Origin of the sequence: Stenotrophomonas maltophilia group sp. RY12688 (assembly GCF_052149045.1) — a bacterium.
In the GTDB taxonomy this organism is placed as follows: Bacteria; Pseudomonadota; Gammaproteobacteria; order Xanthomonadales; family Xanthomonadaceae; genus Stenotrophomonas; species Stenotrophomonas sepilia.
Window position 1 is genome coordinate 4,260,001 of the sequence record NZ_CP197389.1, and the last position, 56,317, is coordinate 4,316,317.

47 protein-coding genes (2 of these 47 running past the window's edge) are annotated in these 56,317 nt (G+C 67.9%); 22 read left to right on the forward strand and 25 right to left on the reverse strand.

Translation table 11 applies throughout. From position 1 onward, the window contains the following. The 6 genes from ACS0OT_RS19685 to egtB all read right to left on the reverse strand — a co-directional run. Window positions 1-273 carry the 5' portion of a DUF2628 domain-containing protein gene (locus tag ACS0OT_RS19685; RefSeq protein WP_065186597.1) on the reverse strand. It extends 273 nt beyond the left edge of the window, so only the first 273 of its 546 coding nucleotides appear in the window; its start codon is at window positions 271-273; the stop codon falls past the left edge of the window. A gap of 71 nt (window positions 274-344) precedes the next feature. Beyond that, entirely contained in the window at window positions 345-1,115 is a 771-nt protein-coding gene (locus ACS0OT_RS19690; RefSeq protein ID WP_065186598.1) for a GYF domain-containing protein, read from the reverse strand. Between the two features lie 26 nt (window positions 1,116-1,141). Next, window positions 1,142-2,032, reverse strand: a complete 891-nt coding sequence (locus ACS0OT_RS19695; RefSeq protein ID WP_065186618.1) for a D-hexose-6-phosphate mutarotase — start codon at window positions 2,030-2,032, stop codon at window positions 1,142-1,144. 40 nt (window positions 2,033-2,072) lie between these two features. Next, window positions 2,073-3,341 carry a lytic murein transglycosylase gene (locus ACS0OT_RS19700; protein ID WP_139728019.1) on the reverse strand — a complete coding sequence of 423 codons (1,269 nt, stop codon included), beginning with the start codon at window positions 3,339-3,341 and terminating at the stop codon, window positions 2,073-2,075. 83 nt (window positions 3,342-3,424) lie between these two features. Continuing rightward, the gene (egtD, locus tag ACS0OT_RS19705; protein WP_065186600.1) at window positions 3,425-4,399 is read right to left on the reverse strand and encodes an L-histidine N(alpha)-methyltransferase; all 975 of its coding nucleotides are present in this window, start codon (window positions 4,397-4,399) and stop codon (window positions 3,425-3,427) included. Beyond that, window positions 4,396-5,667: an ergothioneine biosynthesis protein EgtB gene (gene egtB, locus ACS0OT_RS19710; RefSeq protein ID WP_065186601.1), complete on the reverse strand. Its 1,272-nt coding sequence runs from the start codon at window positions 5,665-5,667 to the stop codon at window positions 4,396-4,398. The genes egtD and egtB overlap by 4 nt, the downstream gene beginning before the upstream one ends. Window positions 5,668-5,833: 166 nt before the next feature. Here egtB and ACS0OT_RS19715 point away from each other — a divergent pair, with 166 nt between their 5' ends. Further along, on the forward strand, window positions 5,834-7,114 hold the full coding sequence (locus tag ACS0OT_RS19715) for a GGDEF domain-containing protein (RefSeq protein WP_053496752.1): 1,281 nt from the start codon (window positions 5,834-5,836) through the stop codon (window positions 7,112-7,114). Window positions 7,115-7,117: 3 nt separating this feature from the next. On the opposite strand, the gene ACS0OT_RS19720 is transcribed toward ACS0OT_RS19715, so the two are convergent. After that, window positions 7,118-7,510: a YchJ family metal-binding protein gene (locus ACS0OT_RS19720; protein WP_032954755.1), complete on the reverse strand. Its 393-nt coding sequence runs from the start codon at window positions 7,508-7,510 to the stop codon at window positions 7,118-7,120. Between the two features lie 102 nt (window positions 7,511-7,612). Here ACS0OT_RS19720 and ACS0OT_RS19725 point away from each other — a divergent pair, with 102 nt between their 5' ends. Further along, window positions 7,613-8,392 carry a sulfite exporter TauE/SafE family protein gene (locus tag ACS0OT_RS19725; protein ID WP_053496761.1) on the forward strand — a complete coding sequence of 260 codons (780 nt, stop codon included), beginning with the start codon at window positions 7,613-7,615 and terminating at the stop codon, window positions 8,390-8,392. Between the two features lie 89 nt (window positions 8,393-8,481). On the opposite strand, the gene ACS0OT_RS19730 is transcribed toward ACS0OT_RS19725, so the two are convergent. The 4 genes from ACS0OT_RS19730 to folE form a co-directional block, all read right to left on the reverse strand. Then, window positions 8,482-11,862 (reverse strand): ATP-binding protein, encoded by a 3,381-nt coding sequence (locus tag ACS0OT_RS19730; protein WP_005421304.1) that lies wholly within the window; start codon window positions 11,860-11,862, stop codon window positions 8,482-8,484. Window positions 11,863-11,878: 16 nt separating this feature from the next. Further along, window positions 11,879-12,580: a DUF4194 domain-containing protein gene (locus ACS0OT_RS19735; protein ID WP_005421303.1), complete on the reverse strand. Its 702-nt coding sequence runs from the start codon at window positions 12,578-12,580 to the stop codon at window positions 11,879-11,881. Then, window positions 12,567-14,036 (reverse strand): DUF3375 domain-containing protein, encoded by a 1,470-nt coding sequence (locus tag ACS0OT_RS19740; RefSeq protein WP_053496749.1) that lies wholly within the window; start codon window positions 14,034-14,036, stop codon window positions 12,567-12,569. Before ACS0OT_RS19740 ends, ACS0OT_RS19735 begins: the two co-directional genes overlap by 14 nt. A gap of 112 nt (window positions 14,037-14,148) precedes the next feature. Next, window positions 14,149-14,760, reverse strand: a complete 612-nt coding sequence (gene folE / locus ACS0OT_RS19745; RefSeq protein ID WP_065179742.1) for a GTP cyclohydrolase I FolE — start codon at window positions 14,758-14,760, stop codon at window positions 14,149-14,151. 689 nt (window positions 14,761-15,449) lie between these two features. On the opposite strand from folE, the gene ACS0OT_RS19750 reads away from it, so the two are divergent. The 6 genes from ACS0OT_RS19750 to ACS0OT_RS19775 all read left to right on the forward strand — a co-directional run bounded on the left by ACS0OT_RS19750 (window position 15,450) and on the right by ACS0OT_RS19775 (window position 21,137). After that, window positions 15,450-15,905, forward strand: coding sequence for a MarR family winged helix-turn-helix transcriptional regulator (locus ACS0OT_RS19750; RefSeq protein ID WP_005421298.1), 456 nt, complete (start codon window positions 15,450-15,452; stop codon window positions 15,903-15,905). Window positions 15,906-16,014: 109 nt separating this feature from the next. Continuing rightward, a complete protein-coding gene (locus ACS0OT_RS19755; RefSeq protein ID WP_025875651.1) occupies window positions 16,015-16,224 on the forward strand; it encodes a DUF1656 domain-containing protein in 210 nt (69 codons plus the stop codon). Continuing rightward, entirely contained in the window at window positions 16,221-17,138 is a 918-nt protein-coding gene (locus tag ACS0OT_RS19760) for an efflux RND transporter periplasmic adaptor subunit (protein ID WP_065179028.1), read from the forward strand. The genes ACS0OT_RS19755 and ACS0OT_RS19760 overlap by 4 nt, the downstream gene beginning before the upstream one ends. Beyond that, the gene (locus ACS0OT_RS19765) at window positions 17,135-18,604 is read left to right on the forward strand and encodes an efflux transporter outer membrane subunit (protein ID WP_262090459.1); all 1,470 of its coding nucleotides are present in this window, start codon (window positions 17,135-17,137) and stop codon (window positions 18,602-18,604) included. Before ACS0OT_RS19760 ends, ACS0OT_RS19765 begins: the two co-directional genes overlap by 4 nt. Window positions 18,605-18,607: 3 nt before the next feature. Then, window positions 18,608-20,647 carry an FUSC family protein gene (locus tag ACS0OT_RS19770; RefSeq protein ID WP_065197173.1) on the forward strand — a complete coding sequence of 680 codons (2,040 nt, stop codon included), beginning with the start codon at window positions 18,608-18,610 and terminating at the stop codon, window positions 20,645-20,647. Window positions 20,648-20,741: 94 nt separating this feature from the next. Continuing rightward, complete coding sequence (locus ACS0OT_RS19775) at window positions 20,742-21,137, forward strand: hypothetical protein (protein ID WP_164093359.1); 396 nt, start codon at window positions 20,742-20,744, stop codon at window positions 21,135-21,137. 127 nt (window positions 21,138-21,264) lie between these two features. Here ACS0OT_RS19775 and recD read toward each other — a convergent pair whose 3' ends face one another. From recD to recC, 3 genes are read right to left on the reverse strand one after another with little or no spacing between them, the layout of a single operon-like run. Next, window positions 21,265-23,145, reverse strand: a complete 1,881-nt coding sequence (gene recD / locus ACS0OT_RS19780; RefSeq protein ID WP_442255953.1) for an exodeoxyribonuclease V subunit alpha — start codon at window positions 23,143-23,145, stop codon at window positions 21,265-21,267. After that, window positions 23,142-26,822 (reverse strand): exodeoxyribonuclease V subunit beta, encoded by a 3,681-nt coding sequence (gene recB, locus ACS0OT_RS19785; protein WP_442255954.1) that lies wholly within the window; start codon window positions 26,820-26,822, stop codon window positions 23,142-23,144. Before recB ends, recD begins: the two co-directional genes overlap by 4 nt. Further along, complete coding sequence (gene recC / locus ACS0OT_RS19790; protein WP_111126906.1) at window positions 26,819-30,166, reverse strand: exodeoxyribonuclease V subunit gamma; 3,348 nt, start codon at window positions 30,164-30,166, stop codon at window positions 26,819-26,821. Before recC ends, recB begins: the two co-directional genes overlap by 4 nt. 189 nt (window positions 30,167-30,355) lie before the next feature. Between recC and ACS0OT_RS19795 the strand changes: the two genes are divergently transcribed. The 6 genes from ACS0OT_RS19795 to ACS0OT_RS19820 are packed head-to-tail and all read left to right on the forward strand — an operon-like array spanning window position 30,356 to window position 34,452. Beyond that, window positions 30,356-31,144 carry an ABC transporter ATP-binding protein gene (locus ACS0OT_RS19795; RefSeq protein WP_065179062.1) on the forward strand — a complete coding sequence of 263 codons (789 nt, stop codon included), beginning with the start codon at window positions 30,356-30,358 and terminating at the stop codon, window positions 31,142-31,144. Then, the gene (locus tag ACS0OT_RS19800; RefSeq protein WP_005414955.1) at window positions 31,144-31,893 is read left to right on the forward strand and encodes an MlaE family lipid ABC transporter permease subunit; all 750 of its coding nucleotides are present in this window, start codon (window positions 31,144-31,146) and stop codon (window positions 31,891-31,893) included. Before ACS0OT_RS19795 ends, ACS0OT_RS19800 begins: the two co-directional genes overlap by 1 nt. Before the next feature lie 59 nt (window positions 31,894-31,952). Then, a complete protein-coding gene (gene mlaD / locus ACS0OT_RS19805; RefSeq protein ID WP_065186607.1) occupies window positions 31,953-32,477 on the forward strand; it encodes an outer membrane lipid asymmetry maintenance protein MlaD in 525 nt (174 codons plus the stop codon). Continuing rightward, a complete protein-coding gene (locus ACS0OT_RS19810; protein ID WP_053496740.1) occupies window positions 32,474-33,136 on the forward strand; it encodes an MlaC/ttg2D family ABC transporter substrate-binding protein in 663 nt (220 codons plus the stop codon). Before mlaD ends, ACS0OT_RS19810 begins: the two co-directional genes overlap by 4 nt. Next, window positions 33,126-33,437, forward strand: a complete 312-nt coding sequence (locus ACS0OT_RS19815; RefSeq protein WP_005421254.1) for an STAS domain-containing protein — start codon at window positions 33,126-33,128, stop codon at window positions 33,435-33,437. The genes ACS0OT_RS19810 and ACS0OT_RS19815 overlap by 11 nt, the downstream gene beginning before the upstream one ends. Before the next feature lies 1 nt (window position 33,438). Further along, entirely contained in the window at window positions 33,439-34,452 is a 1,014-nt protein-coding gene (locus ACS0OT_RS19820) for an MlaA family lipoprotein (protein ID WP_065179035.1), read from the forward strand. A gap of 85 nt (window positions 34,453-34,537) precedes the next feature. Here the strand turns inward: ACS0OT_RS19820 and ACS0OT_RS19825 are convergent, their stop codons facing one another. The 3 genes from ACS0OT_RS19825 to rmuC all read right to left on the reverse strand — a co-directional run bounded on the left by ACS0OT_RS19825 (window position 34,538) and on the right by rmuC (window position 37,223). Next, entirely contained in the window at window positions 34,538-35,083 is a 546-nt protein-coding gene (locus ACS0OT_RS19825) for a glutathione peroxidase (protein WP_005421250.1), read from the reverse strand. 123 nt (window positions 35,084-35,206) lie between these two features. Then, window positions 35,207-35,602, reverse strand: coding sequence for a hypothetical protein (locus tag ACS0OT_RS19830; RefSeq protein WP_442255956.1), 396 nt, complete (start codon window positions 35,600-35,602; stop codon window positions 35,207-35,209). Window positions 35,603-35,672: 70 nt separating this feature from the next. Then, the gene (gene rmuC / locus ACS0OT_RS19835) at window positions 35,673-37,223 is read right to left on the reverse strand and encodes a DNA recombination protein RmuC (RefSeq protein WP_065179038.1); all 1,551 of its coding nucleotides are present in this window, start codon (window positions 37,221-37,223) and stop codon (window positions 35,673-35,675) included. 45 nt (window positions 37,224-37,268) lie between these two features. Between rmuC and ACS0OT_RS19840 the strand changes: the two genes are divergently transcribed. After that, entirely contained in the window at window positions 37,269-37,874 is a 606-nt protein-coding gene (locus tag ACS0OT_RS19840; RefSeq protein ID WP_065197168.1) for a glutathione S-transferase family protein, read from the forward strand. Between the two features lie 70 nt (window positions 37,875-37,944). Here the strand turns inward: ACS0OT_RS19840 and ACS0OT_RS19845 are convergent, their stop codons facing one another. Beyond that, window positions 37,945-38,952, reverse strand: a complete 1,008-nt coding sequence (locus ACS0OT_RS19845) for a zinc-binding alcohol dehydrogenase family protein (RefSeq protein ID WP_442255958.1) — start codon at window positions 38,950-38,952, stop codon at window positions 37,945-37,947. 91 nt (window positions 38,953-39,043) lie between these two features. Here ACS0OT_RS19845 and ACS0OT_RS19850 point away from each other — a divergent pair, with 91 nt between their 5' ends. The 4 genes from ACS0OT_RS19850 to ACS0OT_RS19865 all read left to right on the forward strand — a co-directional run bounded on the left by ACS0OT_RS19850 (window position 39,044) and on the right by ACS0OT_RS19865 (window position 42,667). Next, window positions 39,044-40,015: a LysR family transcriptional regulator gene (locus tag ACS0OT_RS19850; RefSeq protein WP_065197167.1), complete on the forward strand. Its 972-nt coding sequence runs from the start codon at window positions 39,044-39,046 to the stop codon at window positions 40,013-40,015. Between the two features lie 14 nt (window positions 40,016-40,029). Next, window positions 40,030-40,659: a leucine efflux protein LeuE gene (gene leuE, locus ACS0OT_RS19855; RefSeq protein WP_049417162.1), complete on the forward strand. Its 630-nt coding sequence runs from the start codon at window positions 40,030-40,032 to the stop codon at window positions 40,657-40,659. After that, window positions 40,656-41,075 (forward strand): hypothetical protein, encoded by a 420-nt coding sequence (locus tag ACS0OT_RS19860; RefSeq protein ID WP_053496733.1) that lies wholly within the window; start codon window positions 40,656-40,658, stop codon window positions 41,073-41,075. The genes leuE and ACS0OT_RS19860 overlap by 4 nt, the downstream gene beginning before the upstream one ends. A 164-nt stretch (window positions 41,076-41,239) precedes the next feature. Beyond that, window positions 41,240-42,667, forward strand: coding sequence for an amino acid permease (locus ACS0OT_RS19865; protein WP_252745429.1), 1,428 nt, complete (start codon window positions 41,240-41,242; stop codon window positions 42,665-42,667). 93 nt (window positions 42,668-42,760) lie between these two features. On the opposite strand, the gene ACS0OT_RS19870 is transcribed toward ACS0OT_RS19865, so the two are convergent. Together ACS0OT_RS19870 and ACS0OT_RS19875 are read right to left on the reverse strand one after the other, a co-directional pair. Beyond that, window positions 42,761-44,002, reverse strand: coding sequence for a dipeptidase (locus tag ACS0OT_RS19870; protein ID WP_442255959.1), 1,242 nt, complete (start codon window positions 44,000-44,002; stop codon window positions 42,761-42,763). 124 nt (window positions 44,003-44,126) lie between these two features. Beyond that, entirely contained in the window at window positions 44,127-45,296 is a 1,170-nt protein-coding gene (locus ACS0OT_RS19875; RefSeq protein ID WP_049417152.1) for a class I SAM-dependent rRNA methyltransferase, read from the reverse strand. A gap of 346 nt (window positions 45,297-45,642) precedes the next feature. On the opposite strand from ACS0OT_RS19875, the gene ACS0OT_RS19880 reads away from it, so the two are divergent. Next, window positions 45,643-46,605 (forward strand): TerC family protein, encoded by a 963-nt coding sequence (locus ACS0OT_RS19880; RefSeq protein ID WP_164093365.1) that lies wholly within the window; start codon window positions 45,643-45,645, stop codon window positions 46,603-46,605. Window positions 46,606-46,711: 106 nt separating this feature from the next. After that, a complete protein-coding gene (locus ACS0OT_RS19885; RefSeq protein WP_005421226.1) occupies window positions 46,712-47,482 on the forward strand; it encodes a rhomboid family intramembrane serine protease in 771 nt (256 codons plus the stop codon). Between the two features lie 93 nt (window positions 47,483-47,575). On the opposite strand, the gene ACS0OT_RS19890 is transcribed toward ACS0OT_RS19885, so the two are convergent. Further along, window positions 47,576-48,682, reverse strand: a complete 1,107-nt coding sequence (locus ACS0OT_RS19890) for a glycerophosphodiester phosphodiesterase (RefSeq protein WP_235648712.1) — start codon at window positions 48,680-48,682, stop codon at window positions 47,576-47,578. A 204-nt stretch (window positions 48,683-48,886) separates the two neighbouring features. Between ACS0OT_RS19890 and ACS0OT_RS19895 the strand changes: the two genes are divergently transcribed. Then, on the forward strand, window positions 48,887-49,969 hold the full coding sequence (locus ACS0OT_RS19895; RefSeq protein WP_005421222.1) for a beta family protein: 1,083 nt from the start codon (window positions 48,887-48,889) through the stop codon (window positions 49,967-49,969). On the opposite strand, the gene ACS0OT_RS19900 is transcribed toward ACS0OT_RS19895, so the two are convergent. The 4 genes from ACS0OT_RS19900 to yidC all read right to left on the reverse strand — a co-directional run. Then, window positions 49,917-50,504, reverse strand: coding sequence for a sce7726 family protein (locus ACS0OT_RS19900; RefSeq protein ID WP_080104375.1), 588 nt, complete (start codon window positions 50,502-50,504; stop codon window positions 49,917-49,919). The two genes, ACS0OT_RS19895 and ACS0OT_RS19900, sit on opposite strands and share 53 nt — an antisense overlap. A gap of 104 nt (window positions 50,505-50,608) precedes the next feature. Further along, a complete protein-coding gene (gene mnmE / locus ACS0OT_RS19905; RefSeq protein ID WP_134971194.1) occupies window positions 50,609-51,958 on the reverse strand; it encodes a tRNA uridine-5-carboxymethylaminomethyl(34) synthesis GTPase MnmE in 1,350 nt (449 codons plus the stop codon). 3 nt (window positions 51,959-51,961) lie between these two features. Then, window positions 51,962-54,634 carry a polysaccharide deacetylase family protein gene (locus ACS0OT_RS19910; RefSeq protein ID WP_442255961.1) on the reverse strand — a complete coding sequence of 891 codons (2,673 nt, stop codon included), beginning with the start codon at window positions 54,632-54,634 and terminating at the stop codon, window positions 51,962-51,964. Window positions 54,635-54,749: 115 nt separating this feature from the next. Next, window positions 54,750-56,317: the 3' portion of a membrane protein insertase YidC gene (gene yidC, locus ACS0OT_RS19915; protein ID WP_442255962.1), read on the reverse strand. It continues 148 nt past the right edge of the window; 1,568 of the gene's 1,716 nt are visible here — the last part of the coding sequence; the start codon falls outside the window, past its right edge — the gene reads right to left on this strand; the stop codon is at window positions 54,750-54,752.

Genomic DNA, 56,317 nt, shown 5'->3' on the forward strand with positions numbered 1-56,317 from the left:
GACCAGCTCGAAGAGGATGGCCGCCAGGTACATTTTCCGGTGCAGCAGCCAGTAGGTCGGCACCAGGAAGGCGGGCCAGTGCCACGGCCGCGGCGGCTTCGGCACTGGGCTGTCCAGGTGCCAGCGCTGGCGGTAGAGCGCTGCGTTGGGCCCCACGAGGAGGTTCAGATCGTCCGCGTCGGATGGAGCGGTCGCACCGTCCACCTCTGCAACAGGCGCGAGATAGGGATTGTCATCCGTCGGAGAAACCGGCGGGGTATCCAGATGATTCATGTCGGCGATTCCATGCCCGGGATGAACCCGCAGTAGCGGCAGGCATCGGTGAATCTGAAGCTGCTCCGGTCTCAGCCTGCCATTGCCTGGCCGACGAACATCGCCGCAACGACAATGATGGCAACCATGGCTGCGGCCGCTGCATTGGTATCACCCCGCTTGGACAGCTCGCTGCGCAGGCGTGCCTCGTCATCGCCCGCCAAGGCGCGCGCGCGGGCGATCTCACGCTGGCAATGCGCCAGGTACCAGCGATTGGCATACACCGCAGCGGTGACGTTGATCGCAAGGGTGATGACCATCGACACGCCTTCCGGTACGCCCAGCAACGCCTCGGCGATACTGAAGAACACCAGCATGCCAGCCCAGATCGCCGCCAGCCGGTACATCCGCCGGTACACCATCCAGATCACGCCGACCAGGAAGGCCGGCCAGTGCCAGGTGCCGTTGCCCTCGGCGATGCCCTGGTCCAGCCGCCAGCGTTGTCGATAGATCGGGAAGTTGCCGCCGACCACGGCGGCGTACAAGGCGATGTCGCCTTCCAGCTCCGGTACGGTCGCGGCCACGGGCGAAGCGGCGGGTGCACGGTAGGGGTCGGACGGATCAGCGGTCCGGGTATCGCTGACGGTGACCGCCGGCACCGGTTCAACCGGCGAGGGGTTCGGAGCCATCTGCGCCAGCGAAGGATCCAGTTCGGCCAGTGGCCGCCACGATGCCATCCCTACGCGCCACAGCAGCGTGCGTGCGGTTACGGTGCCGTCCTGCTGCAACCGGCGCAACCCGGCCAGGTCCACCGGCCCTTCGCTCTGCTTGCTGTTGGCGTACCACCACTGTGCTTCCTGCATGCCATCCATTCCTGTCGATCCCATCGCTACTCTGAAACTCCCGCCACGGCCTGCAGCGGTTCACTGGCCAGCACCTGCACAAGCTGGTGGCGCGCGCCGGGTGCAAGGGTAATCTGCTCTGGCCCGGCGTTGGCCACTTCCAGGCACACGTAATCGTGCCAACCGTCGCCGACATCGGCCATCTTCGCCGCTGCCTCCATGCCCGGGTTCCAGGCCACCAGGGTCTGGCTGCCTTCGCTGCGGATCTCGATCCGCCGCTGCAGGACGGGATCGCGCAGCACGTAGTGGCCGCCGACACCGGTATAGATGCGGTCGCTGCGCCCCGGATCGCGCGGATCACGCAGCGACCAGGGCCCCTGCTGCTGGCGCAGCTGCGCGCCGTCCTCGTACTTGTCCAGGTAGTGCAGGCCGTCGAGGCCATCGACCTCGACACGAGTGGCATCGCCGACCCGGAAGTAGCTGTGCAGGGCCTGGGTGAAGGTCACCGGCGAGGTTCCGGTGTTTTCGGTGGCGAGCTGCTGGCGCAGCTGGCGGCCGACGCGCAGCTGCATCTGCAGGCGCAGGCCGGGATCGGCGCAGGGCGCAGGTGCCAACTGCAGCTCTACCTCGCCGTCATCGCTCCGGGTGGCCTGCAGAAGCTCCCAGCGTGCGGTACGTACCAGGCCATGCGCCGGTGCATCGGCGCTCTTGCCCTGGCGACCGAACCACGGCCAGCACACCGGAACGCCACCGCGGATAGGCGTGGGCAGCTCGGCGCGCGTGGGCGAAAGCCACAGCAGATCGGGCTGCCCATCGGGAATGAACGACAGCAGCTGGCCACCAAACACACTCACGACCGCTGTGGCATTGGCGGTTCGCACCTGCCAGGCCTCCAGGCCGTGATACAGGCCGGTGCTGATGTCCGGATTCGACTGCATGCGATGACGCTCCTTGAAGACCGCGGCGATGATGTCGCGGTCAACGTGCCGCCGGCAAGGCATTCTGCCCAGCGGGTGCGATGGCGGCCGCCTCTTCCTGCAGCGTGCGCAGGATGCGCTGGCCTGCGCGGCCGTCCACCTCGCTCCAGCCCAGGCGCTGCTGCTCGGCCTGGATCGCGCGACGCGTGGCGGTACCGATCATGCCGTCGGCGGCACCGATGTCGTGGCCGCGGGCCAGCAGCAGGGTCTGCAGCTGGCGGCGCTCATCGCGGCCCAGGCCTGGATCGTCGGTCGGCCAGGCGGTAGCCAACCCGGTGCCGCCACGCAGCTGGTCAGCAAGCGTCGCGATCGCCAGCGCATAGCTTTCGGCAGCGTTGTAGCTGTAGATCGCGTCGTAGTTGCGGAACACCAGCAGCGCCGGGCCGTTGTTGCCGGCCGGCAGCAGCAGGGCGGCGCGCGCATCCGCCGGCAGGTTGGCCGGAGCCAACGCGCTGCCATCCAGCGCGGTCACGCCCTGCGCGCGCCAGTCGGCCAGGGCGCGACGCTGGGTGCGGCCGGCCTGGCTGGCGTTGAAGCCGGCGGGCACACGCACCTCCATGCCCCATGGTTCGCCACTGCGCCAACCGGCACGCTTGAGATAGTTGGCGGTGGAGGCCAGTGCATCGGGAATGCTGCCGACCAGATCGCGGCGGCCATCGCCATCACCATCCACGGCGATGCGTGCATAGGTGCTGGGCATGAACTGGGTGTGCCCGAAGGCACCGGCCCAGGAGCCGGTGAGCCCCTGTGCCTGCAGGTCGCCGCGGTCGATCAGCGTGAGCAGCGCCAGCAGCTCACCGCGGAAGAAAGGTTGGCGGCGGCCGGCGCACGACAGCGTGGCCAATGACTGCAGCAGCGGGCGCTTGCCGAACACGCGGCCGTAGTCGCTCTCCACGCCCCAGACCGCGACGATGGTGGCCGGATCGACGCCATACTGGGCCGACACGCGATCGAGCAGGTCGCGGTGCTGCTGCAGCAGGGCGCGACCATCAGCGACGCGTTGGCGATCAACCAGCGCGGCCAGATAGTCCCAGATCGGCGTGGTGAATTCGGGCTGTGCATCGAGCAGGCCGAGCACGCTGGGGTCCGGGGTGAGCCCGGCGGTGATCTCGTTGAAGCGGTCGGCGCCGATGCCCTGGGTCGCGGCGGTGGCCTGCAGGCCCGCCAAGCAGCGGCTGAACGCCGGATCGGTGCTGGCGGCCGAAGCCGCAGGCAGCGTCGGGTTCGACGCAAGGGCGGCCGCCAGGCCGAGCGTGGTCAGAACAGGCATGGCGTCCTCCGTGTTGCCGTTGCACGGCCATCTTAGGGGTAGCGATGCCGCCGAACCTGAAGGGGCACCGGCTGGCCACCACCTCAGGCGCGCCGCAGCAAGCGCAGGCCATAGGCGGGGCTTTCGGCATCCCATCGCTGCGCCACCTGCAGGCCCGCCTGCCGCAACAGCGCGTCGAAGCTGTCATCGGTGTACTTGTGGCTGTACTCGACGCGGATGGGTTCACCGGCGGCGAAGTGGAAAATGCGGCCATCCAGGTGGACGTCCTGTGCCCGCTGGCTGACCAGATCGGTCTCGATGCGCAACCGCGCAGAGCTGTAGCGTGCACGATGACGGAAGCCATCGAGATCGAAGTCGCTGCCGATTTCGCGGTTCAGGCGGGCCAGCAGGTTGAGGGTGAATGCGGCGGTGACGCCCTGCGCATCGTTGTAGGCCGCCTCGATCAACGCCGGGTCCTTGTGCAGGTCGATGCCGACCAGGGCCAGGCCATCACGCCCCATGGTCTGGCGCATCGCGCGCAGCAGCGCGACCGCGTCCTCGCCTTCAAAGTTGCCCAGCGTGGAACCCGGGAAGAACAGCAGCCGTCGCGCGGGTTCGCGTTCGGGCATGGGTACGGCGACGGGACGGGTAAAGTCGGCACAGACCGGCAGCATCTCCACCTCGGGCAGCGCCGGGGCCAGATGGTCGATGCTGGACAGCAGCGCGGCACGCGAGATTTCAATCGGCGTGTAGGCCACCGGGTCGTGCAGGGCGGCCAGCAGCAACGCGGTCTTGCGGCCACTGCCGCTGCCCAGCTCCACCACGTGCAGGTGCGGCCCGACGCTTCGGGCGATGTCCGGCAGTACCCGTGAAAGCAGGGCCAGCTCGGTACACGTGGGGTAGTACTCGGGAGTATGCGTGATCTGCTCGAACAGGCGCGAGCCGCGTGCATCGTAGAAGTACTTGGACGGCAGCTGGCGGGGCGTGCGCAACAGCCCGGCCACCACGTCGGCAAGGATCTGCTGGCGGCCGGGAGTGAGATCGGTCAGCGCCTGCAGCGCGTCCTGCACCGTACTCATGCGAGATCCCTGGCTAGGCGCAGCCCGGAGAACTGCCAACGCGCCGGGGGCATGAAGAAGTTGCGGTAGCTGGCACGCACGTGGCCACGCGGCGTGGCGCAGCTGCCACCGCGCAGCACCCATTGCCCGCACATGAACTTGCCGTTGTATTCACCGAGGTTGCCGGCAAAAGGGCGAAAGCCCGGATAGGCGCCATACGCGCTGTGGGTCCATTCCCATACATCGCCGAACAGCTGCCGCAGCCCACTGCCCTGCCCCGCCCGAGGGTGCAGCTGATCGTCGTCGGCAAAATGGCCACGCAGGGGCTGCGACGCAGCGGCGGCTTCCCACTCGAACTCGCTGGGCAGGCGCGCACCAGCCCAGCGGGCGCAGGCATCGGCCTCGTAATAGCTGAGATGGCAGACCGGCGCATGCGGGTCCAGTTCTCGCCAACCGCCGAGGGTGTACTCGCGCTGCAGGGCATCGTCCCAGTACAGCGGGTGCTGCCAGCCCTCGGCTTCGCGCAACGCCCAGCCTTCGCTCAGCCACCAGCGCGGCTCGCGGTAGCCGCCAGCCTCGATGAAGACGAGGTACTCGCCATTGCTGACGGGACGCTCTGCCAGTGCGTGTGCAGCCAGCAGCACGCGGTGCGGCGGCGATTCGTTGTCGTAGGCGAAGGCGGTGTGCTGCGGCCAGGCTGCGGCGCCAATGGTAATGATGCGTTCGGGTGATTCGATCCAGCCCTGCGCACTGGCAGCGCTGGTGGCAGGCTGCAGGTCATCACGGTAGGCTGGCTGCAACGGATTGCACCAGAACGCATGCTTGATGTCGGTCAACAGCAGTTCCTGGTGCTGCTGTTCGTGCTGCAGGCCCAACTGCAGGTGCTGCAGCGCCTGCTCATCAAGGTCGCCTGCCGCCAGTCGCGATTGCACCTGTGCATCGACCTGCTGGCGGTAGTCGCGCACCTGCTGCAGCGAGGGCCGCGACAACAGACCGCGTTGCGGCCGCGCGTGCGCCGGACCGATGCTTTTGTAGTAGCTGTTGAAAAGATAGTCCCAGGCTGGATCACGCGCCGGCGCACTGGCGAATCCTGCCAGCACGAAGCGTTCGAAGAACCAGGTGGTGTGGGCCAGGTGCCACTTGCTGGGACTGGCGTCGGCCATGCTCTGCAGCATGGCGTCCTCTGCACTGAGCGGTGCGGCCAACTGCAGGCTGCGGGCACGAACACGTGCGAAGTGGTGGGCGAGGTCGTGCTGCGGGGCAGCGACGGCGGTGGGTACGCTGTCCATGCCTACAGCATCGGCGCAGTGCAGTGAGTGCGACGTCATGGCGGCACACTGCCCCATTCACATGGTTGCGGGCGTACCTTTTCAAGAAGCGCGTGTTCAAGAAGCGGGTGAGGACGCCGCTAACGGCAGTGTTGCGGCCGCATCGTCACCGCACTGGACTTCCTGCGTGCCCCTGCATCCACTCCGCCAGCCTGCGCATTACCTGTTCGTGCTGCCCGCCGTGCTGGTCGTCCTGGTGCTGTGGATGGCACTGGGCACCGAGGATGTGGCCAGCCCCGCCCAACGCATCCTGCCCTGGCTGCTGGCCTGCCTCGGCGCGGGCCTGGCCCTGCTCTACCACCAGATACGCACGTTGTGCCTGCTGCTGGTCGTGGCGGTGGTGTTCGCCCTGCTGCACCGGGACGTCGGGGGCTACCTGCGCAGCGGCCATGTCGACGCCTTGACTCCGTTGCGCTTCCACGCAATCTCGGCCTGGGTGCCGCTGCTGTTTGCCGGGCTGGCAGTGTGGCCGGAACGCGGACGCCGACGCCAGGACCTGCTGCTGCGCAGCGTGGTCTGCGGCGCGGCCCTGGTGATCTTCCTGCTGCTTGCGGCACAACAGCCGCAGGGCATGCACGATCTGCTGTCGAGCCGTCACTGGGCCTGGATTCCCGCCGACTGGAATGCGCTGGCGCAGCTGCCGGCGCTGCTGTTCCTGCTGGCGAGCGCAGCGCTGGGCTGGCAGGCGTGGCGGCATCCGCGGCCACTGCACACGGCGATGCTGCTGGCCCTGCTGTGCCTGTGGTGGATGTTGCCGCGGATCTTCCTGCAGCCGGTACTGCTGCCGGCGCTGAGCAGCGCCGCCCTGCTGCTGATGCTGGGCGCGATGCTGCAGGAATCCTTCCACATGGCCTTCCGCGATGAGCTGACCGGCCTGCCCGGGCGAAGGGCGTTCAACGAGACCCTGCAGCGGGCGCGCGGCACCTACAGCATCGCGATGGTGGACGTGGACCACTTCAAGTCGTTCAACGACACCCACGGCCACGATACCGGCGACGACGTGCTGCGCCTGGTGGGGTCGCGGCTGGCGCGTGTCGGCGACGGTGGCCGAGCGTTCCGCTATGGCGGCGAGGAATTTGCGGTGGTGTTCCTGGACCGCCCAGCGGCGGCCTGCATCGAGGCCGTCGAAGCACTGCGGCAGAGCATCGAGGACACCCGCATGCAACTGCGCGACCGCAGCACCCGCAGCCGTGACGACGAAGCTGGCCGTCAGCAGCGCGGACGCGGCGGCACCGGCCAGGTGGTGCAGGTGACGGTCAGTATCGGGCTGGCCGACAGCCGCGTGGATCCGCGACCGACGGCAGTGCTCAAGGCCGCCGACCAGGCGCTGTACATGGCCAAGGACGGAGGTCGCAACCAGGTCCGCGCGCACGGCGGCCAGCGCCTGCTGGCTGCATCCAGTGCGTAGGGCTCAGACCGCGTCGAGGTAATACCAGCGGCCGTCGATGCGCCGGAATCGGCTGTGCTCGGTCATTCTCACCGCGCTGCCGCCGCCGATGCGGTAGCGCGCGGTGAAGCGCACTTCAGCACTGTCTGCGCCGGTGACCGCGTGGTCGTGCACGGTCAGGCCCAGCCAATGGGTGCGCTGGCCTGGCGCATCGCCCAGCGACAACTCGGCCGGACGCGTATCCGGATGCCAGGTGTGGCGCAGGTAGTCGGCCAGGCCCCGCACATACGCGCTGTAGCGCGAACGCATCAGGTGCTCGGCATCGGGCGCGGCTTCACCGGCATGAAAACGACCACAGCAGGCGGCATAGTCGGCGGGAAGGCCACAGGGGCAGGGATCGGCGGATTTTCGGCTCATGCCGGCATTGTCGCCGGGTTGCAGGGATTGATGCACGCGCGGCGGGAGTCACCTGGAGCAGGACAGGCGTATGCTGTCGCGCCCCCACCTTGATTGATCGCCGTGCTGGATCTGGTTCCCCCTGAGTTGTGGTGGCTGGTGGTGATCGCCTTCATCGCCGGTCTTGTGGATGCCGCCGTGGGTGGCGGTGGCCTGGTGCAGCTGCCCGGCCTGTTCACGGTGCTGCCGCAGCAGACGCCGGCGATGCTGTTTGGTACCAACAAGTTCAGTTCGATGTTCGGTACCGGTGCGGCTGCGTGGCGCTATGCGCGCAATGTGCGCTTCCCGTGGAAACCGGTACTGTTCGCGGCCGGCACGGCCTTCATCTTCTCCTTCGCCGGGGCCACTGCGGTAAGCCTGCTGCCCAAGGACGCGGTGCGCCCACTGGTGCTGGTGCTGCTGATCGCGATGCTGGCCTACACGCTGTGGAAGAAGGACTTCGGCGCGTTGCACCGGCCCCAGGAGATCGGCCGCCGTGAACTGGTGATCGCGCTGGCGATCGGTGCGGCGATCGGCTTCTACGACGGCTTCTTCGGGCCGGGCACCGGCAGCTTCCTGATCTTCCTGTTCGTGCGCTTCTTCGGCCTGGATTTCCTGCGCGCCTCGGCGGCGTCGAAGGTGGTGAACCTGGCGACCAACGTGGCGGCGATCTCGTTCTTCGTGCCGACCGGCAACATCCTGTGGTTGTTTGCGCTGCCGATGGCCACAGCCAACATCATCGGCTCGGTGGTGGGCACGCGCCTGGCGCTGAAGGGCGGCACGCCGTTCATCCGCAAGCTGTTCGTGGGGCTGGTGGTGGTGCTGATCGCGCGGATGGCGTGGGATACGTTCCGCGGTTCGTGAATGCGGTTGCCGGCCAGCGGCCGGCACTACCGAACCCCGCCCATGGGTAGTGCCGGCCGCTGGCCGGCATTCCCCTTCAATCGGCCGGGTCAGGCCTCGGCTTCTTCCGGTTCGTTGGCCTGCTGGCGGCTGCGCTCGGGCAGCTTCAGGCGCTTGCCCTCTTCGTCGTACTCGATCAGCAGCACGCCGGAGTCGTGACGGCCGCTGATTTCGACGAAGCAGGCGCCGCCGATGAACGGTTCCAGCGTCATCACCGACTTCAGCGGGGTGGCAACCACCATCTGGAAGCCGAAGTTGTCGAAGATGTTCATTGCCAGTGCGGTGAACTCGTTGTCGGCCTTGTCGAAGGCCTCGTCGAGCACGACCGCGGCGTAGCTGGGCAGCTGGCTGTCGGCGCCGCCGAGCTGGTAGCGCAGCGCAGCCGCCAGGCAGGTAGTGGCCAGCTTCTGGCGCTGGCCACCGGACTTGCCGGCGCCGCTGCGGTAGATCTCGACCTGCTGGCGCGTTTCCGCATCCAGCTCGACGCCGATGAACTCCACGTGCATGCGCACGTCCAGCACCAGCTCGCGCCAGCGCTTGTCCTCGCCTTCCTGCGAGCCGAGGCGGTTGACCAGCTGGCGCAGCACGGTGAACTGCGACTCGGCCAGCTCGCGCTGCTCGGTCTGCTGCTGCGACAGCACCTCGCGCAGCTGCAGGTGGAACTCAGCGACCTCCGGCAGGCGGCGGTCGCTCAGTTCGATGGTCAGCAGCGTGCCACGGTTGAACGGCACCTGCTCCAGGCTGGCGTTCACCTCGTCCAGGCGCTGGCCGATCGACTTGCGGGCCTCTGCGCTGTGGCGCTGCAGGGCCAGCAGGTTGTTCTTGCTCTGGTTCTGCAGCAGGTCGAAGAAGCGCTCTTCGTGCTGTGGCAGGCCGTCGCGTTCCAGCCGTTCGAGGCGTGCGAGGAAGTCCTCGGCCGAGGCCACCGACACGGTGAAGTCGCCCGACTCCTCCGGCCACTGCTGGATGAAGCGACGGAAGCAGCCGATCAGCTGGTTCTCGATGCGGTTGAGGTCCTGCTGCGAGGACGACAACTGCTCGTTCAGCGCGTTGCTGACCTGGCGCATGTGCGCTTCGAGCGTTTCCAGGCTGAGCGGCCCCTGTTCCTGCAGGCGCTCGGCGAGGCCGGCTTCCTGCTCCTGGGCCAGGCTCGGCAGCACCAGTGCGCGGCTCTGCTGGCGTGCGCGGTCAAGGCGATCACGTTCCTTGACCAGCTGGCCGCGCTCGACGCGGACGTCTTCATAGGTGCGGCGGGACTGCTCGATGTCGGCGCGCACGGCGTCGATCTGCTTGGCCAGCTTGGCGAGATCGGCGTTGCCTTCACGCAGGTCGCGCAGGGTGGCTTCGATATCGCTCAGGCGCTGCTGCGGAGCGGCGATGTCGATCTCGTTCCAGCTGATGCTGACCAGCTCGTGGCATGCCAGGCGGCGTTCGTTGTCGCGATCACGCTGCCCGCGCAGGCGCGCGATGTCGGTCTCGCAGCTGGCGATGCGCTTGGCCAGTTCCTGTGCTTCGCGCTCGAAGGCGCCCACCTTGTCGTGGTTGTTGAAGCCGAGGATCCAGCGACGGCGGTCGCCCACCGCACTGCGGTCGTCCTTCTCGAAACGGTCGCCGGGATGCTTGACCTGGCCTTCGCGGGTGATGCCGCGGTCGACGTTGCGCAGCTGCCTGGCATCCACGCATTCGTAGTCGAAGCGCTTGCCCAGCTCGCGGCGCAGCCAGCTTTCGAATACATGCTCGCGCAGTTCAAGCTTGTGCAGCAGCGACTTCGCCGACGGCTCACGGGCGAATGCATCATCGTTGCGGCGCACGCGGTAGTAGGTGAAGCGCATGCCAAGGTGGGTACGGTTCACCCATTCGGCGACGTCGTTGTAATGCTTGTCGTCGACCAGCAGCGACAGCGCGAAGCCACCCAGCACGCGCTCGATGGCACCCTGCCAGCCCTGCTCTTCCGAGCGGACCTGGATCAGTTCGCCGACGAAGGGCAGTGCCGCCTCGGCGATGCCGGTTTCCTCGGCCAGGCGTGCGCGCAGCTTCTGCATCGGCGCCGGGATGTTGGAGGGCGTGCGCTGCATCGCTTCAAGTTCGGCACGGACCTCGCCGAAGCGGCGCTCGTCATCGCGCTTGCCGCCCAGGCGGTCACTGATCGCGTCGTCCAGTGCCGAGGAGGCACGCTGGCGGTCCTGCAGCTCGTTCTGTGCGCGCTCGACCAGTTCGGCGAAGCCATGGGCGTCGTCCGGCAGTTCGGCCCCCAGCTGCTGCGCCGCCTGGCGTGCCTGCTCGCGCTTGGCCTGACGGCGGTCGCGCTCAGCTTCGGCACGACCCTGCTCGCGTTCCAGTTCCTCGATGCGCTCACCGCCCTGCTGGCGGCGCTGCAGCTCCAGTTCGGCCAGGCGCTCGGTGTGATTGTCCAGTGCGGCACGGCGCTGGGCTTCTTCGCCAAGCAGGCCGCGGTCACGCACGTCCATCTCGCGCAGGCGCGCCTCGATCAGCGCTTGGCGCCGGCTTTCGCGGAAGCTGTCAACACCGAGCTTCAGCGCTTCGTCGTCGCCACGACGGCGGTGCATTTCCTTCAGATCGTTGTAGTAGGCGCGCGCCGGCAACAGGGTTTCCACCTGACGGCGGGCAGTGACCACCGCTTGGTGCGCGCCATCAAGCTCGGCGAAGTCGCTGACCAGGCGCTCGGCGGCGTCGAAGGTCTTCGGCGTGTCGAGCATGAAGTCGCGCAGGAAGACGTTGAGGTCGCCCAGGTTCTTCGCCGACTGCGTCTTGTGCAGCAGTCGCAGCGCCATCTCGTTGTCGATGCCGAGCAGGTCGCGGAAACGCTCGGCGTAGCCGGAGAACGTGTCGAAGTGGTGCAGGTCGGGCAGCTTCTGCTTCAGCTTGCGCAGGTCCAGGTCGAAGCCGCCGAGGTCCTTGGCGATGTCGAACGGGCGCTCGGCGATCATGTAATGCTTGCGCACATCGCCGGCCGAGGTGCCGTTGCCGGAGATCCAAAGCAGGCGCACCAGGCTGACCACGCGGCCATCGCCGGCGCGGTATTCCAGCACCAGCGCGGTCCAGGTCGCGCCCTTGCGCAGGTACTGGGTGGCGATTTCGCCGGTGCCGCTGTCCTGCTGGTCGGCCCACGCGCCGCGCACGTAGGACACCAGGTTGCGGTCGCGGCCACTGCGCTCGGCTTCACGTGCAGCGGCGTTGAAGTCGACGATGGCCGGTGGCGTCAGCAGCGCGGACATGGCATCGAGCAGGGTCGACTTGCCCGAGCCGGAGCGGCCGACGAACAGGAAGCCGCGCTCGGCGATCGGTACTTCGGTCAGGCCGTTGAAGGTGCCCCAGTTGTGCACCTGCAGGCGGCGCATGCGGAACTGCTGCAGGCGCGGGTCCGGCAGGCCTTCGTTGAACAGGGCGGGAGTGTGCTTGGAGATAGCCATGCGATGGTCGGGTCTCTCAGGCCTCGGCGGCCGGGGTTTCACGCAGCTGGCGGTAGACCGCCGAAAGCTGGGACACGTCTTCGGCGGAGAACAGCAGCTTCAGCGCCGGCGAGACTTCGTGGCGGTCTTCCTGGCCGCTGAGGCGGGTCAGGATGTGGTTGTCCTTCATCTTCTGCACCGCCGATGCGACGCGACGGTTGAAGCCGGCGCGGTCGGTGGACAGGTTCTTTTCGTAGATGGCCAGCGCTTCGGCCATCTCGGCGTCGGCGACCACCGCGCGGTTGCCGCGCGCATCGGCCTCGGCCAGCTGCTGGCGCAGGTACAGCAGCAGCACCGAGTCGATGAAGGTCAGCGGCGAGGTGCGCAGCAGCACCGGCGCATCGACGTCTTCGGTATCGGCCTGGCGGGTGAACGCCACGCCACTGTCGCGGTCGAGCACCAGTTCCAGGAACAGGTCGGCCAGCGACGAGCGGATGGCCGCCTCGCTGCGGATCAGCGCCGGCCACAGCTTGGCGTGGCGCAGCTGGTCGATGCTGGGGCCGATCAGCAGTTGGCACAGCGCACGGCGCGCATCCAGCGGCAGGCGCCCGGTATCGCCGAGGTAGTACACGTCGTTGCCACGGCGGGGCTGCGCCACGGCCGCCACCGGCTCGGCCTCGTAGGCGTCTTCCGCCACGTCGGCCTGCGGTGCGTCGATGGGATCTTCATGCCAGCTCATGGCGTCTCTCCTGGGTGAACCAAACCAGCGGGATGCGGGCGCGACGGATCTGGCCGTCGCCACCACGCCATTGCGCAAGCTCCTGCTCGCCGGCGATCACGTTGCCGAAGCGCGTGCCCAGCGACAGGTAGCCGATGACGCTGCCAAGACCCTGCGGCGCTTCGCGCTGCGAAAGGGCCTGGGCGATGCTGAGCCGCGGCTGTGCATCGAGCAGGTCGTGCAGGTCGCGGCGCAGGGTACGGAAGTCGATTTCGGACGAAGCGACCAGATCGCCAACGCTTTCCAGGCTGATCGCGGCTGCGTCGTTGTATTCGACGTTGCCATCGACCTGGGCGCTGCGCGGATCGTGCAGTTTCCATTGCGACCACGAGCGCAGGCGGCTGGTGGTCAGCTGCAGGTCGCGGCCGATGCCGCGTTGTGCGGGGAACTCGTCGCGCAGAGCGAGCGCTTCGGACTGCGCCTGCTTGAGCAGCTGGTTGAGGCGACGCTGTTCCAGATAGCCACGGCTCTGCACGAAGCCGCGCAGGCTGCGCGCGAAGTTCTGCAGCACATCGTGCACCTGGCCACCGCGCTCGAGCATGGTGCTGGTGAAGCCGCGCAGGAAGTTGCGTTCGTTGCGGTCCAGGCGGCGGGCGAAGCCACGCGCCAGCACCGCTTCCAGCGCGGCATCGAGCTGGGCGCTCTGCTCGGCGTCGTTGAGCAGGCGCCAGAAGGCCTGGAAGCTACGCCCGGCATCACTTTCGCCAATCACGTCCACGCCTTCGAACAGCTGCGACAGCACATCGCCGCGCTCGCCCTCGTCGTCGATGATGCGTTCGCGGAACTCGCGGTTGAGCTGCTCGAAGTCGTCGCGCACGCGGCGGAAGTCCTCGGTCAGCTCGTCGGCCAGGCCGATGATCTGGCGCGCACGTTCCAGCGCGCGCTTGCCGTCCAGCGCGATCACACGGCCGGCGCCGACACGGGCGATCTCGGCGTCGATCCGGTCGCGCTCGTCGCGCAGCGCCGACAGGCGGGCGTCCGGATCGGATTCGGTCTGCGCGGCCAGCTGCGAGAGCTGTTCGATGACCAGCGCCAGCCGGCTCTCGGTGGCGGCCACACGGGCCTGCTCGAGGCCGTCGGCAAAGCGGATCGCCTGAAGCGCCGCGGTCGAAAGCTCGTACTGCTCCTGGTCGGCGCCCTCGGGCAGGCGGCGTTCCAGCCAGCCCTGGGCCAGCCAGTGCGCGATGTAGGCCTGCGCGGTACGCGGCAGCTCGCGCGACAGTTCGTCGCTATTGAGCTGATCCAGCGCACGCTGCAGGCGCTCGTTGAGCACCGACGAAGGCAGGGTGCGCTCGCCGTCCATCAACAGCCCCTGCAGCAGGCCGATGATTTCCGGAGCGTGGTCGGCGGCGAGCAGCTTCCACTGGGGCTGTTCGCGCAGATGGCGGTAACGGGAGATGCGTTCGCGATGCTTCATGCAGCGAAAGGAGTCATGAGGGCTGGCGGGGAGGGGCAGCCACGCACGGCGGCCGCGCCGGCATCCGTGGACATGCCGGCCCGCAGGGGCCGGCGGGGTGCGGGCAGGCGGCTCAGCGCTTGCCGCCCACTTCGATGAAGCGCAGGAACTCGGCGCGGGTACGCGCGTCGTCGCGGAAGCTGCCCAGCATCTTGGAGGTGACCATGCTGACGCCGCGCTTGTGGATGCCACGGGTGGTCATGCATTCGTGGGCGCCTTCGACCACCACGCCGACACCGATCGGTTGCAGCACATCCTGGATGCACTGGGCGATCTGCGCGGTCATCTTCTCCTGCACCTGGAAACGGCGGGCGTAGGCTTCGACGACGCGGGCCAGCTTGCTGATGCCCACCACCTTGCCGGCCGGCAGGTAGCCGACATGCACGCGGCCGATGATCGGCGCCATGTGGTGTTCGCAGTGGCTTTCGTACTCGATGTCGCGCAGGACAATGAGTTCGTCATAGCCTGCCACTTCCTCGAAGGTGCGCTCCATGTAGGCGCGCGGGTCATCGCGGTAACCGCTGAACCAGTCGCCATAGGCTTCGGCGACACGGCGGGGGGTATCCAGCAGGCCTTCGCGGGACGGGTCCTCACCGGCCCAGCGCAGCAGGGTGCGCACGGCATCCTCGGCCTGGTCCTGGGTCACGTCGCCCTGCTGGGCGGCCTTTTCGTTGTTCTTGCTCATTGCGTACAGCGTCCCGAACGGGGGGCGAGCATCGTACCCGACCGGGGGGTGGGTCGTCCTGTTGGGACGGTTCATCGGGGGGTTCTTGCGGCGCCTCGTTGCTATCGGTTTGGAGGGGGAGAGGGGGCTGCGCGGGACACGCCGTAAACCCGTCCATGGGGGCTCGATGGCGCCATCCATGGCGCCAACGGTCCTGCGCAGCCCCCTCTCCCCCCTCCTTGACGGTTTCCTGCGGGCGCGGCCGAACCGCCCGAAAGCGGGGTCAAAAGCTTGGGTTCATGACTTCGGAAGCGCCGCGCGACTGCGCGACTGCTGTGGTAGGTGCGGACCGTTGGTCCGCACAGCTTTGGCTGCTGCTCCTGCCTCCAAAGAGCCAACCCACCGCACCCGCGGGCTGATGGGAGGGAAGCGGGGGCCGGGCGGGGCAGGACCGTCCGCGGCATGGATGCCGCGGCCGAGCCCCCCAAGGGTGAGGGCGCTTTGCTTGCGAGGCATGCCTCGCAAGCGCCCGAACGCACAGCCGCCAGCGGCTGGGCCGGACCCTGGAGGGGGGTTCACGGCGTGTCCTGCACCGTCCGGCGCCCGCTGCCCCACCCGACACCAGGCAGGCGCAACGCTTTCCTAACACCCCACCCATTCAGAAAAACCTATTGATAGGAATGAAATTAGTAGTATCCTATCTATCTCTTATGGACCGACCCCTCGACGAGCGCACCGTGCTGCAGATGCAGCTCAGCTCCGGCCTGCTTTATGCAGGGCGGCAGTGGCAGCGCCTGGCCGACAGCCGGCTCGGCAGCTACGGCATCTCCACCGCCTGCACCATGCCGTTGCTGATGATCGGCCGCTCCGGCGGTGGCATCCGCCAGGTGGCGCTGGCCCAGCAGCTGGGCATGGAAGGGCCTTCGCTGGTACGCCTGCTGGACAAGCTGTGTGCCAGTGGCCTGGTCCGCCGCGAGAGCGACGCCAGCGACCGCCGCGCCAATCTGTTGTGGCTGACCGACGAGGGCCATGCGCTGGTCAGCGAACTGGAAGATCAGTTGATCGGCCTGCGCCAGGACGTGTTCGGCGAGCTTTCCATGGATGAACTGCACGCCGTGCTGAAGGCATGGCGCCTGCTGGCCGAGGCCGCCGACCGCATCACGTAAGAGCGCTGCCCCCGAACACCGCCGCTGCCGTGCACACGCCAGCGGCTTTTGCCCGTTGCTGTTGTTTCGTTGTCCCTCCCCTCCCCCACCTCGTCCCCGCCCCCTACCGATGCCCGGTGAATTCAGTCTCCACGGAGTGTTCGTCCCGACCCTGCTTGGGTTGATGGTGTTGGCCTATCTGGTCAACAGCGGCCTGCACGCGCTGCTGCAGCGTGCCGGCGCCTACCGCCATGTATGGCACCCGGCGCTGTTCAACCTAGCGCTGTACGGGATCGTGCTTGGCCTGCTGTTCCACCTCCTGCGTTGGATGCAATCGTGAACAAGATCGTGAAGAAGACCCTGCCGGTGCTGCTCACCAGCGCAGCCGTGATCGTCGCCCTGCTGGTGCTGCGCCAGCTGTGGGTCTACTACATGGATGAACCCTGGACCCGCGACGCCCACGTCGGCGCCGACGTGGTGCAGGTGGCGCCGGACGTGTCCGGGCTGGTGGAAACGGTGAACGTGGCCGACAACCAGGCGGTGAAGAAGGGCGACCTGCTGTTCGTCGTCGATCGCGCCCGCTACCGCATCGCGCTGGAGCAGGCCAAGGCCAGCCTGGCCGAGCGCCAGGCCTCGGTGGCACAGCTGCGCCGCGAGATCGGCCGCGACCGCAGCCTGCAGGACCTGGTCGCCGCCGAGGATGCCGAAGTGCGCCGCGCCAAGCTGCAGGCTGCACAGGCGGCGCTGGCCACCGCACAGGCCGCGGTCGACCTGGCCGAGCTCAACCTGGGCCGCACCGAGGTGCGCGCGCCGGCCGATGGCCGCGTCAACGACCGCACGATGCGCGTGGGCGACTACGTGGTGGCCGGCAAGCCGGTGCTGGCGTTGCTGGATACCGGCTCGTTCCGCATTGATGGCTATTTCGAGGAAACCCGACTGCGCGGCGTGGCGCCGGGGCAGCGCGTGGACATCCGCCTGATGGGCGAATCGGCACCGCTGCACGGCCATGTCGAGAGCATTGCCGCCGGTATCGAGGACCGCTACCGCAGCAACGGCAGCACCCTGCTGCCGAACGTGACCCCGGCCTTCGACTGGGTGCGGCTGGCGCAGCGCATCCCGGTGCGCATCGCCATCGACGAAGTGCCCAAGGGCGTTGAGTTGATTGCCGGCCGTACCGCCACGGTGACCGTGGACACCGGCCGCCATCCGCACAACGGCAAGGCCGGCACTTCGCCGACACAGGCGGGCCTGTGAACGCCGCCCTGCCCCGTCTCGGCCTGATCGTCGCACTGGCCAGCCTGGCCGCGTGCAAAACCGTCGGCCCGGACTATGCACTGCCGGAAGGTTCGGCGTTCAAGCGCCCGGAGGCCAATGCGGCCTTCATCGATACGCAGAACCCGCAGATTGCCGCCAACCAGGCGCTGCCCGACCGCTGGTGGTCGCTGTACAACGACCCGGTGCTGGACGGGCTGATCACCCAGGCACTGCGTGACAACGTGGAACTGAAGGCCGCCGATGCGCACCTGCGCCGCGCTGCCGCCGTGTACGAACAGGCGCTGGACGCGGGCGGCTTCGAGTACGAGGCCGAGGCCGGCGTCAGCCGCGCGCAGTTGTCGGCCGAATCGTTCCTGCAGGAGCACGAGCTGCCGGTGATCAACCTGGCCGATGGCAAGTTCGCGGTCAGCTACCAGTTCGACCTGTTCGGCAAGCTCAAGCGCGGCGCCGAAGCGGCGCGAGCCGACGAACAGTCGGTTGCCGCAGCACGTGACCTGGCCCAGGTCAGCGTGGTCGCGCAGGTGGCCGACAGCTACCTGAAGATCTGCCACGCCAACCACGAGCTGCACGTGGCCGAGCATTCGCTGCAGCTGCAGCAGCGCAGCCGCACCGTTACCGAGCGCCTGATCGCCGCCGGCCGCGGCACACCGCCGGAACTGGCCCGGGCCAATGCGCAGGTGGCGCTGCTGGAGGCGGCACTGCCGCCGCTGCGCGCGCAGCGTTCGGCCGCGGCCTATTCGCTGGCCGCACTGCTGGGCCAGACCCCGGGCCAGCTGCCGGCCGGGGTGATCGACTGCGCGCACGCGCCCGGCCTGGCGCAGCCGCTGCCGGTCGGTGATGGCCGTGCGCTGCTGCAGCGCCGCCCGGACGTGCGCCAGGCCGAACGCAAGCTGGCCTCGGCCACGGCGCGGATTGGCGTGGCCACCGCCGAGCTGTATCCGGACATCCGTCTGGGTGCCTCAGTGGGCGCCGCCGGCCTGCTGGAAGACTTCGGCACGCCGATGACCCAGCAGTGGTCGATCGGCCCGCTGATCTCGTGGACACTGCCCTCTTCGGGCACGCATGCCCGCATCCACGCCGCCGAAGCCGGTGCCGACGCGGCCCTGGCCGAGTTCGACCACACCGTGCTGCAGGCACTGCGCGAGACCCAGACCGCGCTGGACCGCTATGCGCAGGACCTGCGCCGGCTGCAATCGCTGCGCGTGGCGCAGGAGCAGGCCGCGCTGGCCGCCGACCAGAACCGCCGGCTTTACCAGGGCGGCCGCACACCCTACCTGTCCAGCCTGGATGCCGACCGCAGCCTGGCCAGCAGCGACGCCACCCTGGCCGCCGCCGAAGCGCAGGTCTCGCGCGACCAGATCCACCTGTTCCTGGTGCTGGGTGGCGGCTGGCAGGCATCGGTTGCCCCGGCTGCACCGTCCACCGCACAGGCCACGGCGAAGTAAGCCATGAACGCGCTGACCGATCGCCAGGCCTGGCTGTTCTCGATCAAGACCTACCTGGCCGCGGTGGCCGCGCTGTACATCGCCATGGCCGGCAACCTGTCGCGCCCATACTGGGCGATGGGCACGGTGTACATCGTCAGCCAGCCGCTGCTGGGCCCGACCCGCGCCAAGGGCGTGTACCGCATTGTCGGCACCCTGGTGGCCGGGCTGGCCACGCTGCTGGTACTGCCGGCGCTGGTGGAAACCCCGCTGGTGCTGAGTGCGGCGATGTCGATCTGGCTGGCCGGTTGCCTGTTCATGGCCCTGCTCAATCGCGGCCCTCGCGGCTACGCGTTCCTGCTGGCCGGCTACACCACCGCCTTCATCGGCTTCCCGGCGGTAACTTCGCCGGAGACCATCTTCGACACCGTGGTGGCGCGCAGCGAGGAGATCATCCTCGGCACGGTGGTGGCCGTGCTGTTCGCCTCGCTGTTGTTCCCGGCCTCGGTGCGGCCGATGCTGCGCGCCCGGATCGGCAACTGGATGGAGGACGCTGCGCAGTGGTGCCGGCAGATCCTTGAGCGTGGCCGCGCGCATGCGCCGCGCAACCGGCTGGCTGCCGACCTGGTGCAGTTCGAGGCACTGATCGAGTTCCTGCGCCGCGACGATCCACGCCATGCCGGGTCTGCGGTGTCGATGGAGCGGCTGCGCGAGCGCATGCTGTTGCTGTTGCCGGTGTTGTCGTCGATCGCCGATCGCCTGAGCGCGCTGCGCAGCGATGGGCAGGCCCTGCCGGATGGGCTGCCGGCGCTGGTCGACGACATCCGCGAGTGGCTGGATGGCCCGACCAACGCCAGCGAGTACGCGCGGCTGCGCGCGCGCATCAGCGCGCTGAAGCCGCAGGTGGACCGCGACCTGCAGCACCTGCAACTGGCCAGCCTGCTGCTGCGCCTGGAAGAACTGGTGGACCTGTGGCAGGACTGCCGCACCCTGCAGCACGCGATCGACCAGGGCACGGCGCCGTTGGATCGCGCGCACTACCGCATCCGCACCGAACGCGTGGCCGCCGACAAGCACGTCGACTACGGCATGGCGCTGTTCTCCGCGCTCAGTGCCGGCGTAGCGCTGATGAGCTACTGCGTGCTGTGGATCGCGCTGGGCTGGGAAGGCGGCGGCAACGGCGCGATGATGGCGGCGGTGACGGCCGCATTTTTCGCCGCACAGGACGATCCGGCCCCCAGCATGGTGCAGTTCCTGGTGTGGGCGATGGTCGCCTCGGTGGTGGCGGGCGTGTACCTGTTCGGCGTGTTCCCAGCCGTGCACGACTTCGGCCTGCTGGCGCTTGTGCTGGCGGTGGCCTTCCTGCCGCTGGGACTGCTGCTTCATCATCCCAAGAGTGCGCTGTTCGCGCTGCCGCTGACAGTCAATCTGGCTGCGTTGCTGAGCCTGCAGAACACCTACAGCGCCAACATCCAGACCTTCCTCAATTCGTCGATCGCGATGTTCATCGGCATTGGCTTTGCAGTGGTGATGACCCGCCTGTTCCGTTCGGTAGGTGCCGAGTGGACCGCGCGCCGGCTGGTGCGGCAGGGCTGGACCACGCTGGCCGAAGCCGCCGAAGGACGTGGCCAGCAGGATCGGCAGCGCTTCGCCGCACGCATGCTCGACCTGCTGGGCCTGCTCGCACCGCGCCTGGCAGCGACGCCGGAGGGCAGCGACATTGCCTCGGTGGACATGCTCAACGAGGCGCGCATCGGCCTGAACATCCTGCAGCTGCGTCGTGCACGGCTGGAACTGCCCGAGCGCAGCCGCGAAGCCGTCGAGCACATCCTGGAAGAGATCGCTGGGCACTACCGGCGGCAGATCGCGGCGCGCAAGCCGATTGCTGCAGACCAGGCGCTGCGCGAGCGGCTGGATACCTCGCTGGGCCGGGTTGGCAGCGTGGCGGCGTGCAAGGCCCGCGACGAGGCGCTGATGGGCCTGGTCGGCCTGCGCTTCGCGCTGTTCCCGGAGGCCAAGGCGTTGGCGCCGGGCCTGGCCATGGACACGGCGACGCAGCCGTAGCGCGCTACCCTGTGCGTCCACAGACCCCGTTGCCGGGGTCGGATCCTTCGCCGCGGGCGAAGGCTCTGACCCCTGCTCTGCACAGGAAGCTCCAATGAGTTACGACATGATGGTGTTCGAGGCCAGCGCCGCGCCACGCGAGGCGCCAGCTTTCATCGCCTGGTTCGAAAAGCAGACGCAGTGGAACGAGCGCCACGAGTACGACGACCCGGCCGTCAGCAGCCCGGCGCTGCAGGCGTGGTTTACGGAGATGGCGCAGGAATTCCCGCCGTTGAACGGACCACTGAGCAACGACGATGACGACCGCGCCGAGGTGACCGAGTACAGCATCGGCCGGCAGGTGATCTACGGCGCGTTCGCCTACTCGGTGGCCGCGCGCGCGCACGGGCGGGTGCAGGATCTGGCCGAGAAGCACGGCGTGGGCTTCTTCGACGTGAGTGCGGATGAAGCGGCGATCGTGTTTCCGGATGGGTTGGTGCTGATCGCGTAGATCCACGCCATGCGTGGATGACCACCAGGACGATCGAAGCGCGCTTTTGTAGAGTCGAGCCACGCTCGGCTTCGTGGCCCATCAGCCGAGCATGGCCCGGCTCTACAGGCAGCGCATCACGCCCGCGTCAGAACAACGTGCCCTGCACCGTGGGCTGTTCGATGGGCGCCGGTTGTTCGGCCACATCTTCGGCACCCAACCGCCAGGCCAGGCCGCCCAAGCGGCTGGCGTGCCGCTTCAGTGCGGCCTGCAGCACGTCGGCGCTGCCGGCCACATGCAGTACCTGGCGGGCGCGGGTCAGGCCGGTGTAGACCAGCTCGCGTGACAGCACGCGGCTGTCCTGGCGTGGCAGCTGCAGCCACACTTCATCGAACTCCGAGCCCTGTGCCTTGTGCACGGTCATCGCAAAGGCGCTTTCGTGCGCGGGCAGTGCTGCGGGGTGGAAGGCGCGCGGCTGGTCGACGCTGTCGCCGGGGAACCAGGCCACCATCGCGCCGCTGTCGTCGCGCAGGCAGATACCGATGTCGCCGTTGAACAGGCGGTGCCGGTAGCTGTTCTCGGTGACCAGCAGAAGGCGGCCCTGGAAGTAGCCCGGGGTGTTGCCCGCCAGCAACTGCTCGATACGACTGTTGAGGCCACGCGCGCCCTGCGGGCCTTCGCGCAGCGCGGTCAGCACGCGCAGGCGACCGGCCTGCTGCAGGGCACGTACCGGATCCGCGGCCTCGGCCAGTGCACGCCAGTGGCCCAGCAGGTGCTCACGCTGGCCACGCAGCGGGTCCGCCTCACCTTCGTGGAAGTGCACGCCAGCCAATCCACCACCGCGCAGCAGCTGCAATGCAGTGCGGCTGTCACCTTCACGCACGGCATGCGCCAGCGGTGCCAGGTCCAGCGCATCACTCTGCCGGTAGCCGCGTTGCAGCTGCACGCGACGGCCGGCGAAGGCGCGTGGTGCGGCCTGCGGCTGCAAGGTGGCCGGTGCCAGCAGGCCATGCAGCGCCAGCGCATCGTCGGCGCGGGTGCCGATGCCATCGCCGCTGGCGCGCAGGATCGCGCTGAGCACATCACCGGCTTCGACCGACGGCAACTGATCGGGGTCGCCGAGCAGGATCAGGCGGGTGCCGCTGGCAACTGCATCGACCAGCTTGGCCATCATCGGCAGATCGATCATCGACGCTTCGTCGACCACCACCACGTCCACCGCCAGCGGATTGTCGGTGTGGTGGCGGAAGCGTGGTGAGTCGGGAATCACGCCGAGCAGTCGATGCAGGGTGGTGCCGCTGCTGGGCAGTGCCGCGCACAGCGTCGGATCCAGTCCCTGTTCCTGCAGGCGTTGCACGGCCATGCGCAGGCTCTCGGCCATCCGCTCGGCGGCGCGACCGGTGGGCGCGGCCAGCGCCACCTCGGGCAGCGGCTGGCCGGCGTGCCGGGCCTGCGCGGCCAGCAGCAGCAAGAGGCGTGCGATGGTCGTGGTCTTGCCTGTGCCGGGGCCGCCGGTGACCAGCGCCAGCGGATGGCGCAGCGTCACGCCGGCTGCGCGTGCCTGGTGATCTTCGCCGTGCGATGCGTGCGGGAACAGCTGCGCGAACAATGGCGCCAACGCTGCCATGTCCGGCGCCGGCAGCGGATGCCGGCCGATGCGCTGCAGACCGGTGGCCAACTGGCGCTCGTACTCGCGGTAGCGGCGCAGGTACAGCAGCCCGTTCTCCAGCACCAAGGGGGCATCCCCGGCGATGGCGTCAGCCTGCTCCGGCGTCGCCACCCAGGGCGATGCGCGCAGCTGCGCCAGCCAGGCCTGCGCGGCGGGCCACTCGGGCACGCCTTCCAGCAACCGCTGCGGTTGTGCCGGATCGAACGCGGCGTGGCCCTGGGACACCGCCAGCGAAGCCAGCGCCGCCGCCAGTGCCACACTGTCGGGCGTGTCGTCGCGCAGCCGCTGCAGGCTGGTCGCCAATGCGTGGTCGAGGGTACGCAGCAGGCCCTTCTGATGAAGTTCCTTCAGCAGGCTCATGCGCTGGCTCCACGGGCACGCGCGGCGAGCTGGGCCTGGGCCTGCTCGCCGCCGGCGAACAGCGCGTCGAGTGCATCCACCAGCGCGAACGGGAAACGATCCACGTGCACGCCGTTGCCCGTGCCATCCAGGCCGCGGCAGAACAGGTAACGGATGCCGCCCATGTCGCGCTCGTAGTCGTAGGCGGCGCCCAAGCGGAAGCGCAGCCAGCGATGCAGGGCCACGGTGTAGATCAGCGCCTGCAGATCGTATTCGCTGTGGCGCATGGCAATGGCCAGCAGGTCCGGGCTGTAGCCGGGCAGGCGGTTGGACTTGTAGTCGAGCACGTACCACCGGCCATCACGCACGTAGGTCAGGTCGATCATGCCGGTCATCAGCCCCTCCAGGCGGCGGCGCTGGCCGAAGCCGCGGCGGCCACTGGAAACACCATGCGCATGCAGCACCTGCAGCAGCGCCGGCACGGTGGTCGCCTCGATGGCGAAATGGAAGTCGATTTCGGCGCGGCGCTCGCCTTCACCGAGGCTGTGCAGCGCACCGCCTTCGGGCAGCGGTACGGTCAGCGTGTGGCCCACCAGCGGCACCAGCACCGCCACGCCATCGTCCAGATCGACGTCGGCATAGCCCTCATCGTGCAGCGCCTTGCGCAGCACCTCGGCCTGGCCCTCGGGAGCTTCCCGGCCTGGTTGCCAGTCAGCCCATGCGGCGAAGTCGACGTTTTCCATTGCCTCGTGCAGCACGTTGCCGAAGCGGCTGCCCATGAAACGCGGGTCGAGCGGCGCGCTGTCCTCGGCCTCCGCGGCGGCTTCCGGCAGTGCCGGTTCCAGCGGCAGCTCCGGGCCGGTGGGTTCGTCGGCTGCCGGCGCCGGCAGCGCGGTGGCAGCGGCTTCGATGTCACTGCCCGCGCCGGCATCGGCGTGGGCCAGCTGGGTGAAGCTGTACACCCACCAGTCGTGCGGAACGCGCCGGGTCAGTGCACGCACCGCCGGAAGATCCCCTTCCACTTCGGCCGCCAGCTGCGGCAGCGCAGCCGGTACCTCACTGTCATCGATGCGCACATCGGCATGCGCGCGCAGCGCCTGCAGGTCACCCAGCAGCGGTGCCAGCCGCGTCCTGCCGAGCCCGGCCAGATCACCCACGGCGATCCACAGCGCGTGCTCGGCGCGGGTCAGGCCGACATACAGCAGGCGGGCATCCTCGGCACGCTGCTCGCGCTCGCGCTGCGCAGTGGCCGCTTCCCAGGCCTCGTCCTTGCCCAGCTTCCAGTGCAGCTGGCGCTGGCCGCCCACATGCACCGTGCAGTGCGAGGCGGTGTTGGGCGCACCGCCGTCGATGCCCACGAAGGGCAGGAACACCAGCGGGTACTCCAGGCCCTTGCTCTTGTGCAGGGTGATGATCTGCACGCGGCGCGCATCCGATTCCAGGCGCAGCAGCTGCTGCTCGTCATCCTGGTCGGCGCTGGCCATCTGGCCCTGCAGCCAGTCCAGCAGGCCGTGCATGCCCAGCGCCTGCGCCGAGGCTTCCTGCAGCAGTTCGCCCAGCTGCAGGTAGTTGGTCAGGCGGCGCTCGCCATCGATCAGCGCCAGCAGGCGCTCGCCCTGCGCGGCGCAGACGTCGGCGATCACCGCGAACGGGCCGCCGCGCTGCCAGCGCTCGCGCCAATGCAGCAGCTGCGCCTGGAACCCGCGTTGCAGGTCGCCCTCGTGCTCCATCGCCGCGATCGCACTGGCGCGCTGGCCGAGCAGCACTGTGGCCAGCGCTGCGCGCAGGCGACCTTCGTCAGCCGGCTGCAGCAGCGCCAGCAGCAGTGCACGCAGATCACGCGCTTCGCTGGTGGCGAACAGGCTCTGCTTGCCCGCTGCCACGGCAGGAATGCCGACCGCGGCCAGCGCGCGCTGCACCAGCGTGGCCTCGCGATGCGAACGCACCAGCACCGCGATGTCACCCGGCTGTACCGGGCGCCCGCGCAGCACCGCATTGCCGGCGCGCGCCTCGACCAGGATCTGGTGGATCGCCGCCACACAGGCCTGGGCGGCTGCTTCGCGCGAGGCATCGGCACTCATCGCCTTGTCACCGCCACTGCGCAGCACGCGCAGGGTGAGTGCCGGGGCGGCATGGCCGTCGCGCTGGTAGTCCGCATCGCTGCGCACGCCACCGGGCCGCACCGGCTCGAACTGGATGCCACGCTCGAGGAAGGCGTCTTCGCCACCGTTGTCGTACAGCGCCTGCAGCGCGCGCAGCACGGCCGGTCGCGAGCGGAAGTTCTGGTCAAGCACCGGCGCCTGTTGCGCTACCCGCTTGGCCTTCAGGTAAGTGTGGATATCACCGCCGCGGAAACCGTAGATCGCCTGCTTGGGATCGCCGATCAGGAACAGCGCCGGTGCCAGGCCGAGCTCGCGCACTTCCGGTGAATCGCCGAACACGGTGTGGAAAATGCCCCACTGACGATCGTCGGTATCCTGGAACTCATCGACCAGCGCGATGCGGTACTGCGCGCGCAGCTGCTTGACCAATGCCAGCCGCTGCGGACCTTCCAGGGCCAGTGCGACGCCATCGATCAGATCGTCGTAGGTCTGCACCCGACGGGTGCGCTTCAGCGCCTGCAGGCGCTGTCTGGCTTCAGCGCGAAGCACGTGCAGGAAGTTCAACGCGGTGGCACGGAGCCAGGCATCGCGTTCGGCCAGAAGCGCGACATAGCGGGCCAACGGCGCCTGCAATGGCGACGATGGCGTGCGCTCGGCGAATTTCTTGTTGGTCTTGGCTGCCAGCGCCTCCGGCAGCAGTGCCGGCAGGCGCTCGCTGGTCAGCAGCTCGCGCGGGTCGGCGCGCTCGGCCCAGCCCAGCAGTTGCCGGCCCAGCGGGTGCAGCCAGCCCAGCTTGTACGACACGCCGTTGATCCATTTGTTGTCGACCGCATCGCAGAGGTCGATGAAGAACTGCTCGCCATGCTCGCGCACGCTTGCGGACAGCTCTTCGGCAACACTCTGCAGGGCGGCCTGCGGATCGGGCAGCGCCACCGCCTGTGGCAACGGGTGCAGCGGCGGCGCGGCCAGCAGCGCGCGCAGATCGGCGGCCAGTGCGTCCGGGGTGGACCACAGCCAGGTCAGCGGTTCCAGCGTGGCCGGGTCATTGGCATATACCCGCCACAGGTCGGCCGCGAGCGCTTCCAGCAACTCACGGTCGCTGGCCAGCAGCTCCGGCGGATCAAAGGTGTGGCCGCTCTCCAGCGCATGCTCGCGCAGCACGCGGGTGCAGAAGCCATGGATGGTGAAGATGGACGCAAGGTCGATCTCATCGGCGGCGACCTGCAGGCGGCGCTTCAGTGCGGCGGCGCGCTCGGTACCTCCCTGCAGATGGCGCTGCAGCACCTCGCGGGTCAGCCGCACGTCCGGTGCTTCGCCTTCGACCGGTTCCAGATCGACCAGTCGCGCCGCCAGCGCCAGGCGCTCGCGGATGCGCTTGCGCAGTTCCTGGGTAGCCGCATCGGTGAAGGTCACCGCCAGGATCTGGCCGATGCGCAGGCCCTGCTCTACCACCAGGCGGGTAAACAGCGTGGCCAGGGTGAAGGTCTTGCCGGTACCGGCGCTGGCTTCGATCAGGCGGATGCCATCCAGCGGCAGGGCCAGATAGGGATCGACCGCCATGCACTGGGCTCGCTCATCGATGAAGGCGGGGCTCATGCGCTGCCCTCCTGGCGCGTTTCGGCGCCGAGGGTGCGGCCTTCGCGCACCGCGCTGAAGACCACCTGGCTGTTGCGCAGCAGGTCGGCATAACTGGCATCGGAGGCGAACGGGTCGGCCCCCCGCAGCAGCAGCTGCCAGGCGTCGCTGCTGGATTCACCCCAGCTGCGGTCGCTGCCGTGCCACTGCTTCCAGCCCTCGCTGCGCTGTTTCTCTGCCGGCGCGTTGTACAGCGCCCAGCCCGTATACGGGGCAAAGCGCAGCGGCTCACGCAGGCCGCGCTGGCGCAACTGCAGCAGCGCGCGCAGCGCCGCGCGTGCAGCAGGCGCGCTCAGTGCCGGCAGTACATGCGGGCCAGGACCGGCGTCGCCGCCATCGTGGAACTGCACAAGGGGCAGTGCGTCGCCGGCGGCGTTGGCCAGCAGCCAGTCCAGGCCCTGGCGGATCACTGCATTGCCATTGAGCGTGCCGGCGCGCAGCCGCACCAGGCCTTCGGGATGCCGATCGGCCACGCGGCCGTGCAGGCGCACGCCATCGATGTCCACTTCGTAGCGACGGCTTTCCAATGGCTCGCCCTGCATCCAGCCCAGCAGCGCACTGGCATACGGACGCGTCTTCAGCTGCTCCACCTCGAACTGGCGCTGGCCCAATGGACCGGACGGCAACAGGCCACGCGCGCGCAGCCGCGGGTACAACGGCTCGGTATCACCGCTGAGCGTGGCGCGCACCACCGCCGCCTGCACGCTGCGCTTTTCCGGGCCGCGCGATGACAGCACCAGCGGTTCCAGGTCATCAACTTCCCCGGCATCGTCGGCCAGGCGCAGACCCAGCGACTGTGCGAGGAACTGCCCGGCCGGGTCGCACAGGAAGCGGCGCAGGGTGTCGAGCGCGAGCTCGTCTTCCACGGCATCGTCGGGCGGCGGCGGCAGCGGGGCATCGAACCACGGCTGCAGGCCACCACGCTGGCCGGTGAGGCGGCCGGCAGCGGGATGCCATTGCCGCCGATAGCTGAAGCGGCGTGGATCACCCTCTCCGAACGCCGCCGGTGAGAACGGCTGCAGTGCATGGCGCACGGTAAAGTCGCGGACCGCCGCAGGCGGATCGAGGTGATACGCGGCGGCGGCATCGATCAGTTCACTGACCAGCACCGACGGCTCACGCACGCTGCCATCGCGTGGATCGGCGCCGAGGTAGCTGAGGTAGAACACCTCCTGCGCGGCGGCGAACAGCTGCAGGAACAGGAAGCGGTCGTCTTCGCGGGTGGAGCGATCGCCCGGGCGGCGGCGTGGCGTGTCCAGCTCGGCGGTGAGCTGGTTGAGGCCCGCGGCCGGGTCACGGCGCGGGAAATCGCCGTCATTGAGACCGAGCACGCAGATCACCCGGAACGGCAGCAGGCGCATCGGCACCATGCGGCCGAAACTGATGCCACCGGTCAGCAGCGGCGCGCGCGTATCGGCCTCGCCCAGTACGCCGGCGAAGTGCGAACGCACCACCTCAGGCGGCACGCCATCTTCGAAACCGGCCTTGGCGGCATCGTCGGCGAACTGATTCAGCAGCTTGCGCAGGCGCTCGAGGGCACGCTGGCTGTTGGGCGAGCTGGGCGCGGTCGGCAGCAGCGCGTCCAGCAGCGACAGCAGCCGTTGCCGCCACTGCGCCGGGGTCAGCAGCTCGCCGAGGCGACGCTGGTAGACCGCCAGCACGCGCAGCAGCCGCAGCAGCCGGTCCAGTGCTTCCAGCGCGCCGCCTTCCAGTTCGATCCACGGCGCCACGCCGGCCAGGTCCGCCTCGCTGCCGGTGGCGTGACCGAGCACCAGGCGGTCCAGTGCGAACTGCCAGGTGTAGGCGTCGTCGGCCGGCGCCTGGTGCTGGTTGCGGTGCTTCGCATCCAGGCCCCAGCGTGCGCCGGCCTGCTGCAGCCAGCCGTGCAGGCGATCGAAGTCCACCGCCTCCAGTCCGGCCGCTTCGGCCAGCGGCGCGCTGGCCAGCAGGTCCAGCACTTCGTTCAGGCCGAAACGCGAGACCGGCAGGCCCAGCAGGTGCACGAACACATCGGCCAGCGGCTCTCCTGCCAGTGGGCTGCTGTCGGCCAGCGCGTAGGGAATGTGCTCCTCCTCGCCGCCGCGGCCGCCGAACACTGCCTCCAGGTACGGCACATAGGGATCGATGTCCGGCGCCAGCACCGCGATCTCGCGCGCCTGCAGCGGCGGGTCGAAGCGAGGGTCCTGCAGCAGGCTGCGCAGCTGGTCGTGCAGCACCTGAAGCTCGCGCAGCCGGGTGTGGCAGGCATGCACCTGCAGGCTGGGGTCGTCGCTGCGCAGCCCATCGCGCAGCTCGCCCGAGGGCAACGCGCGGCGATGGAAAAGATCGCGCTGCAGGCGATGCAGCAGGCTGTCGGACAGGCCGCCTTCGTCAAGGGTCGGCCGGGTGTCTTCTTCCGGATCCGAATACGCGGCAATCTCGCCGGCCGGGTGCACCACCTCGTAGCTGCCCAGCACCGCCATGAAGTCGCGGCCGGCCGCACCCCAGGCCTCCAGCAGGCGGTTCTCACCGGCCGCTTCACCGAAGGGATCGGGCGCGCCGCTGCGCAGGCGCTCGGCCAGCGTCTGCAGGTCACCCCAGTACGACTGCACCGGAGTGGGCATATAGAAGTGCAGCTCGCCCACCCGCGCCTGGGTGGCCATCACCCGCAGCACGTCGGGCGAGATGTTGAGCGTCGCGAACGCGGACATCCGCGGTGGCAGGCCCTGCGGCAGCGGCTGGCCGGCACCCTCGAAGCGATCCAGGTACGCCTGGATGCGGCGCGCGCGGTAGTCGCGGCCATGGGCGATGGTGCGCCAGAGGATCGCCTGCGGGTCGGCCGGGTCGGCGCCGGCCTCCCAGCGCAGCAACCAGTCGCGGCGCCAGGCCTGGTACTTCTCGAACACCGACGCCAGTTCACCGGCCAGTGCCCACGGCTTCAGGGCGTCGCCGCCGGCAAGATAGGACTGCAGCGCGCGCATCGGTGGCTGCGCCAGCAGCGCCGGGTCGCGCAGTGCCTGGTACAGCTTCCAGTGCAGGCCCGCCGCGTCCAGGTCGTCGCGTTCGCCCGGCACATTGGCATTGAGTGCACGGGCAACGAACTCGCCCGGGGTCAGGAACTCGAGGTTGGCGGCCACGCCATACTCGGCAGCGAGTGTCGCTTGCAGCCAACGCCGCATCGCCACCTGCGGGATCAGCACCACCTCCGGCGCGAGCAACGGCTGGCCCGGAACCGGCACACGCACGTTGCGTGCCAGCAGCGCAGCCAGCACGTCCAGGGAGTTGGAATGGTAGAGGCGGAAATCGCTGCCCGGGTCACTCATCATGCACAGTGTGCAGCACGGCAGGCAGTATTCAATGGCCAGCCCATCGCCGGTACGGATTGTTCCGCGCTGCCGGCCGATTGTCCCGGCCTGGCAAGGGTCATGCCGTGCCACAATACTGGACCGTCCAGTCTGCTTATGTTCAGCCGATGGGCCCGATCCTTCGATGTCTAAAAAACGTTAATGGTGCCCATGTCGGCTTCCGCCTCCAGTCTGGTGCAGTTATCCAACGTCCGCATCGACCGGAGCGGGCGCACGATCCTGCGTGACGTGTCGCTGCAGGTGCCCAAGGGCAGCATCACGGCCGTGCTGGGCCCGTCGGGCAGTGGCAAGTCGACCCTGCTGGCGGCACTGACCGGCGAACTGCGTCCGGTCGCCGGCGAGGTCACCCTGTTCGGCAGGCCGGTTCCGCATGACAGCGGCGCGCTGCTGGAGATGCGCAAGAGCGTGGGTGTGCTGCTGCAGGGCAACGGCCTGCTGACCGATCTGACCGTCGCCGAAAACGTCGCGCTGCCACTGCGCACGCATACCCGCCTGCCGACCGCCGTGCTGCGCCGCCTGGTGGAAATGAAGCTGCATGCCGTGGGCCTGCTGGCCGCTGCCGATGCCTGGCCGCGCGAACTGTCCGGCGGCATGGCGCGCCGCGTCGCGCTGGCCCGCGCGCTGGCACTGGATCCGCCACTGATGATCTACGACGAGCCGCTGACCGGGTTGGACCCGATCGCCTCCGGCGTGATCATGAGCCTGATCCAGCGCCTCAACCACAGCCTGGGCCTGACCAGCATCATTGTCAGCCACCACGTGCACGAGACCCTGCCGATCTGCGACCAGGTGATCGCCATCGCCAATGGCGGCATCGTGTTCCAGGGCACGCCCGAGGCGCTGCAGTCCAGTCAGGACCCGCTGCTTCGGCAGTTCCTGCACGGCCAGCCCGATGGCCCCATTCCGTTCGATGCCGCGCCGCGCGCGAGGGTCGCCTGATGCCGTTCGTCCAAGCCACCCGCTCGCTGGGTCGCGCCGGCCTGTTCTCGCTGACTGTGCTGCGTGGTTCGCTGCCGACCCGTGATTTCCTGGCCGAGCTGACCCGCGAGATCTACAAGATCGGCGCACGCTCGCTGCCGATCATCGCCGTCGGTGGTGCCTTCGTCGGCCTGGTGCTGACCCTGCAGGGCTACCGCACGCTGACCACCTTCGGTGCGGCCGACGCGCTGTCGACCCTGCTCGGCCTGTCGCTGTACCGGGAACTGGCGCCGGTGCTGACCGCGCTGTTGTTCATCGGCCGCGCCGGCAGCTCGATCGCCGCCGAACTGGGCCTGATGCGCGCCACCGACCAGATCAAGGCACTGGAGCTGATGGCGATCGACCCGGTGGCCAAGGCCGTCGCGCCGCGCTTCTGGGCGGCGGTGCTGACCGTGCCGCTGCTGACCGGCATCTTCTGCTCGCTGGCGATCAGCGCCAGCTACTTCGAAGCGGTGCATGTGCTGGGCCTGGACAATGGCGTGTTCTGGTCGGCACTGCGCAACAGCGTCGATTTCTGGGACGACTTCGGCGTGGCGATGCTGAAGTCGGCGATCTTCGGCGGCACCGCAGCGCTGGTCGCCGCCTATGTTGGTTTCCACGCCGAGCCGACCATCGAGGGCACCTCGGTGGCGACCACCCGTGCGGTGGTCAATGCCTCGCTGCTGGTGCTGATGTTCAACTTCGTGCTGTCGGCAATGTTGTTCACCTAACCCCTCCACCGGCGGTGCGCATGCGCGCGCGGCCACCACGACTCGATCAGGTAATCCACATGGCCATCCGCGGTCCCAGACTCGAATTCTCTGTCGGCGCATTCCTGCTGCTGGCCCTGGCCTCGCTGATGGTGCTGGCCGTGGCCTCGACCAACCAGCGCTGGAGCTGGGGCAGCCAGGGCTACGAGCTGAAGGCGCGCTTCTCCCAGGTCGGCCAGCTGCGCAAGCAGGCGCCGGTGAAGATCGGCGGCGTCACCGTCGGCCAGGTCGCCTCCATCGACCTGGATCCGGTGAAGTTCGAATCCATCGTGACCCTGCGCATGGACAGCAAGGTCAAGGACCTGCCGGCGGACACCTCGGCGGGCATCTTCACCAGTGGTTTGCTCGGCGAGAGCTATATCGGTCTGCAGCCGGGCGGTGACCCGGACGTGCTGAAGGCCGGTGACGAGATCGTCTTCACCCAACCGGCGGTGGACCTGATCCAGCTGGTCGGCAAGTACATGTTCAGTGGCGGCGCCGGTGGTGGCCCTGCCCAGAAGCCCAACGATGGCGCGCAGGCGCCTGCAACGGAACCGCAACCATGAAAATGAAACTGATTCCCGCCCTGCTCGCCTCGGCGCTGCTGATGGCCACCCCGTTCCTTGCCCAGGCCCAGGCGGCCGCCCCCGCCGCTGCCGCAGCGCAGGGCCAGGCCGGCAAGGTGGTGATCGATGCCAGCACGCGCATTCTCACCACGCTGCAGCAGCGCCGCAGCGAGTTCAGCAGCAACCCGGCCAGCCTGCGCAGCTACATCGACAGCGAACTGAACCGCACCTTTGACCGCGACTATGCGGCACGCCTGGTGCTGGGCCCGCACGCCCGCGGCGCCTCCGACGGCGACATCAAGCTGTTCGCCGATGCGATGGCCGACAGCCTGATGCAGCGCTACGGTTCGACCCTGCTCAACATCCAGGGCAAGCCGAGCTTCCGCCTGAAGGGTGAAAGCCCGCTGCCGGGCAACCGTGGCGTGCGCGTCAGCACCGAACTGGTGCGCGCCGGCAACGAACCGACCCCGGTCGAGTACTGGATGCGCAACGTGAACGGCCAGTGGAAGATCTTCGACGTCAACATCGAAGGCATTTCCTACGTGCAGACCTTCCGCAACCAGTTCGATACGCCCTTGCGCCAGAAGGGCATCAAGCAGGTGGCCAGCGAGCTGCACAGCGGCAGCCTGCAGGCCGGGCCGGCGGGCAATGGCAAGTAACGCACTGGCGCTGCTGGAAGGCGACACCCTGCGCCTGCGCGGGGTGCTCGACCGTGCCGCGGTGATTGCACTGTGGCCGCAACTGCAGGCCCTGCCAGCCCAGCTGGCGCGGCTGGAGCTGGGCGAGGTCGAGCGCGTGGACAGCGCCGGCCTGGCCCTGCTGGCCGAACTGGCCGCCCGGGCACGCAAGGCGGGCCATGCGCTGGCCATTTCCGGCGCGCCGGCCGGCTTCAACGAGCTGAGCGCAGCCTACCGGCTGTCGCCCGACCTGGACTTCAACGCTACTTCTGCTGCGAGCTGACATGAACGTCGTACGCACTTTCCCCCTGATCCTCCTGGCCACCGCCCTGACCGCCTGTGCCGGCAAGCCCGCGCGCAGCGACGCACCGGTCGCCAGCACCGTGGTCGCGCCCGGCCCTGCTGCCGAAGCGACGGCCGCAACGGCCGATACCGGGGTGGTCGGTACTGCTCCGGTCGCTCCCGTGGCCAACCCGGCAACGCCTGCCGCTGCGGTGCCGACAACTGCGCCGCAGGGCGCAGAGGCCAGCCCACCGAAGACCGCAGCATCCACCGCCGCCAGCGACGATGATTTCGACGCCCTGTATGGTGGCACCGGCAACACCGGCAGTGCCGCGGCCTACGATCCGTGGGAACCGTTCAACCGCAAGGTCCACAAGTTCAACAATGCGGTCGACCGCGGTGTGGCCCGCCCGCTGGCCACCGCCTATACCCACGTGGTGCCGCGTTTCGCGCGTACCGGCGTCAGCAACTTCTTCAGCAACCTGCGTGCGCCGGTGACCATCACCAACCAGCTGCTGCAGGGCCGCGGTGCCGATGCGTGGGACAGCCTCGGCCGCTTCCTGATGAACAGCACGCTGGGCATCGGTGGCCTGTTCGATCCGGCCAGCAAGGCGATGGTGCCGCGTCGCAATGAAGATTTCGGCCAGACCCTGGGAGCCTGGGGCTGGCGTCGTTCGCGCTACGTGGAACTGCCGTTCTTCGGCCCGCGTACCGTGCGCGACGTGTTCGGCCTGGCCGGTGACATCCCGTTGTCGCCGATCCGCCGCATCGAGGAAGACAAGGTCCGCATTGGCCTGCAGGGCCTGCAGCTGGTCGACACCCGCGCACAGCTGCTGGCGATCGATGATCTGCGCGACACCGCCGTGGACGAGTACTCGCTGGTGCGCGATGCGTGGATGCAGCGCCGCAACTACCAGATCGAGAACGACCTGCGCAGCAAGCGCGACCGCGGCCATGATGATGCCAATTCGCCGATCCCGGTCGATGCCATGCCGATGCCGAACTGGAGCAACTGATCGCTGCAGCCCGTGCATGAAAAAACCCCGCCTCGGCGGGGTTTTTCTTTTCCGGTAGGTGCCAACCTCGGTTGGCACGCTTTCCTCAGGCCGCCAGCGCGGCCTCGATGGCTTCGCGCAGGCGCGCGTCATCGGCAGCCACGTCCGGGGCGAAGCGCGCGATGACCTTGCCGTCGCGGCCAACCAGGAACTTCTCGAAGTTCCACAGCACCGCCGGTGCTGCGTGGATCGGAATCTCCTTGCTCGCCAGGCGCTCGCGCAGCGGGCCTTCGCCGATCGACTGCGGCTGCGCGGCGGTCAGCTGCTGGTACAGCGGGTGGGTGTCATCACCGGCGACACTGATCTTGGAGAACATCGGGAAACTGACGTCGTAGGTAAGCTGGCAGAACTGCTGGATCTCGGCCTCGCTGCCCGGCTCCTGGCCGAGGAAGTTGTTGGCGGGGAAGCCCAGCACTTCCAGGCCCTGCTCGTGCTTTTCCGCATACAGCGCCTGCAGGCCTTCGTACTGCGGGGTCAGGCCGCACTTGGAGGCGACGTTGACCAGCAGCAGCACCTTGCCCTGGTAGTCGGCAAGCGAGGACGGCTGGCCGTCGATGGTGGTGAGGGGAATGTCCTGGATCGGGGTGCTCACGCGGGGCTCCGGCTACGGCGGGAATGGCCCACCAGCATAGCGCCGCGCGCGCTGTTGTAGAGCCGAGTCCATGCTCGGCTGATGCCATGGCAGCCGAGCATGGGCTCGGCTCTACAGGCATCCTCAATCCACGCAGATCGTGCCCTGCGCCTTGCCGTCATCGATACGCTGGCGGCAACCGAAGTTCTGGCTGGCATCACGCTGGCAGGTACCGGACGCCACATCATCGGCCATTGCCTCGCCTGCGGCCAGGCACTGGCCCGCGCAGTCGCTTTTGCGGCTGCAGGCCTTGCCGGCGTCGGCAAAGGGAATCACGCATTGCTCGCGCTGCAGCCGGCCGAGCCGCTGCAGGGTGCCACCGGCGGCCTGGCAGTCGACGTCGCGCGCTTCGCGATAGGCCTCGGCAGCTTCAGGGCTGGTGGCCGTGGCCTGCGCGGTCGTGTCCACGCTCGGTGGCGCGCTGCTGCAGGCAGCAAGCAGTGCGGTCAGGACAAGGCTGGTGCAAAGGGGCAGGCGCATCGTGGTACCGGATCGGGCGGGCAGGCCGCCAGCATACGCACCGGCGATGCAGGCGGCGTGTCGGCGCCGGTCAGGCCTCCTCGCCGTCGCTCGCCTCTTCCTCGGCCGTGGCATCTCCCTCGGCCAGGTCGCCGAGCAGCGACTGGGCCTGCTCGGCAGCCAGCGACTCGACACCCCGCAGGCGCCGTTCGATGGTGCGCGTCTTGCGGCTGGCCTCGCCGATGCTGCGCCCGACGGTGGTGATCTGCTTCTCGGCCTTCTCCAGGATGCCGGCGAACTTGCCGAACTCGCTCTTCACTGCGCCCAGCAGGCTCCATACCTCGCTGGAGCGCTGCTCGATGGCCAGCGTGCGGAAGCCCATCTGCAGGCTGTTGAGCAGCGCGGTGACCGTGGTCGGCCCGGCCACGACCACGCGGTGCTCGCGCTGCAGCAGATCGACCAGTCCCGGGCGGCGGATCACTTCGGCGTACAGCCCCTCGGTGGGCAGGAACATCACTGCGAAATCGGTGGTATGCGGGGGTGCGATGTACTTGTCGCAGATCGACTTGGCCTGCACGCGCACCGCGCGCTCCAGCTGGATGCCCTGCAGGCGCACGCCTTCGGCATCGCCCTGTTCCTGTGCGTCCAGCAGGCGCTCGTAGTCCTCGCGCGGGAACTTGGAGTCGATCGGCAGCCACACCGGCGTGTCGTCGCTGCTGCGGCCCGGCAGGCGCACGGCGATATCGACCATCTCGCCACTATCCGGGCGCACCCTCACCGCACGCGCGTACTGCTCCTGGGTGAGTGTCTGCTCGAGGATATTCTCCAGCTGCACTTCGCCCCAGCTGCCGCGGTTCTTGACGTTGGTCAGCACGCGCTTGAGGTCGCCCACGCCGGTGGCCAGCTGCTGCATCTCGCCGAGGCCACGCTGCACCTGTTCCAGGCGCTCGGAGACGAGCTTGAAGGAATTGCCCAGTCGCGTTTCCAGCGTCGACTGCAGCTTCTCGTCCACGGTGTGGCGCATCTGCTCCAGCTTCTGCGCGTTGTCGTTCTGCAGCGCGCGCAGCTGTTCCTCCAGCGTGGCACGCATCTCGGCGATGCGCTGCTCGTTGCGCTGTGTCAGTTCCTGCAGGCGCAGGCCCAGACTGTCGGTCAGGCGCTGCTGCGACAGCGCGCCCTCCTCGCGGCCCTTGCGTGCATCGTCCACCAGGGTCTGGCGCAGCGCCCCGAGCTGGGTATCGGTGCGCGCAGTGAGCTCCTGCAGCTGCTGGCCAAACGCATGGATGCGTGCCTCCTGCTGCTGGCCGAAGGTCTCCAGCTGGCCGCGCAGTTCCTGCAGCCGCTGCCCCATCAATGCTGCGCCGCGCTGCTGGCTGTCGGCCACTTCAGCGCGCGCTTTGCGGGCATCTTCGCCCAGCGCTTCGCGCAGCAGGTCCAGGCGCTGATCGGTGCGGGTGGACAGATCGGTCAGCGCGCGGGCGAAGCCATCGAGCTGTTCGCGCAGTTCGCTGCGCCCGGCGCGCGCCTCCTCGCGCACGGCCTGTTCCAGGCGTTCATGCGGCGGGCGGCGCAGCAGGGCGACCAGCTGCAGGATGAGCACGGCCAATAGAAGGCCGGCAATGAGCAGGTATTCGGTTTGCATGGGGCAAGTGTAGGCTGGCCGAGTCTCAGCTGCTGCGTCAGGACCATGCTCGCTCTGTACGGAAAGCCCACCTCCATCAACGTGCGCAAGGTGCTGTGGCTGTGCGCCGGCCTCGACCTGCCACTCCAACACGAGCCAGAACCACCGGCGGACCTGCTGGCCACGTTGAATCCGAACCGGCAGGTGCCGGTCCTGCGCGATGGCGGCTTCGTGCTGTGGGAATCGAACAGCATCTGCCGCTACCTGGCCGCACGTGCTGGCCGTGATGACCTGCTGCCCGGTACGGCGCAGGATCGCGCCCGGGTCGAGCAGTGGATGGACTGGCAGGCCAGCGACCTCAACAGCGCCTGGCGGCACGTGTTCATGGCGCGCGTGCGGCGGCACCCAGACTACCCGGACGATGCCCGCGCCGAGGCCAGCCTGGCGCAGTGGAACCACTTGATGGGCGTACTCGACACACAATTGGCCGGTGGCCACTGCCACGTGACGGGCAACGCCTTCACCCTGGCCGACATCGTGCTCGGGCTATCGGCCCAGCGCTGGCGCAGCACGCCCGGCAACAAGCCCGTGCTGCCACACCTCTCGGCGTGGTTCGAACGGCTGCGCGAGCAGCCCGGTTTCACCACCCACGTCGACAACGGCGTGGCCTGAGGCAGGGGTCAGATCCCTTTCCCTGGGGGGAAAGGGATCTGACCCCAAGGGGGCGCGGGAACCGCCGGTGTTACCAGCCTTCCAGCACGATCTTGCCCTTGGCGCGCTGGCTTTCCAGCAGCGCGTGGGCGCGCCGCAGGTTGGCCGCGTCGATGCGCCCGAAGTGCTCGCCCAGGGTGGTCTGCAGCACGCCCGTATCGATCAGCTCGGCCACACGGTTCAACAGGTCGTGCTGGCGCTGCATGTCGGCGGTGCGGTACAGCGGCCGCGTGAACATCGACTCCCAGTGCAGTGACAGTGCCTTGCGCTTGAGCGCCATCACGTCCACCTGGCCCGGGTCATCGATCAGCCCCAGTTGGCCCTGCGGTGCCAGCAGTTCCACGATCTGCGCGTAGTACTGGTCGGAGTGGGTCAGGCTGGCGACATGCTGCACCTCGCTGATGCCGAGCCGCGCCAGTCCCTCGGCCAGCGGCAGGCTGTGGTCGATCACGTGGTGTGCCCCCATTGCGTACGTCCAGTCCTGGGTATCCGGGCGCGAGGCGGTGCCGATCACGGTCAGCCTGGTCAGCTTCCGTGCCAGCTGCACCAGGATCGAACCGACACCACCGGCAGCACCGATCACCAGCAGGGTCTGGCCTTCGCCACCACCCTCCGGGATGCGCAGGCGCTCGAACAGCAGCTCCCAGGCGGTGATTGCAGTCAGTGGCAACGCTGCGGCGGCGGCATCGTCGAGACTGGCCGGCTTGCGCCCGACGCTGCGCTCATCCACCAGCTGGTACTGCGCATTGCTGCCCGGGCGGTCGATGACGCCGGCGTAGTAGACCGCGTCGCCGGGCTGGAACAGGGTCACCTCGCTGCCCACCGCATCAACAATGCCGACCGCATCCCAGCCCAGCACGCGCGGGCCATCGGTGGCCACGCCGCGGCGGACCTTGGTGTCGACCGGGTTCACCGCCACCGCGCGTACCGCCACGCGCAGGTCACGCGGGCCGGGCTGCGGCAGTTCCAGTTCAATGTCGATCAGGGCCTGGGCATCATCGATCGGCAGGCCGGCTTGGGTGTAGGCAATGGCGCGCATGGCAGCGGTCCAGTGGGGAAGGAGGCGACAGGTTGCGCCGCGCGCGGTCCCTCGGAAAGGCGCAGAATCGGGCAGCACTTTCACTCTGGCGATGAAGATGATCCGCTTCGACGATCTGCAGCTGTTCGTCCGTACTGCCGCACTGGGCAGCTTCTCGCAGGCGGCCCGCGAAGCCGACCTGCTGCCGGGGCAGGTTGCTGCGGCGGTGGCGCGGCTGGAACGCGAGCTGGACCTGCGCCTGTTCGTGCGCACCACGCGCAGCCTGCGCCTGACCGGCGAGGGGGCGCTGTACCTGCCGTATGCGCAGGAGGTGCTGGCCACCCTCCGCGAGGGCCAGGCGCGCGTTCAGGGCGAAGACGCCGAACTGCACGGCACCCTGCAGCTGTCGGCGCCGTCGGACTTCGGTCGAAATCTGCTGCTGCCCTGGCTGAGCGCCTTTCGCGCCGCGCACCCCCGGCTGCGCCTGCACCTGCGCCTGTCCGACGAAGTGGCCGACGTGTTCCGCGACCCGGTCGACGTGGCCATCCGCATCGGCCACTTCGACGACGCCAACTACGTCGCCCTGCCCCTGCTGGAAGGCAATCGGCGCGTACTCGCGGCGTCGCCCGACTATCTGCAGCGGCGCGGCACGCCCACGCGCCTGGACGATCTGCGCGAGCATCATTGCCTGGTCTACCAGCTCAGTGGCCGCGCCTATGATCGCTGGTCGTTCGAGGTCGACGGGCGCCGCAGCGTGATTCCGGTGCGCGGCCCGCTGGTCTGCGATGACGCCGATGTGGTGCGGCGCTGGGCGGTGGCCGGCGAAGGCATCACCTACAAATCCTGGCTGGACCTGCGCGAGGATGTGCTCGCAGGGCGCCTGCAGCTGCTGCTCGACGGCATCGGCAGCCACATACCGTTGCAGCTGGTCTGCCCGCACCGCAAGCAGTTCTCGCCGGCGGTGCGGCAGCTGCACGCGCAGCTGCGCCAGCACCTGCAACCTCTGCTGTCTGGCATGCCCGAGGGTCCTGCCGGCCCCCTGTCGCCGGTCCCGGCGCTGGCCGACAATGGCGGCCCCCCGTAAGAGAGAACGCCGCCATGCCGTGGATGGGCATCCAGGACCTGTGGACGTTTCTGGTCGCCGTGCTGGTGTTTCTCGCCCTGCCCGGCCCCGGTACCTTCACCCTGCTGACCGCCACCGGCCGTGGTGGCGTGCGCGGCGGTTACACCGCACTGGCCGGCCTGCTGGTCGGCGACCAGATCCTGATGTGGCTCGCGCTGGCCGGCGTGGCCGCGCTGCTCAAGGCCAACCCGCTGGTGTTCCACGCCGTGCAGTACCTGGGTGCGGCCTACCTGGTGTGGGTCGGCATCGGCCTGCTGCGCACGCCGAAGCACGAAGGCGGTGATGCCGGCCCGATCCGCATGCAGCCGGGCCGCTACTTCCAGCAGGCGATCCTGGTCAGCCTGCTCAACCCGAAGGCGATCCTGTTCTACATGGCCTTCCTGCCGTTGTTCATCGATCCCAAGGCACACCAGGGCATCGCCACCTTCGCGGCACTGGCCGGCATCATCCTGGTGGTCAGCATCGCCTACTGCTCGATGCTGATCGGTGTGGGCAACCTGGCCCGTCGCCGGTTGATCCAGCACCCGCGGATCAGCGACGCGCTGCGCCGCGTGGCCGGCCTGTTCCTGGTGGGGTTTGGCATCCGGTTGGGGCTGAACGGATGAACGGGCGGCTGCCGCTGCTCGGCCTGGCCCTGCTGTTCGCCGGCACCGCCTCTGGCGCCACCGTACAGGACCATCGTTGCCTGACCGGCGGTCGCAACGGCAGCATCCACCTGGAATGGCGCTGGCTGGAGGACGGACAGTCCGACGTGCGCTACGCCGGCCAGCGCAAGCGCCTGCCCCTGCGCAGGATCTCGATGCAAAGCACGGTGCTGGCCGAAGATCGCCCGTACCAGTTCGACAGCGTCTGGGAAGAGCGCATCGATGGCCGCCTCAACGGCCGCTACCTGTTGAGTACCCAGGGCGCGCTGGTGCTGGACCTGCGCTATGAGCGTGCCCGTGACGGGCGCAGGAGCTCTTTTCACGACGACGTCGAGGCCTGGCAGGAAGACGGCTGCCACTGGCCCGCCATGCCCTGACGTCGCCCGGCGCGGGGGTCCGGCCTGCTTTATGCCGATTCCGGCAGCCTGATCGCGGTGCAGCGCGCGGCGCGTCGGGTATGACCCGCGTCAGTGGTAATGCTGCGCTGCGTTCGGTCACACTCGGGAACTTGTCGTTCTTAGTCACCCCTTCCGAGGCCTGCATGTCCCTGTTCCGGCGCAAGTCCCTAGATTCCGTCACCGTCCACGAAGCCGGCAGGCGTCTGATCCCGACGCTCAGCTGGCCGCACCTGATCGCGCTGGGCATCGGTGCCATCGTCGGTACCGGCATCTACACGCTGATCGGCGTGGGTGCCAACCTGGCCGGCCCGGCCGTGCTGATCTCCTTCGCCATCGCCGGTGCGGTCTGCGCCTGTGCGGCGCTGTCCTACGCCGAGCTGTCGACGATGATGCCGGCCGCCGGCAGTGCCTACACCTACAGCTACAGCGCGCTGGGCGAGGTGTTTGCCTGGGTGGTGGGCTGGAGCTTGATCCTGGAGTACTCGCTGGTGGTGAGTACGGTGGCGGTGGGCTGGTCCGGCTACTTCGTCGGCTTCCTCGAATGGGTCCACACCCAGTTCGGCTGGAACGTACACCTGCCGGCCTGGCTGGCAGCCGGCCCGCACGTGGAAGGCGGAATGATCAACCTGCCGGCGATCATCATCACCTGGCTGGTGGCCGGCATGCTGATGGCCGGCACCAAGGAGAGCGCCACCCTCAATGCCATCCTGGTGGTGTTCAAGCTGATCGCGCTGGCCATCTTCGTCGCCGTGGCCCTGCCCGCCTTCGACAGCGCCAACCTGCAGCCGTTCATGCCGTACGGCTTTGCCAAGTCGATGGGCCCCGATGGCGTCGAGCACGGCGTGATGGCGGCGGCAGCGATCATCTTCTTCGCCTTCTACGGCTTCGATGCGATCTCCACCGCCGCCGAGGAGACCAAGAACCCGGGCCGCGACCTGTCGATCGGCATCATCGGTTCGATGATCGGCTGCACCATCGTCTACGTGCTGGTGGCGCTGGCGGCCGTCGGTGCGATGAGCTACGCGGTGTTCGGCCACAGCGCCGAGCCGCTGGCGCTGATCATGCGCCAGCTGGGCCATCCGACCGCGGCAATGGTGATCGGCGTGATCGCGATCATCGCCCTGCCGACCGTGCTGCTGGCCTTCCTGTACGGCCAGAGCCGCATCTTCTTCGTGATGAGCCGCGATGGCCTGCTGCCGCGTGGCCTGTCCAAGGTCAACGCACGTACCGGCACGCCGGTGGCGACCACGTTGTTCACTGCGGTCGTGGTGTCGGCGCTGGCCGGCGTGGCGCGCCTGGACGAGATCGCCGCACTGGCCAACGCCGGTACCCTTGCCGCGTTCACTGCGGTGGGTGTCTGCCTGGTGGTGCTGCGCCTGCGCGAGCCGAACCGCGAGCGCACCTTCCGCACGCCGCTGGCTTTCGTGGTCGGCCCGCTGGCTGCACTGGGCTGCATCTACCTGTTCATCAGCCTGCCGCACACCACCCAGCTGTACTTCCTGCTGTGGAACGTGGCCGGCCTGGTGTTGTACTTCCTGTACAGCCGCCGCCACGCACTGATCGCGAAGTAACCGGCTCGCCGGTAGTGCCGGCCGCTGGCCGGCACCTCGCATCCTGTCGATACGAGCAATGCCGGCCAGCGGCCGGCACTACCGCAGGGCGCTTCAACCGCCCTGCTTTGCGGCGTAATCCTGCGCCTGGCGCATCACCCGCAGCAGGTTGCCGCCCCAGATGCCGGCAATCTGCTTCTCGGTATAGCCCTTGCGCAGCAGCCACGCGGTGATCTTCGGCAGCTGGCTGACATCGGGCAGGTCACTCAGTCCGCCACCACCATCCCAGTCCAGGCCGATGCCCACATGTTCCGGGCCGACCACCGTGAGGATGTGCTCGAAGTGGGCGAAGAAGTCGTCCAGGCTGGCGTGGCGCACCGGGTGCTCGTGGTCCAGCGCCTGCTCGGCCTTCAGCAGCGCAACACCCTGCTCGATGCCCATGCCTTCCCAGCCGCCCAGCTGCTTGCTCAGCGCTTCCTCGGCCTGCTTGCGCTCGGGTGTCTTCGCCGTATCGATCAGGTAGCCGCCATAGGCGTTCACCTGGATCACGCCACCGGCCTTGGCCAGTTTGCGCAGGCGCGCATCGTCGAGATTGCGCGGATGGTCATAGACCGCCTTGGCCGAGCTGTGCGACAGCACGAACGGCACCGGCATCATTGCCAGCAGGTCGTCGAACACCGCGTCCGAGGCGTGTGACTGGTCGATCACGATGCCCAGCTTCACCGCCTGCCGCACCAGCTCCTTGCCGGCCGGGCTAAGCCCTTTCCATTCCGCGCCCTTGGGATCGGTGGCCGAATCGGCGAACTCGTTGTTGGCGAAGTGCACGGTGCTGAGCAGGCGCAGGCCGGCGCGGTGATAGAACGACAGCAGGCTGGGGTCGGCCACCAGCGGGCTGGCGTTTTCCATGCTGATGTAGACCACGCGCTTGCCGGCAGCCTTGATCCGCGCTGCGTCATCGGCGGTCAGCGCCAGCGCGAAGCGCTCGGGATTGGCCGCCAGCATCTCGCGGATCTGCATCAATCGCTGCAGCCCATGGTCACGCTCGGCCAGATGCGCGGCGGCGCTGCGGTCGCCCTGATCGGTGTAGATCGCCCAGAAGCCGCCGTCCAGCGCGCCTTCGACCATGCGCGGGTAGTCGACCTGCGAAAGGGCGTTGCGGTCGTGGCGTTGCTCGATGTCGAAACCGCTGCGACCAAAGTTGGCCGGCGTATCCAGGTGGCTGTCGAGGGTGACCAGGCGCTGCTGCAGCGCCTTGGCACGGGCCAGCTCCTGCGCGCTGAACTCGATGGCGTGGGCCGACAGCGGCGCGCACAGCGCCAGGGCGAGCACGACGGACAGGTGGCGCAACGAAGGCATGGGCTCTCACCGGCATGGGGAAGAGCCCGACCATAGCGCCGTGGCCCTCGGATTTGTAGAGCCGGGCCGCGCTCGACTGATCAGGTACGGCGAGTCGAGCACAGCTCGACTCAACTGGCAGGAATCAGTCCACCACGCGGCAGAACACGGCCTTGAGGTAACGCGATTCCTGCACGTGGGCCATGAACGGATGGTCCGGACCGGCGCCGGCCACCTTCAGGATCTGGATCGTGCGGCCGGAGAAATAGGCCGCGCGGCGCAGCATGTCGAGGAACTGGTCCTCGGCCACCAGGCCGGTGCAGGAGAACGTGGCGAACAGGCCGCCCGGCTTGACCACGCCCAGCGCCAGCTTGTTCATGTCCAGGTACTTCTTCAGCGCGGTGATGACCTGGTCGCGGTCGCGGGTCATCTTCGCCGGGTCCAGGATCACCACGTCGTACTGCTCACCGCGGTTGGCGGCGTCGCGCAGCCACGGGAAGATATCGGACTGGATGAACTTCGGACGCACGTTGTTCAGGCGCGAATTGCCCTTGGCGATCTGGATCACGTCCTCGTCGATGTCGATGCCGATCACTTCCGAAGCACCACGCGCCGCCGCGTACACGGCAAAACCGCCGGTGTTGCAGCACAGGTCGAGCACGCTCTTGCCTTCCACCTGCTGGCTCAGCCACTCGCGGTTCTCGCGCTGGTCGGCGAAGAAACCGGTCTTGTGCGCACCGGCCGGGTCGGCGCGGAACTTGATGCCGTACTCGGTGATCACCGACGCTTCGGTGGTGGTGTTGCCGTGGAAGTCGAAGCTTTCCTGCTTCTGCACGTGCTCGTCGGCGAAGCTGTGGAAGCGGCAGCCGGGGAACTGCTCGCGCAGCGCATCGTAGATCCATTCGCGGTGGCGGAACATGCCGGCGGCGAAGAACTCGACCACCACGAGGTCGCCGTAGCGGTCCACCACCAGGCCGGACAGGCCGTCGCCTTCACTGTGCACGACGCGCCAGGCATCGGACACCGCATCGAGCTTGAGTACCTCACGGCGCAGCGACACTGCCTGGGCGATCTTGCGCGAGAACCAGCCGGCATCCACCGGTACGTTCTGGTCGGTTTCAAGGATGCGCACGGCAATGCGCGAGTGCCCGTTGTAGAACCCGCGGCCAATGAACTCGCCATCGATGCCGACCACGTCGACGATGGAACCGGGCTTGGGCCGGACGGTCGGCTTCTCGACCAGTTTCTGGAAGATCCACGGGTGGCTGGAGCGCCACGCATTCTTGAGGCGGACAATCGGAAGGGGGGTATTCATCCACCCATTGTAAACCGGGCGCCGGGGTCGGATCCCCGCAGGGGCTCTGACCCCAGTGTGGCGACGATGAGGTCGGAGCCCCTTTGGGGATCCGACCCCTGGCCTCCCCATTTGACGGCGGCGGGGCCAGACGGCAGAATCGGCGCCAGAAGGGGAGTAGCTCCCAGACGTTGTCGCCGTCATTTCGAGCCCGCAGGCTCCGGTGCAACGGCAGTTCCAGCCGACTGGAACTGCGAGCGAGACCTTCGCCGTACTGGCGAAGCTCTGTCCCTGGATCCCCTCCCGATCCTCCGTTGCAGATCCTCGCCGTCCGGCCTGGCATTCATCTTTCCAACGGACATTCCCAATGCAGACGATCGGTAACGTGTGGTTGTGGGGCGGCTTCGCAGCGGTGGTGGTCATCGCCCTGCTGGTCGACCTCGTGTTGATGCGCCATGGTGGACCGCACAAGGTCACCTTCAAGGAGGCCCTGTGGTGGTCCATCGGCTGGGTCGCGCTGGCCCTGCTGTTCAACGCCGGCCTCTGGTACTACCTGAATGAGACCGCCGGCCAGGTCGTGGCCAACAAGGTCGGCCTCGAGTTCCTGACCGGCTACCTGGTCGAGAAGGCGCTGGCGGTCGACAACATCTTTGTCTTCCTGATGATCATGAGCTACTTCGTGGTGCCGGAAGAGCAGCGCCAGAAGGTGCTGATCATCGGCATCCTGGGTGCGATCGTGCTACGTACGATCATGATCTTCGCCGGTAGCGTGCTGATCAGCCAGTTCCATTGGCTGCTCTACGTGTTCGGTGCCTTCCTGCTGTTCACCGGCTGGAAGATGTGGTTCGCCGCCGGCCAGGAGCCGGACCTGGAGACCAATCCGGCCCTGCGCTGGATGCGCAAGCACCTGCGCCTGCTGCCGGACTACGCCGGCAACGCGCTGAGCGTGAAGCGTGATGGCGTGCGCTGGTTCACCCCGCTGTTCGCGGTGCTGATCCTGATTGCGGTCACCGACGTGATCTTCGCCGTGGACAGCATCCCGGCAATCTTCGCGATCACCACCGACCCGTTCATCGTGCTCACCTCCAACGTGTTCGCGGTGCTGGGCCTGCGCGCGATGTTCTTCCTGCTGGCCGGCATGGCCGACCGCTTCCACCTGCTGCCGTACGGCCTGGCGCTGGTACTGGGCTTCATCGGCATCAAGATGATGATCATCGATCTGTTCAAGATCCCGACCCCGGTCTCGCTGGGCGTGGTCGCGGTGATCATCGCCGCCACCGTGGTGCTGAGCCTGAAGTACCCGCCGAAGGAAGGCGAAGGCCAGGCCTGAGCCTGACCCGTTGAACGGTGCGGCCGGTGGGATTGTCCCGCCGGCCGCCTCCACTCTCCCGTTACGGTGGCCTTGGTTTCGCGCCAGTCACCGCCATTGCTGAGGTATGGACAACAACGCGCCCCTGCCCGCCGGCGACGTGCCGCCCCCCCGCAATGATCGCTCGCGCATCCTGCGGGCGTTCAATGTCAGCCTGGCCGCCGTGCTGGTGCTGGTGGCCGTGTTCGCCCTGCAGGGCACGTTCGACTGGCGACCGTGGGCGGTCGCACCGCTGGAAGCCAAGGGCCTGCTCGGCCTGATCGGCGGCCCGATGCTGCATGCCTCGGTCGAGCATATCGCCGCCAACAGCATCGCCATCCTGATCCTCGGCACGCTCGCCGGCAGCGTGTATCCGAAGGCCACCGTACGCGCGCTGCCCCTGCTGTGGCTGGGTTCGGGCCTCGGCGCGTGGATGCTGGGCAATCCGGGCAGCGTGCACCTGGGCGCCAGTGGCGTGACCCACGGCCTGATGTTCCTGCTGGCCAGCCTCGGCCTGCTGCGCCGCGACCGTGCGGCGATCGCCACCGGTCTGATCGGCATGCTGTTCTACGGCGGCATGCTGATGACCATCCTGCCGCACGCCGATGGTGTGTCCTGGCAGTCGCACATGGGCGGCGCCTTCGCCGGCATCATCGCCGCGCTGCTGTTCCGCAACGCCGACCCACTGCCACCGCGCCAGCGCTACAGCTGGGAAGACGAAGAAGACGAGGCCGAGCCGCTGTCCGACGACGAACTGGAGCCGCCGTCACCGCAGCGCGTTCCGGTATTGTGGCAGCCGCGCGAGGGCCAGGACTACGTGGTGATCCCGTTCCGCCGCCCGGACGAACCGCGCGGTTGAGGTGAGGGTGGTACCGGCCGCTGGCCGGCAACCTCATGAACCTTCGTTGGCAATCCTTGCGTTGCCGGCCAGCGGCCGGCACTACCAGGAGAATCAGTTCCCCGCCGCGCCCATCCCATCCACCGCCTGCCTGCCCAGTGCCGGGTCGTCGGTGAAGAAGGCATCGATGCCCGTCGCCAGGTAAGCCCGCATCTCGGCGATCGATCCCTCGGCATTGCGCGCGCTGTCGGCACCCTGGCGCAGGTTGCTGGGCTGGAAGTGGTTTTCCGGGCGGAAGGTGTACGGAATCACCATCAGGCCAGCGGCATGCGCGTCACGTACCAGCGAGGTCGGCGTGCCCAGCGCGCCCTTGGCATCCAGTGGAATGATCGAACGCAGCTCGGGGCCGATACCATCGGCGTAGCCGGCAATGTCCTTCAGGCCGGCCGGGGTCATCATCTGCGCATAGGTCAGCGCGCCGCCGGCCTTGACGATGTCGGCCGGCTGGGTATCGCCCTTCCACAGCAGCTGCAGCAGCCGGATGTTGCTGCCCCGGCCGATCCTCCCGCGCAGGTAGCGCAGGTTGGCGGTCTCGAATGACTGGATGGTGACCGGCCCGACATTGGTGTACGCGTTGCCACGCAGTGCGGCCAGCAGCTTGTCTTCCATCGGCAGGCCGATGGACTGGAAGTAGGTCGGGTGCTTGATCTCCGGCACCAGGCCGATGCCGCGGTTGGCACGCCCGGCCTGCTGCACCAGGAAGGCCAGGATCTCGTCCAGGCTGGCGATGCGGAACTGGCCGTCGTAGGCAGTACTGCGCAGCTCCGGCAGGCGCTCACGCGCGTACAGGGTCTTCAGCTCGGCCAGGGTGAAGTCTTCGGTGAACCAGCCGTCGACCTTCTGACCGTCGATCACCTTGCTCGTGCGGCGGCTGGCGAACTCCGGATGCGAGGCGACGTCGGTGGTGCCGCCGATCTCGTTCTCGTGGCGGGCCACCATCACCCCGTCCCTGGTCATCACCAGGTCCGGTTCGATGTAGTCGGCGCCATCGGCGATCGCCTGCGCGTACGACGCCAGGGTGTGCTCGGGCAGCAGTGCGCTTGCGCCGCGATGACCATAGACCGACACCTTGGGTGCGGCCGGGGTGGAGGATTCAGCACTCATGGCCACCGATGGTGCCACGGCCAGCGACAACAGCAACGCACAACCCCACGACTTCACTGCGACTTCCCCAAGCGGTATGTGATGGCTGTCAGTATGCGGCGGCAATATGACAGGTGGGGGAAGGCGGGGAGCGGATGCCGGCAGGGGCTCCGATCTGACCGCCGCCACTCTTCAAACAATTCTGATTGAAGCGCTATATGGCCCGCGACTAGCCTCGAATGACCAAAAGCGGGTTGTCAGGGGCAGATCATGGAACAACCGATGTACATGCCGATCCTCAAATGGCGACAGGGTGAGTATCTCGCGGTGGGTCGTACCAACGAAGGAATCAAGGATGGGATCTATCCTCTGTTCGAGATCCCTATCGAGCAGTGGGACTTCGAGAACGATGCGCCGGCCAAGTCACTCGATGACCACCTGAAGAATGTGGGCAGACGTCTGAGCAGTAACTGGAAGTCGCGCCGCTGCCTGTTTGATTCGCCCTATCTTGCTGGGGACGACACCATGGCGGACGGCCAGCATCATCTGGAGCGGATCTTCGACCTCATTCGCACCGCGGGATGCGAGGCCATTCCCGTTACCGGCATTGACCGGCACGTCGACTACCAACAGGCGGTGGCACGCATTGTCGCACGCGATGATCGTGGCTGCGGATTGCGGCTCGTACCGGATGATCTTGAAGGAGGACGCCTTGCTCGGATCTCCGGGCTGCTGAGACTGTTGGGAGTGGTATCTGGTCAGGTGGATCTGATCCTCGATAGCTCGGCCGACGTCGCCGACTCACCCACGCTGCAGGCATCGACTTGGCAGGCATGGATTGCGGCGGTTCCGGATCTGGCCGACTGGAGATCAATCACCATCGTAGGAGGCAGTTTTCCTGCCAGTCTGAGCCCCTCTTCGAGCTATCGCCCACATGGCGATGTGAATCGCCGGGAATGGCGCGCGTACACGCGGCTAGCCGGCATGCATTCTGGACGGATGCCGTGGTTTGGTGACTATGGCTGCGCTTCCCCGCAGACGGAACTGATGGATCCGCGCCTGTTCGACCCCAACGCCAAGATCAAGTACACGATCGATGATCAGTGGCGGATTGTTGTGGGTACCCAGATCAAGCGCAATGGCCGCGACCAGTACCGTGATCTGTGCAGGCACCTGGTCTCCGATCTGCCGGTGGTCTTCATGGGGCGCGGCTACAGCTGGGGCGATGCGTACATCGAAGACTGCGCAAACAGTGTCACCAGTACCGGGGGAAGCTCGACCTGGCCAACGGTGGCGACCAACCACCATATGACTAAGGTTGTTCGCGACCTCGCCAGTCTGACCGGCGCTTCAACTGTTCCCTGACCAGCGCACGGATTTCCGCAAGACTGTAGAGCTCCGACAGTCGTTCGCATAGCGTTGCGCGGTTGCCGCGCAGCGCTGATCTTTCCGGCGTCCGCCCACCGATCAGAGCAGAAAGTTCATCGCGCCATAGGAGTGCTGCGACGGCCGTCGCGCTCACTGATGGATTGAGTTTTGCAGGCCGCACTAGTTCTAGCCTCACTGCGTTGCGCGCTCCACGTGATGCCAGCCTGACCCCCCACCAAGCAGGCAACGTCTCCAATGCATGGTCCAGGTGGCGCTGACCCACCACGATCGTCGCCTTGTCGAGGACATCGGAGTAGAACTGCTGCTGCAACGGGAGTCTCCGCAGCGTGTCGACATCACTCTTGATCTCGTAGCCGTGCAGGTGGCCATTGATGACACATACATCGACACGGCAGGCGCCGCGCGCAAGCCCCATTTCCTCCACCACAAGCGTGTTTGGATTTGCGACATGCTCAGCAATGACCTTGCCCAGCAGAGCTGATCGCACGTCACTGTCGGTAATCGGGTTCATGGCGGGATGATATCAAGGAGGTGTCGCGCACAGGTTTGAAACCCATTGCCGCCAGTCATGGGTAAGCTAGACGATCAGAGCGTCTTCGGGGATGTGACCCAGTGTTACTTGCCGATGCAGAAACTGGAGAAGATCCTTCCCAGCAGATCATCGGCACTCATCTGCCCGGTGATCTCACCCAGCGCATCATGCGCCAGCCGCAATTCCTCGGCGGCCAGCTCCAGGTGCTCGTGCGCCAGCTCGCCATCGGCGCGCTGCGCGTGTTCCTGCGCTCGCTCGATGGCATGCACATGGCGCGTGCGCGCGGAGAACTCGCCATCCACCTGCTCCCCTGCCCCGGCCGAGGCAATCGAACGCAGGCGCGCATGCAGGTCGTCCAGCCCGGCGCCGGTGGCGGCCGAAACGAACACGCGGTCCGGGTCGTCCAGCGCCGGCAGCACACCGAGCAGGTCCGATTTGTTGTGGATGTAGATCTTGTGCGGCACTGCTGCCACGGCGTCACCCAACGCCGCCTGCCCGGCCGCCGGATCGCGCGCATCCAGCACGATCAGCGCCAGGTCGGTGCGCTCGATTTCCACGTGCGCGCGGCGCATGCCTTCGCGTTCGATGGCATCGCCGCCGTCGCGCAGGCCGGCGGTGTCGACCAGGGTCAGCTCCAGGCCATCCAGGCGGATGGTCTCGCGCAACGTGTCGCGGGTGGTGCCGGCGATGTCGGTAACGATGGCGCGTTCGCTGCCGGCCAGCGCGTTCAGCAGTGAGCTCTTGCCGGCATTCGGCGGACCGATCAGCACGGCATGCAGGCCATCGCGCAGGCGGCGGCCACGTTCGGCGTCGCGGCGCAGCAGGGCGAGATCACTGCGCGCCTGTTCCAGGCCACGCCGCACCTGCGCGCCACCGAGGGTATCCAGCGGTTCGTCGGCGAAGTCGATGGCTGCTTCCACGTGGATGCGCAGCAGCACCAACTGCTCGACCACGGCGTCGATGCGCCGCGAGAACACACCATCCAGCGAACGTCGCGCGGCGCGTGCGGCGCGGTTGTCGCCGGCCGCGATCAGGTCGGCGATGGCCTCGGCCTGGGCCAGGTCGAGCTTGCCGTTGAGGAACGCGCGTTCGCTGAACTCACCCGGCCGCGCCTGGCGCGCACCGAGCGCAATGCAGCGCGCGACCAGTTGCTGCAGCAGGACCGGGCTGCCGTGCCCCTGCAGTTCCACCACCTCTTCGCCTGTGAAGCTGTTCGGCGCCGGGAACCACAGCACGATGCCATCGTCGATGACCTCGCCATCAGCGTCGCGCAGGCGTGCGTAGTGCGCATGGCGGGGGCGCAATGCAGGCGCACCCAACGCGTTGGCGATGGCCGCTGCGCGCGGACCGGACAGGCGCAGCAGGCCGACACCGCCCGCGCCGGGGGCACTGGCGATGGCCACGATGGTATCGGTGCGGATTGCATCATTCATGGCTCAGAGTTTCTCCAGCTGCGCGCGTGCCTGCGCGGCACCACTGCCCTGCGGCTGCAGCGCCAGGTAGGTCGTGTAGGCCCGCTTCGCCTTGGCCTTGTCGCCGGCGTTGAAGTAGGCATCGCCCAGGTTGAGATAGGCCACCGCACGCGACGGATCGATCTTGAGCGTGTTCTCCAGCCAGCGCGCCGCTTCGACGTAGCGCTGCTGGCGGTAGTAGACGAAGCCGAGGTTGTTGGCGGCCTGGGCGAAGTCCGGACGCAGCTTCAGCGCTTCGGTGAACTGCGCGGCTGCCTCGTCGTACTGCTTCTCGCGGTACAGCTGCAGGCCACGGTCGTTGGCCTGCTGCGCGCGCTGGCGGTCGGACGCCGGTCCGGCGGAGGGCACTACCAGCTTGGCCTTGCCGCCCTGCAGGTCAGCCACCGTCACCGGTGCCTGGCTGCCCTTGGCCTCGCTGGCGGCCTCCACCTTGTTGTTCAGCGCGATCGCATCGGCGGTCAGCTGGCGCGTATCGGCATTGAGGAATTCCTGGCTGTCCGGCACCTGGAACACGAACTCGCCGCCTTGCGAACCGGGCAGGCTGCCGAAGGCCGGGGTCTGGTGCGAGACCGCCGATACGGCCGGCGCCACGTAGGCGGCCAGCTCGGTACCGGTGATCAGGCCGTCGCCGTTGAGGTCACCCTTGCCAGCCAGCGCCTGCAGCAGCACCCAGGTGAACACCGAGTGGCCGTTGGGGCCGGCATCGGCTACCTGCTGGTCGGCGCCGCCGGCGGTCAGCATCTGCCGCGCGCTGCGACGTGCGTTCTCGCGCAGGAACGACGACGACGACGGGCCGCCACGGGTCAGGCCCAGGCCGCTGTAGCAGGCATCCATCACGAACAACACATGCTTGGCCTGCATGCTTTCGGCGATGTTCTGGATGTCGGTCATCGCAATCGCGTCGGTGGCGAATTCCTTCGGATCAGAATCGACCGGGATGATGTAGCCGAGGTCGCGCCCGGAGGCGAGCTGGCGGGTCGCGCCGTGGCCAGCGAAGAATACGAACACGCGGTCGTTCTTCCCGGTGCGATCGTCAGCCAGGCGGTCGTGGAAGGCCGCGAGGATGTTGTTGCGCGTGGCCTGCTCGTTCTTCAGCACGATCACCTGCGAGGACGGGAAGCGGAACTGCCCGGTCAGGGTATCGGCCACCGCCTGCGCATCATGGCTGGCGTATTCCAGCTTCGGCCACTTGGCGTAGTTGTCGATGCCGACCACGATCGCCCACGACTTCTCGTAGCCGGTGGTGACGGTGGCGGCAGCGGCATCACCCTTGCGCGCACGGGCCACGGTGAAGTCGCGGCCGTTCCAGCCGGCAAACTGGTAACCCTCGGCGATCAGCCGGTCGAGGATCTGCGGCAGCGCCTTCACTGCGCGATCGTGGATGTCATGGAACAGGATGATGCCGCGCTGCTCCTTGTTCACCTGGTCGAGTACGCGCTGCACGATCGATTCCGGCACCGGGTCAGCCCAGTCCATCGAGTCGATGTTCCACATGATCGACTTCAGCCCGGCTTCGTTGAGCAGCTGCAGGCCTTCGGCATTGCGCGCGCCGTACGGGAAGCGGAACAGCGGCGCGCGCTTGCTGTCGACATCCTTCAGCAGCGTGTCGGTGTCCAGCACCTGCTGGCGCAGGGCGTCGCCGGTGGTGCGCGACAGCTGGGCGTGGGTCAGGCTGTGGTTGCCGACCGCATAGCCCTGTTCCATCAGGTTGCGGCTGATCTTCGCCATCGGGCCGAGGCTGACCTTGCCATCGGCCTCGACCTTGCCCAGGTTGCGGCCCACTTCGAAGAACACGCCCGGCACGTCGTAACGCTTGAGGATGGCCACCACTTCATCGGTGTAGGCCTTGTGCGGACCGTCGTCGAAGGTCAGCACCACGGTCTTGGCCGGCAGGTCTCGGCCGAAGATCTCGCGGTCACTGTCCTTCATCGACATCGGATACGGCTCGATCACCCCGTAGTCGCGCAGGATCGCTTCACGGCTGTAGTCCTTGTGCAGGTGGGCGATGTAGTCGTCCCACTTCTCGCGCTTCAGTTCGATGGCGCGGGTGCGCTCGAAGCGGCTGAAGATGCGGGTCAGTTCCTGGTTGTAGTTGCGCTCGATCTCATCGAGCGCTTCCAGATCCTCACCGATGCGCTGGTGCAGCTTCACCGCCGGCAGCGAGGAATCGGTGCCGACCCGCTCATGCAGGTCACGCAGCACTTCACGGAAGGCCAGGCGATCGGCGTCGAACAGTTCCGGCGCAGACTCGATGTAGTCCAGCACCGTGCCGAGAGTGGCAAAGCGCTGCGGGCTGGAACCGCGCAGCAGGGTGTCGAACTGCGCGGCGATGGTCGTTCGCTGTTCCAGGCCATCGTGGAACAGCTGCTGTCCCACACGCGTGGAGGTGCCGCGGTCGGCGGTCGACTGCTGCTCCTCGTCGGCCAGCAGCACGATGATCCGGCGGTAGCCATCGAGCTGCTTCTGCAGCACCGCCAGCAACGGCGAAGCGGCAGGATCGGCGGCGGCCGCAGCCTGCGCGCTCGCCTGGGTGACGGTGGTCGCCGGCGCCTTCGCGTCCTTGTCGCCGCAGCCGGCAACAACCAGGGTCAACAACAGCGAGGGCAGGAACAGGCGGAACGACGACGCACGCGGCATGGCGGACTCGAAGGTGGGAGGAACGGTGTGCCGGCGATTCTACCGCCGCATGCGAAAAGCCCGCCTTGCGGCGGGCTTCTGCTGGGGTCAGCCGGCCAGCGGCCGGCTCTACCGATTACTTCTTTTTGACCAGGGCCGGAGTGGTGGTGGCCGGGACCGGCTCGCCGCCATGGCGCTTGGTCATCCACCACTGCTGCAGCAGGCCCAGGCCGCCGTTGACCACCCAGTACAGGACCAGGCCGGACGGCATGAAGGCCATCATGACGCCGAACACCAGCGGCATGAACTGCATCATCTTCTGCTGCATCGGGTCCATGCCCGGTGCCGGGGTCAGCTTCTGGGTGAACCACATCACCGCCACGTTGATCACCGGCAGGATGAAGTACGGGTCGCGTGCAGTGAGGTCCTGGATCCAGCCGAACCAGGGCGCCTGGCGCAGTTCGACCGATTCCACCAGCACCCAGTACAGGGCGAAGAAGATCGGCATCTGGATGAGGATCGGCAGGCAGCCGCCCATCGGATTGATCTTTTCCTTCTTGTACAGCTCCATCATCGCGGTCTGGAACTTCTGGCGGTCATCGCCATAGCGTTCCTTCAGCTGCGCGATGCGCGGCTGGAAGCGACGCATCTTGGCACCGCTCTTGTACTGGGTCGCCGACAGCGGGTACAGCACCAGCTTCAGCAGCACCACCAGGCCGACGATCGCCCAGCCCCAGTTGCCGACCAGCTTGTGCACCTGGTTCAGCACCCAGAACAGGCCCTGGCCGATCACCGCCATCATCGAGAAGCGGCTGTAGTCGACCACGCGGTCCAGGCCCGGCACGTCTTCCTTGGCAATCAGGTTGACCAGCTTCGGGCCGACCCACAGGCGGGCTTCGGTGCTGGTGGACTGGCCCGGGGCCACGGTGAAGGCCGGGCCACGCGCTTCGATCAGGTCACGACCGGCCACCTGCGACAGTACGTAGTGTGCGGTCTGGTCCTTCTGCGGGATCCAGGCGGTGAAGAAGTGGTGCTGCAGCATCGCCAGCCAGCCGCCGGTGATGTTCTGGTTGAGCGTGCCGTCTTCCAGGTAGTCCTTGAACGCACGACGCTGGTACTTCTTGTCGTTGTCGTACCAGGTGGCACCGTTGAAGCTGAAGGAGTCCGGGTTGGTCATGCTCCGCGACAGGATGGTCGGGGTGCGGTCCAGGGTGCGGTAGACGTAGCCGTTCCACGGCGCGGCGCCGGCATTGCTGACTTCGTCCTTGAAGCGCACGGCGTACTCGTTGCGCGAGACAGTCAGGGTGCGCTTGATGGTCACGCCGTTGTCGGCAGTCCACACGAACGGGATCTGCAGCTCGTTCTGGCCCTTGGCCAGCACGAAGTCCTTGGTGTCACCGACCAGCTTGAAGCCGTCGGCGCCGGGAACCGGGGTGTTCTTGTCTTCGCTGGCCCAGCCACTGATCGCGCTGTACGGATGCGCGGGGTCTTCGGTCAGCAGGCGAACCGGCGGGCTGCCTTCGTCCTTGGTCTGCGGGAACTGCAGCAGCTCGGCGTCGAGCACGCGGCCACCATCAAGCACCAGGCGCAGCACGTCCGTGGTGACGGTCACGCGCTGGCTGGCCGGGGTGGCACTGGCCTGCGCCTGCACAGCGGCCTGGCCCGGGGCGCCCGGGACCTGTGCACTGGGAATGCTGCCCGAGG

Bases quoted from the DNA above. Each gene is read 5' to 3' on its own strand.
- folE (WP_065179742.1), bottom strand. From the start codon at position 14,760: ATGAGCAAGAACAACGAAAAGGCCGCCCAGCAGGGCGACGTGACCCAG.
- egtB (WP_065186601.1), bottom strand. From the start codon at position 5,667: ATGGACAGCGTACCCACCGCCGTCGCTGCCCCGCAGCACGACCTCGCC.
- ACS0OT_RS19755 (WP_025875651.1), top strand. From the start codon at position 16,015: ATGCCCGGTGAATTCAGTCTCCACGGAGTGTTCGTCCCGACCCTGCTT.
- ACS0OT_RS19870 (WP_442255959.1), bottom strand. From the start codon at position 44,002: ATGCCTTCGTTGCGCCACCTGTCCGTCGTGCTCGCCCTGGCGCTGTGC.
- ACS0OT_RS19820 (WP_065179035.1), top strand. From the start codon at position 33,439: ATGAACGTCGTACGCACTTTCCCCCTGATCCTCCTGGCCACCGCCCTG.
- ACS0OT_RS19830 (WP_442255956.1), bottom strand. From the start codon at position 35,602: ATGCGCCTGCCCCTTTGCACCAGCCTTGTCCTGACCGCACTGCTTGCT.
- ACS0OT_RS19700 (WP_139728019.1), bottom strand. From the start codon at position 3,341: ATGCCTGTTCTGACCACGCTCGGCCTGGCGGCCGCCCTTGCGTCGAAC.
- ACS0OT_RS19740 (WP_053496749.1), bottom strand. From the start codon at position 14,036: ATGAAGCATCGCGAACGCATCTCCCGTTACCGCCATCTGCGCGAACAG.
- ACS0OT_RS19895 (WP_005421222.1), top strand. From the start codon at position 48,887: ATGTACATGCCGATCCTCAAATGGCGACAGGGTGAGTATCTCGCGGTG.
- ACS0OT_RS19795 (WP_065179062.1), top strand. From the start codon at position 30,356: ATGTCGGCTTCCGCCTCCAGTCTGGTGCAGTTATCCAACGTCCGCATC.
- ACS0OT_RS19885 (WP_005421226.1), top strand. From the start codon at position 46,712: ATGGACAACAACGCGCCCCTGCCCGCCGGCGACGTGCCGCCCCCCCGC.
- ACS0OT_RS19850 (WP_065197167.1), top strand. From the start codon at position 39,044: ATGAAGATGATCCGCTTCGACGATCTGCAGCTGTTCGTCCGTACTGCC.
- ACS0OT_RS19880 (WP_164093365.1), top strand. From the start codon at position 45,643: ATGCAGACGATCGGTAACGTGTGGTTGTGGGGCGGCTTCGCAGCGGTG.
- recC (WP_111126906.1), bottom strand. From the start codon at position 30,166: ATGATGAGTGACCCGGGCAGCGATTTCCGCCTCTACCATTCCAACTCC.
- ACS0OT_RS19730 (WP_005421304.1), bottom strand. From the start codon at position 11,862: ATGGCTATCTCCAAGCACACTCCCGCCCTGTTCAACGAAGGCCTGCCG.
- mnmE (WP_134971194.1), bottom strand. From the start codon at position 51,958: ATGAATGATGCAATCCGCACCGATACCATCGTGGCCATCGCCAGTGCC.
- ACS0OT_RS19770 (WP_065197173.1), top strand. From the start codon at position 18,608: ATGAACGCGCTGACCGATCGCCAGGCCTGGCTGTTCTCGATCAAGACC.
- ACS0OT_RS19690 (WP_065186598.1), bottom strand. From the start codon at position 1,115: ATGCAGGAAGCACAGTGGTGGTACGCCAACAGCAAGCAGAGCGAAGGG.
- recD (WP_442255953.1), bottom strand. From the start codon at position 23,145: ATGAGCCTGCTGAAGGAACTTCATCAGAAGGGCCTGCTGCGTACCCTC.
- ACS0OT_RS19860 (WP_053496733.1), top strand. From the start codon at position 40,656: ATGAACGGGCGGCTGCCGCTGCTCGGCCTGGCCCTGCTGTTCGCCGGC.
- ACS0OT_RS19865 (WP_252745429.1), top strand. From the start codon at position 41,240: ATGTCCCTGTTCCGGCGCAAGTCCCTAGATTCCGTCACCGTCCACGAA.
- ACS0OT_RS19840 (WP_065197168.1), top strand. From the start codon at position 37,269: ATGCTCGCTCTGTACGGAAAGCCCACCTCCATCAACGTGCGCAAGGTG.
- ACS0OT_RS19800 (WP_005414955.1), top strand. From the start codon at position 31,144: ATGCCGTTCGTCCAAGCCACCCGCTCGCTGGGTCGCGCCGGCCTGTTC.
- ACS0OT_RS19695 (WP_065186618.1), bottom strand. From the start codon at position 2,032: ATGCAGTCGAATCCGGACATCAGCACCGGCCTGTATCACGGCCTGGAG.
- egtD (WP_065186600.1), bottom strand. From the start codon at position 4,399: ATGAGTACGGTGCAGGACGCGCTGCAGGCGCTGACCGATCTCACTCCC.
- mlaD (WP_065186607.1), top strand. From the start codon at position 31,953: ATGGCCATCCGCGGTCCCAGACTCGAATTCTCTGTCGGCGCATTCCTG.
- ACS0OT_RS19900 (WP_080104375.1), bottom strand. From the start codon at position 50,504: ATGAACCCGATTACCGACAGTGACGTGCGATCAGCTCTGCTGGGCAAG.
- recB (WP_442255954.1), bottom strand. From the start codon at position 26,822: ATGAGCCCCGCCTTCATCGATGAGCGAGCCCAGTGCATGGCGGTCGAT.
- ACS0OT_RS19845 (WP_442255958.1), bottom strand. From the start codon at position 38,952: ATGCGCGCCATTGCCTACACCCAAGCCGGCCTGCCGATCGATGATGCC.
- ACS0OT_RS19875 (WP_049417152.1), bottom strand. From the start codon at position 45,296: ATGAATACCCCCCTTCCGATTGTCCGCCTCAAGAATGCGTGGCGCTCC.
- ACS0OT_RS19910 (WP_442255961.1), bottom strand. From the start codon at position 54,634: ATGCCGCGTGCGTCGTCGTTCCGCCTGTTCCTGCCCTCGCTGTTGTTG.
- rmuC (WP_065179038.1), bottom strand. From the start codon at position 37,223: ATGCAAACCGAATACCTGCTCATTGCCGGCCTTCTATTGGCCGTGCTC.
- ACS0OT_RS19810 (WP_053496740.1), top strand. From the start codon at position 32,474: ATGAAAATGAAACTGATTCCCGCCCTGCTCGCCTCGGCGCTGCTGATG.
- leuE (WP_049417162.1), top strand. From the start codon at position 40,030: ATGCCGTGGATGGGCATCCAGGACCTGTGGACGTTTCTGGTCGCCGTG.
- ACS0OT_RS19750 (WP_005421298.1), top strand. From the start codon at position 15,450: ATGGACCGACCCCTCGACGAGCGCACCGTGCTGCAGATGCAGCTCAGC.
- ACS0OT_RS19815 (WP_005421254.1), top strand. From the start codon at position 33,126: ATGGCAAGTAACGCACTGGCGCTGCTGGAAGGCGACACCCTGCGCCTG.
- ACS0OT_RS19720 (WP_032954755.1), bottom strand. From the start codon at position 7,510: ATGAGCCGAAAATCCGCCGATCCCTGCCCCTGTGGCCTTCCCGCCGAC.
- ACS0OT_RS19775 (WP_164093359.1), top strand. From the start codon at position 20,742: ATGAGTTACGACATGATGGTGTTCGAGGCCAGCGCCGCGCCACGCGAG.
- ACS0OT_RS19735 (WP_005421303.1), bottom strand. From the start codon at position 12,580: ATGAGCTGGCATGAAGATCCCATCGACGCACCGCAGGCCGACGTGGCG.